Source organism: Jeotgalibacillus malaysiensis, assembly GCF_044789845.1.
In the GTDB taxonomy this organism is placed as follows: domain Bacteria; phylum Bacillota; class Bacilli; order Bacillales; family Jeotgalibacillaceae; genus Jeotgalibacillus; species Jeotgalibacillus malaysiensis_A.
Map to the genome: position 1 here is coordinate 3,301,396 of NZ_CP085252.1, position 57,671 is coordinate 3,359,066.

The following is a 57,671-nucleotide window of genomic DNA, read 5'->3' on the forward strand; positions in this document are numbered from 1 at the left end:
GTTTTTTCTATATCTTCAACTCTTCCTGCCACCGGGATATCCATAATATCAAGCTGCTGCTTCCTCACATTATCATCTATAAATGCAACCGGAAGCATGTCGCAATCTCTATTATGTTTTAACTGCCTGGCAATCATCGTCCCCGCTGACCCTGCACCGATAATGAGCGTTCTCTTTTTATTGACCCTCTGGCTGATCACCCGGTCTCTGAAAAGTCTCCAGGCAAATCTTGATCCACCGATAAAGAAAAGCATGAGCAGAAGTGTGACAGCAAGTAATCTGAAAGCAACTTCTCCAAGTACCAGCTGTTGAGTAATCACTAACACAATCATGGACAAAAAGACTGTTTTACAGATCGCTGCAAGTTCACTGATACTCGCATACTCCCAGGCCTTTTTGTATAAATGGTAGCGAAATGAAAACAATAGGTGTGATGTAACAAGTACGCCAGCCATTAAAATAATAGGGAAAGTAAATACTTCTATACTGGCGTTCACAAGGAAGCTGCTGAAAAAGATCGCCATACAAACGATCGAAGTATCAATTAAGATAAACAGGGAGAGCCTGTATTTATAAGACATGATGTTCCTCCTTTCTAGTAAGTGAAAAAATAGATAGATAAAGTCCGGACCATCACTTTATCTATCTATTTTATAAATACAAGTGGGCATTTAACCCGCCCTCACTCCATACCAACGACGACTGGCGTCTAAGGTTTTTCCAACCCACAGCATGAACGAGTGCCTCCATTGATAACAGTCAGGAGACATCACTGTTTATTCTTAATAAAGAACATTCAATCGAAAAAATTAACGATTATTAATAATCGCACCAATGATATTTGCATGTGCTAATTCAAGGATCCGCTTTAGTTCAATGCCCCGGTCGATCAGTGTCTTGCCTCTTCTGACTACAATAATGACACCATCTGAGATATGCGCTAAAACCCTGGTTTCTGTGTAATCAATCATATTCGGTCCATCAATAATGACTGCATCATAATCCTGAGAAACCTTCTGGAGCAGTTGCTTCATCTGTTCCCCGCTCAACAGCTCTGCCGGATTGTATTCACCCTGACCGCCTGTTAACACATCCAGTTTATTTAAATCATTTTTGATCAATACTTCATTTAAATGCTTTTTGCCTTTTAAAACAGCTGTTAGTCCTTCGTTGTTTTCCAGCTGGAAGTAATGATGGATCACTGGATTTCTTAAATTTGCATCAATCAGCAGCACCTTTTCTTTCTGGTGTGCCAATAAGGAAGCCAGATTAACAGCTGCTGTTGTTTTGCCATCCTTCTTAGCTGATGAGGTAAATAAAACTGTCTTCACTGATTTATTTTCAGTTAAGAATTTAATATTGGTTCGCATTGTGTGAAATTGATCGGTCATACCCGAATCCGGATATAAAAACGTATAAAGCTTTCTTTTTTTATCTGCCGCTGTCGACTGCTTTTTTTGCAATATCAATCGTTTCACCGCCTTTAATTGGTGTTACTTTCTTTCTAGGCTGCTTTAACACCTTTTTCTTTCTGCCGTCCGGGATTTTACCGATGACCGGGATGCCAAGATACGTTTCAATTTCTTCTTCTTTTCTGATTGCGTTATCTAAGGTATCCATAAAGAACGCAAGTCCGATTCCTAGAGCGAACCCTGCTGCTGCTGCCATATAGACAGTCCGGTTACTGATTGGATTAATTGGTCCATAATTAGGCTGCGCTTCTGTCAGTAATTGAACTGCTTCAAATGCTAATAAGCTGCGTGCCTGCACTTTAAAGTTTGCTGCTGTAGCATTTGCAATCGCTGCAGCCAATTCGGGGTCACTGTCAGTAACTGATAGACTTACAACCTGTGATTCATCCAGCTGCTCGACTGTAACCTGAGAAGACAGCGCCTGCGGAGAACGATCAATTCCCAGATCTGCTGCTACCTGATCCATAACTGTTGGATCCTTCATCATTACCATGAGCGTCTTCATGGATACATCAGTTGACGTAATAATTACCCGTGTTGACGTCTGATATAATGGTGAGTAATTCAAATTATTGTAATAGTACGCTAACCCTCCGAATGCAACTGCGAGAAGAATGATTAGAATCAGCCTCTTCTTAATAACTTGAATGTATTCCAGTAGATTTATATCCCTGGATCCTGGTGTATATGAGCCGTTACTTTTCTGGTTCAACGTTATCACCTTCCACTCTTGACTTTTTCTTTATAAAGAACGATTTAGTTAAAAAAATTAGGCTTTTCGCCTTATCAATTAAAATAAATATAGATTATTCTGATAGATTTATATTCTCTCTCATTTTAGTTCTTTATAAAGAACATGTCAATACGTTTTTTAACCTTTCTTAATTTCAGACCAGGTACCCATTTTATTCTTAGCTTTTTATAATTTAAATAAGAGTAATAAAAAGCAATTTTGGCATAATAGAGGTACTTTTTTCTTTTGGCGATTTCTTTTACAGGAAAATACACCGGAACTAATGCAGAATTTTGATTGCGCCAGACCGGTCCGGTTTTTTTAAGGTCACTTCCACAAAACCTCTGAATGTTATCATAGAATTTCTTATCCATTAATCCGATATAACCTTCTGGCTGGTAGGTCTTATAATGATGCTTGATCGCTTTAAAAATGTATTTCATAAATCCTTTTTTTCTGTATCCTTCAACAAGTGTAACACGATCAATTTCCCAGACAGTGTCTTTTAAAAAAGCCCCAGAAGAGTATCTGTAATTTATTTTTTCAGCAGGTATCATCGTGCAAGGTACAAACTCTATGGTGCCAATGATGTTTTTATGCGAGTTGTGTAAAATAAAATAGCGAACAGCTTCCTGATAATATGGGTCATCCAACCAGCCCGCTTCAGCCGTGGCCTTATTCCATATACCTCTAAATGCAGCTTCCTCTTCAGGAGTAGTAATGATTTTATACACAAAGGTTCACCTCTTTTTTAAAGCCGGAGACACCCTCTCTCTCCGGCTGTCGATAAGTGAAGGCTTAAGACATTTGGTCGATATCATCCTCATCGTCCTTGTCTTTCCACCCTCCACCATGATGCCCACCACCCCAAAATTTCATTGTTGAAGATACTTCCAGGCAGTGTAATGTAGGCTTTGACCATTCTTCTCGCATAAGACACCTCCGTTCGCTCGATTGTTCTATATAAAGAACATTTCGAATTTAACATGTGGTGTAATTTTTTGTCAAGCCTGAACATTTGTATTAATTGGAGATCCTATGTAGATAATAAAAAATAGGAGCTGAAATCCAAAATTTTCAGCTCCATTAAATAACTAATTAAACTTTATTTATACTACACAGTGTATGATTATTTTATTTGATCAGATGGTTTTAAGATTGCTTTTCCGTAATGAATATTAACATTAGTTAATTTGTATGGTGGTGCATCAGTTCCCGAATTAGTTGTATCAAGTCCGATCACATTTTTATATTTAGGATTCCCATAAATATTAACGTCCATTATTGATACATTATGAATATTAGAGGGCTTAGGAGAACCATAAGGTCCAAATTTCATGACTGGTGTATGTGTAACCGTATTGTTTTTTGCATAAATATCAGATTGACTCAGTTCAAATTTTTTAGCTCCACGTATAAAAAGCGCTGCACCATAACCAATATCTTCAGTTAAAGTAAATATACTATTTTTAATTTCTACTTCTGGCTGGTTATTTACTGAAAGTAAGTCACTTTTCGATTCAATTTTACAATTATTTATTTTGTAGCGGTTGTTTTTATTGATTTGTACTGATGCATTTTCACTTATAAAAGAACAACCGTCATATACACCTGCTGGTAATGACAAAGAGTTAAATCCAGAAACTTTTAAATTTGTAAAAGTGCTTTTTGCTGATCCTGGCCCATGAAGTGTACCTTCTTCTCCACTGATATGAACATTAGCAAATTTTACTGCTTCATCATCAATATATACATCACTATTATGAGCATTTAAATCTTTTATTGTAATGTCATAATCTTTTTTACCGCTCATGTGAAGAGAAGTGTTAGTAAGTTGATTTCCTTCAAATAATAGTTTTGATCCACTTAATCTTACGCTCGAATCTTCCATATCGTTTTTTTTAAATTCGCTTTGATTTCCAACCACAAGTAAACCTGCGTTTTTGAACTTATTATCAATAATCGATGCATAATCAAAAGGGCTTGAGACAGCTACTCCTATGGCATTAGATTCAAACAAGTTACCTTTAACCTCTGCGTGACTACCATCAAATAAAATTACATCATACTTATTGTTATCATGAAAATGATTTGAATGAATCTTTATATCTTTATTTGTATAGAATCCACCTTCAAGATCAATTCCACTTTGAGGTGCAGTACCTTTAACATGGTGAATACGATTATTTTTAATTAGAATATCTTTTCCACCCACTACGCTAATTCCTTGTCTTCTGCTATAACCTAAATCAGAATTTAGAACTTGTACATTTTGACTTCTGTTAATATAAACGGGATTAATTTTGATACTGTCATTTACCTCACCGTCGAATACTGCATGATAATAAGCAGCATTCTCAGGAACATTTAATGCTGACTTAAAGAAAGATAAGTCTTTTTCAGCTGAAATAAAACGATCATTCTGATCATAATAATAGATATCGAAACCTTTCTTACCAACACCATTTGGCAACCAGAAGTTCAATTCTTTATTAGATTTATTTAGATCAGTTAATTCTTTATTATCAGATCTTACCTTGCCAGTATCGTTATTAAAAGTTCCGTCACTATTAATTCCTCCGGCTGTTACATCTGTATGCCTAATATAATATCCACTTGAAATAGATCCAGCAATCTCCATTGAATCCCCTGAGAAATTTTTCATTTTTACGTCATTAATAATTACGTTTTTGGAACCACTAAGATTAATGCCATTTCCCCATTCATGAGTTCCGGATAACCCCTTACCCGGAACTGAGTAGTCGTGTGTCTCACGATCTCCAACAAATTGTCCGCCTTCGATAATCACATTTTCAACAGATCCTACGTGTAAAAGACTATATGCCTCCCACTGATTTGTTTCTTTTTCTAACACAACATCTTTATCGAGAGAAAGTTTCATGTTTCCAACCATATTAATTCTAGCTTTCTGGTCATGAATTTTTTCTCCCTTCGCAATCAAATAATGCCCATCCTCAACACGGAAAGTCGTATATCCTTGCTCGCCAGCCCACTTCAGTGCCTGGTTCCATCCAGCTGTTGTTTCTACAGGGTTGGACGCATCGTCGCTGATTCCCCAGCGTTTTTTCTCTTGATCTGTTAAGACATAAACCTTTTCCTGAATAGAAGATGTAACACCTTCTGCAGAAACAATAGTTGGAAGCATTGCAACAATTGTGAATGCTAATAGTGTGAAAAATAGATGTTTTTTCATCGTTAAAGCTCCTTTGTAAAATTTCACATGACAGCGCAACAAATGTAATCTACTTCACATTACAGAAATATCATATGTAAATAAAGGTTATAAATACACATTTTTTCACATTAAAAATAGTATTTTGTTATTATATTTTTACCTTTAATATGAATTTTAAAGTGATTTATTTATCAATCATTATTTCTTTATAACTTATTACCAATAAACATTACTTTGAATTAAAGATAGTTATCTGTTAGAAAAACAAAAAATCTTTAAATATACATTTTTCATTAAATCCAGTGTATTTTTGTTCTACATAATGAAAATATAACGTTATCTCAGAAAAACTAACCACTTACTTTTATTCTCTCCATTTTTTTCAGATCTATACAAAAAAATCCGCCTGATATAATCAGACGGATTCAACCTTAAATATATTGATCAAAAAACTCGAGCACTTCCTCATAAACCTTCATCTCATTCGCCTTCTTCGAAAATCCGTGCCCCTCATCATCCAGCACAAGGTACTTCACATCACGCCCTTTTCCTTTCAGCGCTTCAACAATCTGATCTGATTCCGCTTTGACCACGCGCGGATCCTTTGCACCCTGGATGACAAACATTGGTTTAGTCATTGAATCCAGGTATTCAATCGGTGAATCCTCTGTCAGCTTTTCTTTATCTTCTACCGGGTCTCCAACCCACTGCTTCATGACCGGCTTCCAGTGTTCGGGGACTGATTCGATAAAGCTGAACAGGTTACATGGTCCAAAAATGTCGACGACTGCTTTGAAGTAGTCTGCGTGGCGGCCGTGCAGGAGCAGTGCCATGTAACCGCCGTAGCTTCCTCCCATGAGCAGGACTTTGTCGCGGTCTGCGAGTCCTTTTTTAAATAAATATTCCAGTCCTTCAATATTATCTAGACGTGGGCCGTGTCCCCAGTCGCCTTCGACCATTTTAGAGAACTTCAGTCCGTATCCTGTTGAGCCGCGGAAGTTTGGTGCGAATATGCTGTAGCCGCGGTAGACCAGGAATTGAAACAGAGAACGGAATGTTGCACGTTCTGCCGCCTGTGGTCCGCCGTGTGGCCATAGAATGACATGACCATTGCTGTTTTCAGGCTTCGCTTTGAAGAACTGTGCTTCGATTTCCAGTCCGTCAAATGACTTGTAAGTGTGAAGCTCAGGCTCTGCCATATCCTCTTCTTTTACGCCCGGCACGTTATACTTTGTCAGCTGCTTCCACTGGCCGTCTTTTCTCATATAAATGTTTGCCGGTCTGACAGCGGTTCTGCCTGCGAGGTAAAGGTTGCCTGAGTCCGCTACCTTCAGTCCTGCAATTTCAGTGGTTGGGATATCAATTTCGTTTAACGTTTCTTCTTTCAAATCGAATTGATACAGCTTGTCTTTCACACCTTTTTCAGCTCTGATATAGAGGCTGTTTGAAGATTGGTCATAGTAAACGCCGTCGAAGTCTTCTTTTTCTATTGCAGCAACTTTTTCGAATGATTCATCCTTTAAGTTAAAGCGGGCAAGGTAGGAGAAATCCTCACCGTAGTTCGTTGTAAAATAAATCTGCTGATCTGAAACGAATTCTACTCCTGAAACTGTATGCTGTTCTTTACGATCAGGCGTCAGATAAATTTCCTGACCGTCCTTTTTTACAAATGCTAGGACATACGTATTTGCATAGTGCTTTACATAGACAATCGCCTGTTCATCAGGGCTTTTTGCTGTAAGATACGTTGCTGCATCGGTTCCTTCATGGATAACCTTTTCTTCTTGTTCTTTCAGCTCATAGCAATACGACTTGAGGTAAGTCGGATCTTCTTTAGTAGAAGTATAATACAGTCGCTCACCATCTTTACTCAGATTCAGTCCCATGTGCCGGGCACCTTCATGCGTACGAAGCGGTTCTAGACTTCCACCCGCTGGCGGTACGGCATAAATCTGACCATTCTCGTCCCCGTCCTGATCCATAATTGCCAGAATGTAGCGCCCCTGCTTGTCGTACGCAAGTTCTGAACAGCTCTGATTATGGAAGCTGAGCGGGTATGGAAATGCATTTGGCAGATCCATTGCCCAAAGGTTATATTTCCCGTTCAGATTTGTACTGAATACGAGCTGTGTTTCTTCTTTATTTACTGTAAATGTCTGAATGCCGAATGTCTGAAAAAAATTCTCAACATCCGGCTGTCTGAAGTTAATCATCTAATAAAATCCTCCCTGTTTGTTTCGTTCTACGTAATATTCTATTAAATGTACTAATAATCCTTTATTTTTATCATTTTTGTAGGACATTTTCACTTTCTTATTAGGTATGTTATTTATAAAAATCAATATTAGTTTTTGCACAGCAGGGGATTGAAGTGGAAGGGGGCGACTCCTGCGGCAGGAAGGGACGTGTGAGACCAAGCATGGCGAAGCCTGCTGGCTCACCGCCCGGCCGCGGAAAGCGTCCCCCTGAAACGGAAATCAACTGCCAAACTTACAGCGCAAAACTTTTAAATTGAATAAGAATTCACTCTGCGCTATACTAAAATCCTAAACTAAATATCGTTCCATCTTCAGGGCAGGGTGAAATTCCCGACCGGCGGTAAATGTAAGAGTGAGCCCGCGAGCGAATAGGGAGCTATTTGCTGACTCCGTGAGAACCGGAGGCCGACAGTATAGTCTGGATGGGAGAAGATGGAGGCAAGAATAAGGGATTTGCAAAAGCTGACCCTTTATTTCGTGCTGAATTCTCCCTGCTGATTGCGCCGAATCTGCAGGGTTTATTTGTGTACGAAGCCGAAACTTCTGTGTGGAACGAGGACAGGAGCTACTCATGTTAAAAAACACACAACTTTTAGTTAAGCTATCCATGCTTAGCGCAGTGGCATTCTTACTGATGATGCTCAATTTTCCACTTCCGTTTTTACCGGATTTCCTGAAAATTGACTTCAGTGATGTGCCTGCTTTACTTGCAGCAATCATGTTTTCACCAATGGCTGGTGTGATTGTTGAAGCATTAAAGAATATTTTGTACTATCTTTTTAAAGGCAGTGGCGTTCCTATCGGCGAGCTTTCAAACTTTATTGCCGGATGTGCCTTCATCCTGCCGGTAGCGTTCTTCTACCACAAACGCAAAACAAAAAGCGCACTCGCTAAAGGGCTTGTAGCAGGAACTATATTAATGGTTCTGCTGCTTGCAGTACTGAATTACTTTCTGATTCTGCCTGCGTATGCGTGGTTCTTTGGAATGGATTACATGCTTGATCCAGCTGTTAAATTAGGACTGACAACCGGCGCGATTATTCCATTTAACTTAATTAAATCAGCATGTGTCGCAGCACTGTTTATACCGTTATTCGTAAAATTAAAGCCATGGATCCGTCAGCAGTCTCTGCAAACCGGACCCGTTTAACAGATAAGCACCAGTCGGGCGTTTCCCTGACTGGTGCTTTTACATGCTATAATAAAGAAAAATGCTGGAGGTTGACTCATGCAACAGAAATTGATGGACCGTTTGATTACATATGCAAAAATCGATACACAATCTGATCCAAATTCTCCTGCCACACCTTCCACTGAAAAGCAGTGGGATCTGCTTCGCCATTTAGAAAAAGAGCTTAAAGAAATTGGCCTGGAAGACGTTGAAACAGATGACCACGGTTATTTAATGGCTACCCTTCCTGCAAATACTGAAGGTGACATTCCAACGATCGGCTTTCTTGCACACGTTGATACAGCGACTGATTTTACAGGAACAAATGTAAATCCCCAGGTAGTTGAATATACCGGTGGAGATATTCAGTTAAACGAAAAAGTGACAATGTCACCTGCTGAGTTCCCTGAGCTGAGCAAATACAAAGGTCACACCCTCATCACAACTGATGGCACAACGCTGTTAGGTGCAGATAATAAAGCCGGTATTGCTGAGATTGTAACAGCAATGGAACACCTGATCCAAAATCCTGAAATCAAGCATGGCAGAATCCGTGTTGCTTTTACACCGGATGAAGAAATTGGCCGCGGCCCTCACAAGTTTGATGTAAAACGCTTTGATGCTGACTACGCCTATACAATTGATGGCGGTCCACTTGGAGAACTTCAATACGAAAGCTTTAACGCAGCCGGCGCAAAGCTGACGATTCATGGGACGAACGTTCACCCAGGCACAGCTAAAAATAAAATGGTGAACTCACTAAAGATTGCAATGGAGCTGAATCAGATGCTTCCTTTAAATGAAGCGCCTGAATTTACGGCCGGCTATGAAGGCTTTTTCCATTTGATGCAGATGAATGGGGATGTCGAAAAAACGGAGCTTCAATACATCATCCGTGACCATGACCGTGATAAATTTGAAAAACGTAAATCCACATTGCAGCGCGTAGCAGATGAAGTAAACGCTAAGCACGGTGAAGGTACTGTTGAAATGACAATTGAAGACCAGTACTACAATATGCGTGAAAAGATTGAGCCTGTGCGACACATCGTGGATATTGCTGAAGAAGCGATGAATTCACTTGGTATCGATGCGATCATTGAGCCGATCCGCGGTGGTACAGATGGTTCCCAGCTCTCATATATGGGGTTGCCAACACCGAACGTTTTCACTGGTGGAGAGAACTTCCACGGGAAATTTGAGTATATCTCTGTGGATAACATGGAAAAAGCGTCTCAAGTGATTGTCGAAATCGCTAAACTTTTTCCACATGTGGATAAGTGATTTTTGAAAGGGGTACATTGTGGACTTAAGAAAACTGGATTTAATTTTAAGTGTTGTTTTACTCATAAATTCAATCAGAATTTTTTATTTGATCGTAACGAAAGAAGATCCTGTACCATTTGATTATATGGTTTTATTTTTCTCTACAGTCGGAGCTGTTATTTTATTTATGAACAGTCGACGCAGGAAGATGAAAGCAGAGGGTCGTTTGGAAGAATAGATTTTAGGGGCGGGACATTTATAAAAATGTTCCGCTTTTTTTAATCGTTACACTACACTTCAGGCGGACGCTTTCCGGACGGTGGTTGCTGAGCCTCCTCAGGCTTCGCCTTGCGGGGTCTCAGCTTCCCACTAATCGTCCCGGAGTCGCCGCCTTACGTTTCGTTCCACTGAATTGGTAATTCATCAAATAATTTATTTTTCAAACATGACTTAACACTCTTCTGTTCATAACTATAACTTTAATATATTAATATTTTTATAAAATATGTAAATTAGTTAATAAAATTAAAAAGGAATCTAATCCAATAGATTCCTTTTTAATCATTTATTTATTCATTTTATCCAAGAAACTTCCTAAAAGGTCATCTAAATCTTCTTCTTTTTCTTCCTGAATTTCTTCACGCTCAATTTCGATTGAATCAATTGAGTCCAGGTCATCAAATTCAGGTGTCTGCTGAACAGGCGGTGTTGACTGTGGCTCTCTAACAGGCTCCTGCTCATCTTCCTGCAGGTAGAGTGCCTCATCTACAGATAAAGAGGTGCTGTTCATGGACGCCAGGATTGCTGTTGCTCTTACAGGGTCATTTAACAGCTGATAGACGATGTTACCAAGCAAGGCTTCAGAGTGTGCATGTCTGAGCCATGCCCGTTGTTCTTTGGATAGCTGTTTTGGAATCGGGACGGTAATGGTTTCTCTTTCTTTTTGAGAGTTCTTACCGAGTCCTTCAAGTGCAAATTCTGCAATTTTACTTGAGAAGTTTCTTTTCTCAGCCTCTTTCAGTCTTTGCAATTCCCTCAGCAAATGGTCCGGTGTATCAGAAGGCAGGCGAAAGGTAATCGCCTGTCCCTTCTTGATCGTACCACTCATTTAATACACCTTATTTTGAAGCTGCTTTCGCTTCAGTTTTCTTAGGAGCAGCTTCCTTACTGTTTCTGCGCACAAAGTCATTAATCAGCTTGTGATAAGCGTTAGCCATCATCCAGATGCTTTCTTTCTCGTCTTCAAAGAAGTCAATGTTGTAGCCATCCAGGTTATTATTAAGCGTCTTCAGATAGTCCTTTAACACCATTGAACCACCGCCGACAAAGTAGCAGATCTCTGTCTGTGAATTCTTAGCCCATACGTTGCGCAGGTGACGATATTCTTTTTTCGCAAGGTCAAGAAGGATGCGGTCAGTAATATCATGTACGCTTGTACGAGAACCCTTCACCATGATGTGGTTACGGTCATTTTTCTTCGTGATGATATCCACTACATCACGGCGCGTATCAAGCTCTACGCCGTGGCGTGAACGGATTTCTTCACGGATTGCTTCAAGTGATTCAGATACACCCAGATTGAAGCCCTGCGCCTTGTCGTCATCAACGTTGCGGTTGCGAATGACAGCGATATCAGTTGATAATCCGCCGATATCCTGAATCAGAATCTGCTTATCAATCAGGTCACGGTTGATGATCTTGCCTTCATTGTCCATTACTAGGTTAATAAACGCTGCAAACCCCTCAGGATAGACCTTTACTTCTTCAAATTTAATATTTACTTTCTTACCCTGGAATTTTGGTGTTACCAGGAATTCCACCTGATGAACGGATCCAAGCAGCTGAGAACGGAAACCTACGTCCTTACCCTCTTTTACTTCTCTGAGAGGCAGACCTGTTCCAAGTGTATAAGTTGCATCAATCACGTTATTTTTAGCTTCAAAGCCGCTCTCAGCACGTGCTGCATCAAGTGCAATACTTGCAAATAGCAATACGAGTGACTGATCCTCTTCTGATTTGCTGCTGCCCGGGTCCAATTCTGTCGCATTATCACTCTTTGTTGCAAGGTTACCCACACGATAAATTGCGTTATTGTCCTGCAGGGCAGGGGAGTGAACGCGGATATGTAAGCCGTCCAGTGGATCTTTTTCGTGAAGATCTTCAATTCCGATTACCGGACGATCCTCGCGATCTCTAGCTATAACATTGGGGATATTGAGTTCATAGTCTGATTGGCCAAATAAAGCTTTCACTGAATCATTTCCAACATCAACTGCTGCAATTCTTGTCTTAGTCATAATAAACCTCCTGAAATAAATCTACGGATTGGCTCCGCTCCTATTAACTTTATATAAGAGAAGGTAAAACGTCAATCAATCATAAGTACTGAAAAATCAGATTTGTTGTTTACAATACTGTATACTTGTTTGCATATATGTACACATGCTTTTATATCAGTATGTGTACATACTTGTTTACATGTGTACAATAATGTATACATAATGTTTACAATTTGTTTACTTGTATACGTTTTTGTACACAATCATGATTCTGTCTATTTTTAGGTAAAATATGAAACTAAATGTCAGTTCATTCGTACTAAAATAAAAGGGAGGCGTTAGAAAATGAATCCATTTTTAACAGTGTGGTTCAAACCAAAAAGCACAACAAATTATGTGATTGAAAATAAGAGTGTGAAATACTCGATTATTTTATTCATCATATCTTCGTACACATCAACTTTAAATGGGTTACAGGAAGCTGGTTACATAGAAGGGATGTCACTCTTATTAGTTACTGGTTTAATTCTCATATCCGGACCAGTCTTTGGATTTATAGGGTTTTATATTGGAAGCTGGTTGTTTACATTAGTCGGAAAGTGGATGAATGGAACCGGGACATTGGAGGATATGAGAAAAGCAATTGCGGTAACTGCAATCCCTAATGTATTCATACTGCCGGTTTTAATTATTTATATCCTGATTTACGGAGAGATGTATTTTCAGGCACCAGCATGGAATGAGTTCTCTTCTATTCCACTGGGTGCATCACTGACCTTAAATGTCATTATGATGACGGTAGGCATATGGAATATTGTCATTACCAGTAAAATGATTGGTGTAGTCCACAACTTTTCAAGCTGGAGAGGGTTTGGCGTATCACTAGTGATTGGTGTATCACTTGCAATACTGTTCATACCTATTATCTTAGTGATTGTAGGGGTTAGTTTAATGTAAAAAATCTATACTAAAACGCTTCTGAAATAGAATTCAGAAGCGTTTTTATGTGTGTTTATTCAAATGTTCCTTTGACAACAGCTTTATTGTTCATTACCATAGGCTTACCCATCGCAAAAACACTGTCAATTTGAAAGTTTCGCTGATCTAAAAGCACTATATCAGCATCTTTCCCTGCAGCAATTTCTCCTTTTTGAGAAAGCTTTAGAATTTTTGCAGGGTTTTTAGTAATGACACTAATAGCAGCACTAAGTTCAAGCCCTTCAGCAGTAATCGATTCATGAACCGCCTTGAATAATGAGCTCACTTTCCCTAACTGTAAACCGATTAACTCACCATTTTTATCAAAATCGGGAAGGCTTGCCTGACCATCAGATGTAAATGTAATCAAGGATGGATCTACACCTGCTTCAAGCATTCTTTTTAATGCTGCAGCTGCCTTTACTTCCCCTTCGTCAAGAAACTTAGGGATTGTACTGGTTGTAAAGTCAACATAACCACCTTTTTTCGCATATTCTATTCCCGATTCAAATAAGTGAGAATTTCGGTTTATATGTGTCGGATAAAACTGTTTAATCGGTATATCTGTTGTTTCGACAACCTGCTCAATCAATGACAGGTGATCATAACTGTCACCCACGTGAATATTGACGATTCCTGCCTTCCCGGATAACATACCGCCAATTCTTGCAGCAGATGCAATTTTAGCAAGCTCCTGTACAGTCGGCTGTGAGGAACGGTGGTCTGCGATGGCAATCTCCCCTGCCCCGATGACGCGGTCGATCAGCATTAAATCATCTTCTATTTTTCCGGTCAGCGTTTTGACAGGGACCTGATAAGAACCTGTGTGGACGTAACAGGTGATACCTTCTTCATCAAGTGCTCTCGCTTTGGCAATCAGAGATGGCATAGTACGTGTTGTTCCATCCGTCCCAATCACGCCTACTAGCGTTGTGACACCGCCCAGTGTGGCATCTGTTAATTGGAGTTCAGGTGTACGCGTCCTGTAGCTGCCTTCCCCTCCACCTCCTATAATATGAACGTGTGAGTCTATAAACCCCGGAACTGCAATTTTTCCATCAGCCTCAATCACGGTAAGTCCAGGGGTTTGAGGAGGTAGGTCAATATGATCTTCTATTGCAGCTATTCGTTTATCAGCTATTAAAATATCTTTAAACCCAAGAGGATCAGGGTTATATACATCTGCATTTTTTATCAGTGTAATCATGAAATCCCTCCTACTTTTTTGCAGGATATACCTTAAGCTTCTTGCCTTTAATCGTGGTTTCTTTCAAAGCGCTGATTACTTTATGACCTTTACCATTATGAATTTCGATAAATGAGCAGGTCGGTTCGATTGTAATAATGCCAATATCATCAGCAGTCACACCATCAATCGCTGTGATCGTACCGACAAAATCCCCCGCTCTCAGCTTTTTCTTCTTACCGCCATTCACGTAAATCTTCAGGATATCTTCACTTACTTTTTCAATCGCAGCTGTCTTACGCTCCTGCTGCTCCTCCATTTTAGACCAGAAAGCACCAATGTCAGCAGGCGGCACTGAATGAAGCTCAATCAGATTAGCATTTGTATATTCGATAATGGCTGCCAGACGGTCATCTTCCCGGCCTGTTTCTACAAATGAGACCACTTTACCACTCTGACCTGCTCTTCCTGTGCGGCCGCTTCTATGCGTATATGCAGGAAGCTCAAGGGGCAGATCGTAATTTAGGACTAACGATACGTTGGCTACATCAATGCCACGGGCAGCAATATCCGTTGCAATGAGATAACGGAAGTCTCCCCGTTTGAATTCATTCATAACGTCAAAGCGCTCTTCCTGGACCATACCGCCATGAATTTTGTCGCATGAATATCCAGCACGGTCAAGCCGCTCTGTTAATTCATCTGTCCGGTCCTGTGTACGGCAGAAGATCATGCATGTATCAGGGTTCTCGCTCATTGTTACCTGTTTTAACAACTCAAATTTCTGTTTTTCTTCTGTTATCATATAATAATGCTGAATCAGATCTTCCACTTTATGCTGAGAAGCGATTTCGAATCGCTCTGGCGTTTTTAGCCATTTAGCAGCCAATGACTCTACTTCCTCAGAGAAAGTCGCTGAGAAGAGCGCTGTGAGCCTCTCTTTTGGCATGAAGGCCATAATCGCTTCAACCTGTTCAATAAATCCTCTGTTAAACAGCTCATCCGCTTCATCAATAATGACATATTTTAACTTAGAAGGATCCAGCGTACCCTTTTCCAAATGATCGAGCAGTCTGCCTGGTGTTCCTGATATAATATGCGTTTTTTGCTTCAGTTCAAGCTTTTGCTTCGCAAAAGGCTGTCTTCCGTATAATGCTGCTGCTTTCAGACGTTTGAAACGGCCGATCGCCAGTGCATCAAGTCGGACCTGGTCTGCCAGTTCACGTGTTGGGGTGATGATCAGTGCCTGAGGTTTGTTTTCTTCCCAGACGACTTCATCGCTTATTGGAATCGCATAAGCAGCTGTTTTGCCGCTCCCTGTCTGTGCTTTTGCCATCAGATCGTGACCGGCTTTTATGGCAGGGATGACCTGCTCCTGTACTTCTGTTGGTGCTGTATATGAAAGTTTCTCAAGTGCTTCTGTGATGGAAGGGCTGAGATTAAATTGTTGCCAGGTGTTTGTCATGTGTTGCTCCTTTATTGAGTGATGCTGTTTAGTATACCACGGAGTGAACAGAAAAAACTGCCCGTCATCTGATTAGATGCGGACAGCATGGTCACTTATTCAATTAAACTTCACGACTCCAATGACGGTGCGCTTTGATTGCTTCAACAAATGAATGGGTAAAGCTGTCTGCATCATTACCGTGGATCACACCAGGGCTGTCTGCAATATCATTTGCCTCAAGCCACTTCGTTCCTTCATGCGTTGCACCAATTGGCTTAAAGTGCATAAACGCTTCATTCAGGAAGTAAGAGGTCGTCTGAACAAACTTTTTGCTGAGGTCTTTACCACCTACTGCGTATAGTGCATCATAGAGTACTGAGTCAGCAGTCAGGAAGGTCTGATCCACTTTCAGTTCAGAACCGTCTGTACCCTTCAGTACACCCATTGATTCACTTACAATCTCAACTTCAATCCCTTCGCCTTCAAGCTTTTCAATGATTGAAGGTACATTACCTTCAAATCCGTCTCCTGCAATCAGCAATACTTTACGCGTCTTTGCAGATTTAACGGTGTTTTCCTGGCTTAGTGCAGGGGATGACTTTGTTACACCTGAATCACTGCCTTGAGGTGCTTCAAGACCAATATTTTTCGCTACTTCAGTCGCAAGCTCTATGCTGACATTTGCAAACATATCAACAACCTGTCGTCGGACAGAATCACTTTCACATTTTCCAAGTTCGAAGCTGAAAGCATTTTTTATATGTTCTTTTTCCGGTGCACTCATACTGTTCCAGAAAAGAGTAGCCTGAGAGAAATGATCTTTAAAGCTGTCACTTCTCGCACGGACTTTACGTCCTTCCATCTTCTCCTGGTAGTGTTCAAATCCGCCTTCTTCAGGTGATGCAGGCTCTGGCGTATTGTTCGCAAGTGAATTCTTATGATAGCTTACTTTACCTTTGTTAATGGTTTGTCTGCCATAGCCGTCACGCTGATTGTTGAAGAACGGGCATACAGGACGGTTGATTGGAAGCTCATGGAAGTTTGGACCGCCAAGACGGATCAGCTGCGTATCTGTATAAGAGAACAGGCGTCCCTGAAGCAGTGGATCGTTTGTAAAATCAATCCCCGGCACAAGATGTCCAGGGTGGAATGCCACCTGTTCAGTTTCTGCAAAGAAGTTATCCGGGTTGCGGTTCAGTGTCATTTTACCGACAATTCGTACCGGTACATCTTCTTCCGGCCAAAGCTTAGTCGGGTCCAGTACATCAAAGTCAAATTTGAATTCATCTTCTTCAGAAACCAGCTGTACGCCAAGCTCATACTCCGGATAGTCGCCGTTTTCAATTGATTCAAACAGATCTGCTTTATGGAAGTCAGGATTTTTCCCGTTCAGCTTCTGTGCTTCATCCCATACAACAGAATGCGTACCAAGTACAGGCTTCCAGTGGAATTTCACAAAATGAGCTTTTCCTTCTGCGTTAATAAAACGGAACGTATGCACACCAAAGCCTTCCATCATACGATAGCTTCGGGGAATGGCACGATCAGACATTGTCCACATCACCATATGTGCAGATTCCTGGTTATTCGCTACAAAATCCCAGAAAGTATCGTGAGCTGAAGCTGCCTGTGGAATTTCGTTATGCGGCTCAGGCTTCACTGCATGTACAAGGTCCGGGAATTTAATGGCATCCTGAATAAAGAATACAGGGATGTTATTCCCTACAAGGTCATAGTTCCCTTCATCTGTGTAAAATTTTGTTGAGAATCCCCGTGCGTCACGTGCAAGATCAGCTGACCCTTTCGATCCTGCTACTGTTGAGAAACGCACAAACACAGGCGTTTTTCGCGACGTATCAGTTAAAAAACCTGCCTTCGTCACATCTTCAAGTGATTCATATAATTCAAATTCACCGTGGGCACCTGACCCCCGCGCGTGAACAATTCGTTCAGGTATACGCTCGTGGTCAAAGTGAGTCATTTTTTCTCTGAAGTGAAAGTCTTCGAGAAGGGTCGGCCCTCTGACACCTGCTTTCAGTGAAAATTCGTCTTCTGATATTTTAAGCCCCTGATTGGTTGTCATCTTTTTACCGGAGTCGTCTGTTTTGAACTGTTCGAGCTGCTGCTGCTTTTTGTTCGGGTTTTCGTTACTCAATGTTATTCCTCCTTATGTAAATATGTGATGAAACTGCCTTTATCTGTTTCCCTGTTAATTGTTTCGACAAACAAATTATTACGAAATTTTTCGAAATTAAAAGGCACCTCACTTTAAAAGTGAGGTGCCTGCAGTTTTATGGTAATACTGTCGAGCCCATCAGATAGCGGTCGCATTCACGCGCTGCTTCACGGCCTTCGTTGATTGCCCAGACAATCAGACTCTGTCCGCGTCTCATGTCACCTGCTGAGAATACGCCTTCTACGTTTGTGCGGTAGTCACCGTATTCAGCTTTAACAGTAGAACGTTCAGTTGTTTCAAGCTCAAGCTGCTGGATGAGTCCCTGCTCCGGTCCGCTGAAGCCGATTGCAAGCAGGACAAGGTCTGCTTTCCAGACTTTTTCTGTACCTGGAATCGTCTCACGGATACGGTTGCCGTTCTCATCTATGCGAAGCTTAACGTTGATTGTGTGTACTTCTTTGACGTTGCCATCTTCATCGCCGACAAATTTAGTTGTCTGTACAGCGAAAGCACGCGGGTCAGAGCCGAATTTTGCCGCTCCTTCTTTTTGACCGTATTCAATACGGTGTACAATTGGATACTGTGGCCACGGATTGCCCATCGCATCGCGGATCGATCCTTTTTTATCATAGATATCAAACTGAGTCAGGCTGCTGCACTCGTGGCGGATTGCAGTTGCCAGACAGTCAGTTCCTGTATCTCCCCCGCCGATTACGATCACATCTTTTCCTTTAGCGGAAATGTAGTTGCCGTCTTCAAGGTTAGAATCAAGAAGGCTCTTTGTATTGGCATGAAGGAAGTCCATTGCATAATGAATTCCCTTCAGGTCACGGCCTTCTACAGGGATGTTACGGTGTACCTGAGCACCGCCACAGAGAATAATTGAATCAAATTCATCACGCAGCTTCTGTACAGGTACATTCCCGCCGATCTCCGCATTTGTTTCAAATTGAATGCCTTCTTGTTTCAGGATATTCACGCGTCGTTCAACAACACCATACGGCAGCTTCATTTCAGGAATCCCGTATGTCAGCAGTCCGCCAACGCGGTCACTCTTTTCGAATACAGTAACCCAGTGGCCAGCTTTATTCAGCTGAGCTGCTGCAGCAAGACCAGCAGGACCCGATCCGACAACAGCAACCTTTTTACCAGTGCGCTGCTCAGGTGGTTCCGGTACAACCCATCCTTCATCAAAGCCGCGCTCGATGATTGAACGCTCGACTGTACGGATAGCGACAGGATCTTCATTAATCCCGAGTACGCATGCGCCTTCACATGGTGCAGGACACGCAATACCTGTGAACTCAGGGAAATTGTTTTTCTCGTGCTCACGCTCAAGCGCTTCCTTCCACTTACCCTGATAGACAAGGTCATTCCATTCAGGGATTAAGTGGTTAACAGGGCATCCTGTTGTCTGTCCATTGATTTCTGTTCCTGTGTGGCAGGTAGGCACGCCGCAGTCCATGCAGCGCGCCCCCTCCAGCTTCACTTCTTGTTCAGGCATCCGCGCCGTGTAGTCTTTCCAATCCTTAATTCGTTCTTTAGGATCACGCTCACGCTGCGAATGACGTTCATATTCCATGAATCCAGTAGCTTTCCCCATCAAATCCCTCCTTAAAGATTAGTGCGCAACGGCTTCACGCTTGCTTTCTTCAAATGCAGTCATTTCTGCTTCATCCTTCGTTGAGCCGCTTTCAATCAGTTCTGAAATACGTGTATTAATCTTCAGATACGCTTTCGGTACAACGCGGATAAACTGTTCTGAGTACTTCTCCCAGTACGTCAAAATCCGTTTGCCGTGACCGCTTTCTGTATATTCAACGTGCTTTTCAATCAAGTTATAAACGTCCTGTTTCTCCTGAGCATCCACTAACGGTTCAACAAGGACAAGCTCTTCATTACAACGCTCTCTGAATGAGCCGCTCTCATCAAAAATGTATGCAACCCCGCCGGACATGCCGGCTGCAAAGTTACGACCGGTTTCTCCGAGCACAACAACCCGTCCGCCTGTCATATATTCACATGCATGGTCTCCAACACCTTCAACGACCACTTCCGCTCCACTGTTACGGACGCAGAAACGCTCTCCTGCTACCCCGTGGATGTAGGCTTCACCATCAGATGCACCATAGAATGCTACATTACCGATGATGATGTTCTTTTCAGGCGGGAATGTGACAACAGGATCCGGATGAACGATGATTTTACCACCGGATAATCCTTTTCCTACGAAGTCATTGGCATCCCCAACGAGACGAAGCGTCATGCCTTTAGGAATAAACGCACCAAAGCTCTGCCCTGCTGACCCTTTAAACGTAAAGTTGATTGTATCTTCAGGAAGTCCTTCTGCACCGTAGCGGCGTGAAATTTCACTGCCGAGCATTGATCCAGTTACACGGTTAATGTTACGGATTGCCGTTGTAAAGAAGACTTTCTCCCCTTCTTCAATCGCTTTTCTCGCCTGTGGAATCAGTTCCTGGTAATCAAGCGTCTTTTCGAGTCCGTGATCCTGATTCTGCATATGATAACGGCCTACTTTTGCCGGAAGATCCGGTGAATAAAGCAGTGGAGAAAGATCAATGTCCCCAGCTTTCCAGTGATCAATGTTCGGGTTGCGCTCAAGGAAATCTGTGCGCCCGATCATTTCGTTCACTGTTCTGAAACCAAGATCTGCCATGATTTCACGTGTTTCCATTGCAATAAATCTCATAAAGTTTTCAACATGATCAGCTTCACCCGTGAACTTTTTACGCAGCTCAGGGTTCTGCGTTGCGACACCAACCGGACAAGTATCCAGGTGACATACGCGCATCATGATACAGCCAAGCACAACAAGTGGTGCTGTAGAGAAGCCGTATTCTTCTGCGCCAAGCAGAGAAGCCATGACAACGTCACGTCCAGTCATCATTTTTCCATCCGTTTCAATCACAATACGGTCACGCAGACCATTTAAAAGCAGTGTCTGGTGCGTTTCTGCAAGGCCGATTTCCCATGGAAGACCAGTATGCTTCAGACTCGTTCTTGGTGCAGCACCAGTACCACCGTCATAGCCACTGATCAGAACAAGGTCAGCACGTCCTTTTGCAACACCGGCAGCGATTGTACCGACACCTACAGCTGATACAAGCTTCACGCTGATACGCGCGCTCGGATTTGCATTTTTCAGGTTATGAATCAGTTCTGCAAGGTCCTCAATTGAATAAATATCATGGTGCGGCGGAGGTGAGATCAGTTCAACACCTGTTGTAGATCCACGCACTTCCGCAATCCATGGATATACTTTCTTACCCGGCAGGTGTCCACCTTCACCAGGCTTTGCGCCCTGCGCAACTTTGATCTGAATCTCATCTGCGTTGACAAGATAATGACTCGTTACACCGAAGCGGCCTGATGCAACCTGTTTGATCGCACTACGGCGCGAGTCTCCATTTGGTGATGGCTTAAAGCGTTCAGGGGATTCCCCGCCTTCACCTGAGTTACTGCGGCCGCCGATACGGTTCATCGCAATCGCAAGTGCTTCGTGCGCTTCCTGTGAGATAGAGCCGTAAGACATTGCACCGGTTTTAAATCTGCGGCAGATCGCTTCTACAGATTCAACTTCTTCAATTGGGATGGATTGTCCCTTTTTAAATCTCATTAACCCTCTCAGCGATTGAAGGTTTGCACCTTCTCCTGCAAGCAGCTGTGAGTATTTCTTAAATGTAGCATAATCATTTGTACGGCAGGCATGCTGCAATGTATGGATCGTGCTCGGGTTATACGTGTGATGTTCTCCATCTGCACGGTACTGGTAATCATCACCTGAATCCAGGCTTGGCGTACCGGCACGCTTATCTTTGTATGCGCGCTCATGACGAAGAAGCACTTCTTTTTCGATCATATCCATTTTGATTCCGCCGATTCTTGACGGCGTTCTTGTGAAATATTTATCTACTACATCAGGGTGGATACCGAATGCTTCAAATATCTGTGCGCCTCTGTAACTCTGAATCGTTGAAATTCCGATTTTTGAGAGCACTTTAATGACACCATCTGTCGCTGCATTGATATAGCTTTCAACAGCTTCATCATGTGTTTTACCTTCAATTTCACCTGTTTTGATCAAGTCGCGAACCGTTTCGAACGCAAGGTATGGATTAATGCCTTCAGCCCCATAACCGAGCAGCGTTGCGAAATGATGAACTTCTCTCGGTTCACCGGATTCAATTAAAATACTAACCTTTGTACGCGTGCCCTGACGGATCAGGTGATGATGAAGACCCGCTACAGCAAGTAATGCAGGAATTGCTGCCTGATCTGATGTGACACCGCGGTCAGAAAGGATAAATAATACTTTTCCGTCTGCTACAGCCTGGTCAGCCTTTTCAAAAATGGCTTCCATCGCCGGCTCAAGGCTGCCCTCTTTTGCATCAAACAGCGTGGAGATTGTCACGGCCCCAAAGCCATCAAGGTTCTGCTGACGCAAAGATTCAAGCTCTTTATTATTTAAAATTGGTGTTTTAAGTCGGATATGCTTACAGCTTTCAGGTCCTGGTGCAACCAGGTTTCCTTCAGGTCCAATTGTCGTTTCCACCATTGTGATCAGCTTTTCACGGATTGCATCAATCGCCGGGTTTGTCACCTGCGCAAATAACTGCTTGAAATAGTTATATAAAAGCTGAGGCTTTTTAGACAATACAGCGATTGGTGAATCATAGCCCATTGACCCGACAGGATCTTTTCCGTCTGAGACGAGCGGCTTAATGATTTTATTTAGTTCTTCACGTGTGTAGCCGAACGCAACCTGCTGCTCTGCCAGATCTTCTCCTGTAATTTCAGGTGCCAGTTCTTTTGGTTCTTCCAGCTCTTCAAGATCTTTCAGGTTTGTCAGCCATTCTTTATAAGGCTGCTCAGAAGCAATTTGCAGCTTCACTTCTTCATCAGGAATAATCGTTCCTTTTTCAAGGTCAACAAGCAGCATCTTTCCTGGTGTGAGACGCTCTTTGTATTCAATATCATCAGCAAAAATATCAAGTGCGCCTACTTCAGATCCAAGTACGATCATTCCGCTCTTTGTCACGTAGTAACGCGCAGGGCGAAGTCCGTTACGGTCAAGGAAGGCACAGATCTGGTTACCGTCTGTAGTTACAAGCGCAGCAGGTCCATCCCAAGGCTCCATTAACGTACTGTGGTACTGATAGAAATCTCGCTTTTCCTCGCGGATTGTACTGTCATTTGACCATGGCTCAGGCACCATCATCATAGCGGTGTGCGCAAGTGAACGTCCTGACAGATGCAGGAATTCAAATGCATTATCAAACATTGAAGAGTCACTTCCGTCGTCATCAATGACCGGCAGGATTTTTTGCAGTTCATCTTCGTTAAAATGTTCAGAAGCACACATTTTTTCGCGTGCTCTCATCCAGTTCACATTTCCCCTGAGCGTATTAAATTCTCCATTATGGATCGTATAACGGTTCGGGTGGGAACGTTTCCAGCTTGGGAAGGTGTTCGTACTGAAACGTGAGTGGACTAGCGCTAGCGCGGATTTGAAGTCTGGGTGATTCAAGTCAATGTAGAAAGAATCCAGCTGTTCCGGGATCAGCATCCCTTTGTACACGATGGTTCTTGTTGAAAGACTGCTCACATATACATCTTCAAAGCCTTCAATCACAGGCAGTTCACGTTCAATTCTGCGGCGGATCACAAACAGCTTGCGTTCAAAATCCATTTGATCCTGCAGGTCGTCAGAAGCTTCAACAAATACCTGGCGAATCGCAGGTTTTGATTTTGTTGCGACCTTACCTACGAATGAATCGTTGATCGGTACCGGTCTCCAGCCAAGGAAGCCCTGACCTTCTTCCTGGATGATCTGTTCAATTAACTCTTTACTTTTCATTCTCGTGTTATGTTCCTGAGGCAGGAAAACCATTCCTACGCCGTACTTACCTGAGTCAGGAAGAAATATATTTTCTTTTTCACATTGTTTTTGGAAGAATCGGTGTGGGATCTGTGTCAGGATTCCGGCTCCGTCACCGGTACTTGTATCGGCTGACTGACCTCCACGGTGTTCGAGGTTACATAGAATGTTAATCGCATTCTGAACGATATTATGCGTTTTTTCCCCATTAATATTGGCGATCATACCAATACCGCATGCTTCATGTTCGAGTTCCGGGCTATATAAACCCTGCGGATCCGGATAACCAGTCTTTTTCATCTAAACGTCCCCTCTCTTTTTTAAAAGTGTGAAAGTCGTTCTTCATTTGAGGTGAAGAGAGGCATTTGCCCATAGTACTTTCATTTTCGAACTAGTATATCATGAAAATAACATTAACATAAAATTCAGATAACGATTTTCATTGCATTTTTATGAATAAAAATGAATGAAAACGCTGTCATTAAAGGATTGCAGGTATTCATAAAACCCTTTTATCCCTTGATATGTATACGTTTCTTTAAATATGAAGAAAAATTCGAAAAAAAGATAATTTTTTATAAAAAAACACTCTTCCAATACAAAACAGCGCCTTCCCAATTCCTGATTGTGGGAAGACGCTGGATGGATTTGTTAGTCAACAGCCTGCAAATAAGCCAGAGATACTTTTAAGTTTGCATTTTTTTCTCTTAATCTATCCAGAAGATCCTGATCCTTTGTCTCATTTTTACTTCTGATTGCAAAGGTGTATTGGATCATTGTTCCGAGATTAGTTGTTTCGATTTGCCTCAGTTCATAGCTTTCAGTATAGCGCTTTAATATATCATCAAACATTTGCTCATGGTTCAGATTTTCAGGTACAGTTACTTTTAGAAGCTGCGTATCTTTGCCTTTTCCATAATCAAATTTATACAGAAGATAAAATATTAGACTTGCAAAAATTGTTAACATAAATGCCAGACCAATCTGATACAGGCCACAAGTCATGCCAACACATAAACCAAAGAAAATATAAGCAATGTCTTTAGCATTAGTAACAGCACTTCTAAAACGGATCAAAGAGAATACCGCAAATAACCCGAATGCTACACCTGCGTTACCACTCACAACATTCATTACCACTGAAACAACGACGCTCATCATAATGATGGTGTGCACAAAATCCTGCGAATAACGCTCTCCTGTGAACGTTTTCTGATAGACCATTGTAATAACAAAACTCAGTAGTGCTGCAGTAGCCATTGCAATAAATGTCATACTGAATGACGACCCCTCTGCTGCACCAAACGTAAATAACTGATCTAATTGATTCCCCATCATTCCACTCCTCCAAATTTAATTTTTTCCAGTTCCCCATACCCCGGAATTAAGTCTCCCTTTAAAAGCTCCATACTTGTACAGAATTTTGATGCACTCCGCTGTTCGCATGAGAGGTTTTGCAATATTTTTGTCAGCCATAGTGGTACGCTATGCGTTACTTTAACCTCCATTACGACCAGTTCCCGGTCAACGAACAAATCTCCATGTGGACCGTTCTCAATTTTCAAATCATCGTTTCTGCATCTCAGATTTAAATCAAATGTAATTCTCAGATCCGGATCCCATGTACAGTGAAAAGCGTGACGGTCATAACTGACAACCATTTCAGGTTGCAGCCGGTAATAACGCTTAAAATGATCAATCTCCTTAAACACCTGAATATTTGTAGTTCGATAAGTTGAAAGATCCCCCGGATTACGCCTGTTAAGATATTCGTATGCTTCCTTGAGCGGTATCAGCATCCGCCTTTTATTGACTACGTTGTTATGTTTTTGTTTCACCTCAAAAAAAGCAGTGCTGTTTAACGTCGCATCATCATATACTCTGAGCCTCAGCTTTTGTCTAAAACGCAGTTTGTTTTTTGTTTCAAAGTAAATTTGCTGATCTGGAGAGTCGAAATAGAGACTTGTTACCGTGTATTTACCGTCTGTTCCATTTTTATCTGCTCTCATATAAGGAGACATTTTTTTAACTAAAGATAAGTACTGCTGAGTAGTGATTAAGTATTTTTGTTCACGTCTGCTAAAAATTTCGATAGCCATCTTCCAGTTTTCCTCCTTCCTTGATTGTTATTGATCCATATTTTTAAAGGGATATTCATATCATAGTTTCGTAATATGACAGAACGGTGAGAGAATTATGAGAAAGAGATTAGAAAAGTGCGACAAGCTTCTAATTTTGCTATGCTAAAGGAAGTGAAGACTTTAAAGGAGGTTATACATATGAACAAAGTTTACGATTATACGGTGCGCAAAACGAACGGGGATGTCATGTCACTTGATGCTTATGAAGGTCAGCCGCTCCTCATTGTGAATACGGCAAGCAAATGTGGCTACACACCACAATTCAAAGGCCTGCAGGAGCTCCATGAAGCATATAAGAAAGACGGGTTAGTCGTACTTGGCTTTCCATGCGACCAGTTTGCCAATCAGGAGTTTGAAAATATTGAGGAAACAACTGAATTCTGTCAGGTTAATTATGGCGTCACATTTCCCCTCATGGCGAAAGTAAAAGTGAATGGTGAACAAGCTGAAAACCTGTTTAAATTCCTGAAAGAAGAAAACGGCGGGGATATCAAGTGGAATTTCACAAAGTTTCTTGTAGACCGGAATGGACACGTAGCAGGACGCTACGAACCTGCAGTAGAGCCTGCTGAAATGAAGAAGGATATTGAGAAGGTTCTTTAATAGCTTTATTTCAAATTTAGTACGGGATGATGAGGATTAATTAACTCTCTAACGTTTTATTAAAATCTTAGTGGAGTGGAGCGTAAGGGAGCGACTGCGTCAGGAAGGGACGTGTGAGGCCATGGCGAAGCCTGCGGGCTCACCGCCCGGCCGCGAAGTCCCCCTGAAGCGCAACGGAACGAGTAAAGGGCTCAGACAAAATTGTCTCAGCCCCTTTTTTTATTCCGTCACTGTCTGTACTTCCTCTTCCACCGGCCATCTCGAAAAGTCAGTAATAATCCCATCTACGCCATAAGAAACTGCCTTTTGAATCAGTCTCTTATCCTTTTTAGACCACACCAGCACTTTTCCACCTCTGGCATGGATCTCATCTACTGTCCGTTTTGCAACAGAAGAAATATTAAAATTAATGTAAGTGGCAAATGAGGTCAAATCGTCTAATTGCCATAATGATACGGGTACAAAAGAGGCTTTCATGAGGACTGCGATTTGGAGGTCCGGGTCCAGTTCATGGATACGCTTCATTGCGTCGATATCAAAAGACTGTACGATGACACTTTCAGTCGCAGGATATTGTGATAATACTTCCACAACCCTTTCTTCAATGCCAGGATATAATGCCGGGTGCTTTACTTCAATCAGAAGTCCAACCTGTCCGTAAAATGATTCCATCAATTCATTTAATGTAATAACCGGTTCCCCGTGATAGTCGGGATGGAAATGAGACCCTGCTTCAAGTGCTTTCAGTTCCTCTAGCGTCATATTTTTAATAAAACCGCTCCCATTGGTCGTTCTGTCGACTGATTCATCATGCATAATAATCAGTTCGCCATCCCTGGATAAATGCACGTCCGCTTCTATAAAGTCTGCTCCAAGCTCTATACCTTTTTGAAAAGCTGCATGCGTATTTTCCGGTGCATAGCTCGCTGCCCCTCTGTGAGCTACCGAAATCATCCCTTCAACACTCACGTCTTTAACCGGCTGGCTGATATACCCCACCAGTAAGATCAGACAGGCACTCAGAAATGCAAGGAAGGTCAGCCGCCTTCGTTTCCACTTCCCAATCATTTTCAGTTCCCCCTCATTCAATAAGTCTGAATTTTCTATTTATATGATTAGTATATCATATTTTAAAGAAGGTGGTGGGGGTATTTGTCCAATATTGCGCATATTTTAACCCCTGCAGGATGTTCACTGCAGGGGTATCTGTAAACTTATGAAATACTGAAACCAATCTTCCCAAGCTGTTCAGCTTTTTCAATGCGCTCAAACGCAGACTTATAATCTGCTAAATCATACACCTGGTCCATTACCGGGTGAATCTGATGCTTTTCAATAAAAGCAATCATCTCATCCAGCTCTTCAGCACTTCCCATTGTTGATCCGAGCAGATTTTGCTGACCGTAGAAGAAGTCGCGCAGGTTAATCGTTACTTCGTCTCCGGCTGAAGCACCGAATGTCACGATTGTGCCGCCTTTTCTAAGCTGTTTCAGTGATTGATTAAAGGTTGCTGCTCCGACGCATTCGATGACAAGGTCCATCTTTGTTCCTTCAAGTGCCTCTTCCCAGTCCCCTTCACTGTCAATGGCGTGGTCAGCTCCAAGCTCAAGTGCTTTCTGACGCTTTTCTTCAGAGCGTGAAGTGACATAAACTGTTGCACCGGCTGCTTTAGCAAATTGAAGAAGAAATGTTGCTACACCACTTCCTATACCAGGAATCAGCACTTTCATTCCTTCTTTCACCTGGCCGCGGGTGAAGAGTGCACGATAGGCAGTCAGCCCCGCCAGTGCGACAACGCCTGCTTCTTCCCAGCTGAGGTGTTCAGGCTTCTTTACAGCATTTTCAGCTGGCAAAACAATACTCTCAGCAAACGTCCCATGACCCGGCAGCCCGACAATGTCAAACTCCGGTGGCGGCGCATCCGTATTATGCTTCCAGTTGATCCCCGGGTTAACAATAACTTCATCACCCTTGCTGACATTTGTTACCCCTTCACCTACTTCATCCACAACACCTGCTCCATCAGAACCTACAACAAGTGCGGGATCCTCTTCTCCATGACGGGTTAAAACAAATAGATCTCTATGATTCAGACCTGCCGCTTTCAGTTTAATCCTCACTTCTCCTGCTTTCACTTCCGCCTGGTCCAGATCTCCGTATGTAAGACCATCCATTCCTTTTGGTCCTTTATGATACACAGCTTTCATCATCAAAACCCCTTCCTAATACTAATGATTTGCTTCAATTGTCAAACATTCTTTACCTTTTCTCACAACCGACTTCCCATCTAAAAATGAATAAGGTCCACCCTTACCCTCCACTGTCATAATCAGCAATTGTCCGGTCCCGTAATCCAGTTCAACAAGGTCAAATTCTGCAGACAAAGACGGTTTTGTCTCCTCATAGATCCGGTCATGAAATGATTCAATATCCAGGTCGACAGGCACACCCAGAATGGTTTTGCCATGCCCTTTTACGCGGTCAGCAATCCCAAAGACGACACTGCCGCCACCACCATTTGCCATGCAGATCGCGTATTCAACCATTTTGCGGACGTTATCTTCTGTTCTATTACTCCACTGTTTAAAATCCAGGTCCTGCCCTTCAAAATCATCTGCAACATGGGCGTCTAAACGTCCGACCAGCTGCATAATCTGATAAATGGATTTCATCATTATCACCCTCAGCCATTTAAAATAACGGAACCACAAAGCTTGCAATGAGCAGAATGACTGCAGCTGCAATTGATGGAGTAAAAAATATGACCGCTTTTTCAAAACGCGGATTATAATGTCCATTACTCTCAGTTACTGCGTGCGCTTCTGCCATATTAGAAGATAGACCGCCGGAGGAACTGAAATAGAATGCTGCTGCCAAAAACACAAACCCTGTGAACTGCCACTCCATGAAAGTAAACCGGACCAGCAAATAAGCACCTATAGTCATCAGCACTAAAAATACGATAAGCCAAATTAGGTAATTTTTCATTCAAACTCCTTTCGACTTACTCTATGTTCTACCCTTCCCTTTCTAGTTTAACAAAAACCTGTTCAGATTTTTCAGTTAAATAGGTTATGATGGAAGAAACAATGAAAAGGAGTGAAGGCAGTATGAATAATCATGAAATTGATTTTAAGCTTTACGGAGACGACATGCAGTTTGTAGAAGTAGAGCTCGACCCGCAGGAAACGGTGATTGCTGAAGCAGGCAGTCTGATGATGATGGAGGATTCAATCAGAATGGAAACCATTTTTGGTGATGGTGCAGCATCCTCAGGCGGGATAATGGGCAAGCTGCTTGGTGCAGGGAAACGTGTGTTAACTGGCGAAAGCTTATTTATGACTGCCTTCACAAACGAAGGAAGCGGTAAAAAGCACGTCAGCTTTGCTTCCCCTTATCCGGGAAAAATTATCCCACTCGACCTCAGTACAATTGACGGAAAACTGATCTGTCAAAAAGATGCTTTTTTAGCTGCTGCTAAAGGGGTATCAATCGGCATTGAGTTCCAGCGCAAAATTGGAACCGGCTTTTTCGGCGGCGAAGGCTTTATTATGCAAAAGCTTGAAGGCGATGGCATGGCATTTGTACATGCAGGCGGCACGATTCATAAAAAAGAACTGGGCCCGGGTGAAATGCTGAGACTTGATACAGGCTGTCTGGTCGCAATGACTGGTGGCATTGACTACAATATTGAAATGGTCGGCGGGATCAAAACAGCGATGTTTGGCGGCGAAGGTTTATTCCTTGCTACGCTGCGGGGTCCCGGCACTGTATGGGTTCAATCGTTGCCATTCAGCCGCCTGGCAAGCCGCGTCTTCTCAGCCATGCCGCGTAATGGTGGTTCAAAAGGTGAAGGCAGCGCAGCAGGCGGGCTATTTGATATTCTCGGCGGTGACAGAAGATAAAGTAAAAGCCTTTCAGGGGGCATCCCATGAAAGGCTTTCATTATTCACCATATATTTCTTTATAAGCAAGTACTTTTAATGCTTTTAATTCTTCTTCAGTCAAAGATTGCTCAAGCTTACCGATCACTTCCTGCTCAGAAAGCTGTCCTGATTCTGCATCAGCCTGAATCTTTTGAAGCTCCCCGATCCCTACTTTCTGAATCATCACACGGGTTGCCTCTGCTCTGGTTGTAAAAGCCAGGTCTTCATCGTGCTGCGCTGCTTTTGCTTCTTCAAGATAGCTGCTTAAGACAGGATCCTGTTCAATATAAGTTTTAACCTGATCCATCTCACCAGTCTGCTCTAAATCAGCTGTAACTGATTCAACGACCTGATCAGCCGCCATTTCTGTACCAAAATAATAAACTGCATATAAGCCTCCGCCAATCACCACCGCAAAGACCATTAAACCAATTAATAGCTTTTTCATCATTTCACCTCAATAGCTATTATACAGAAATCCCCTTTTTCCTGCATGTTTTCTGTAACGGTAATAAGTGAATAGTATAAAGAGAATTTGAATCAGAGAGGATGGACTGAATGCAACCATTAAGAGGTAAAAAAGCGATTATTACAGGTGGAAGCCGCGGCATCGGGGCTGCAACTGCCATTGAGCTGGCAAAAGAAGGCGTCGACCTCGGAATTGTAGGAAGGTCTGAGGAGCATTTGAAAAAAATCAAGGATCAGTTAAATCAGTATGGAGTCCAGGTTGAAACTGCTGCAGCTGACGTCAGCTATGAAGAAGATATTCAAAACGCAATAAAAGGACTGACTGAAAAATTAGGACAGGCTGATATTCTGATTAACAATGCCGGGGTTGGCGCTTACGGAGAATTTCTTGAGTTATCAACCGAGGACTGGAATAAAGTGCTGCAAACAAACGTCATGGGCATTGTTCATACAACCAAAGCAGTCCTGCCGGGAATGATTGAGCGCAAAAAAGGTGACATTATTAATATTTCATCTATGTCAGGACTGAAGGGCACAAAAGGCTCAAGCGCTTACAGCGCATCAAAGTTCGCTGTTAACGGCCTGACTGAATCACTCATGCAGGAGGTCCGCCCGCATAATATCCGCGTGTCCACCATTACACCAAGTCTCGTAGAAACTGATTTGACCCGTGGACAGGACGGAGAACGCAACCCTGATAAATTCACACAGGCAGAAGACCTTGCAGAATATATCGTGAGCCTGCTGAAGCTTGAACAGCGCTCATTCATCAAAACCTCAGCCATCTGGGCGACAAATCCGTTTTAACAGTATTACAGTTACTGAAGTAAAAGCGGGTTTTGATCACACTCAACTTAGTGTAACTTCGCTGCAGGCGGGGACTCCAGCGGCGGAAAGGGACAGGTGAGACTATACCGCGAAGCCGGAGAGGCTCACCGCCCTGCCGCGGAAGCTTCCGCCTGAAGCGGGTATAAGGTTGAACATTTTACTTTTCATTTTCAAAAACTACAAACCGCTCGTTATGATTATGCTCCACCAGCCCCGGAACCGGAATCTGCTGAGTCGAACGAAAAGCAGAATGCCCTTCAATATGTTGAATATATTCAACTGTTGAATAATATAAAATAATCGTTGCACGCCTTGGGTGCCTCTCAAGAGACATGGATATCCGGTTCAACACAGCCGAAAATATCTGCAGCGAAAATGGATTGAAAAAGTAAAACACATCCTGATCCGCTCTTACCTCATACTTTTCAGCAAAGGCACGTTCAAACTGAATGCTGCCTTTTTTCAACTTCCGTTTTGTAAGATAGGAAGATTGATTTTCAAGCGCTGCCTGATAAAGTCTCGGATTCATTTCAATACCTGTGACATCAATTCCAAACCGGTGATGAAGATAAAATGAAACGCGTCCTTTTCCACATCCATAATCCACTACACTTCTTCCCTTTAGAGTGTAAGCCTCACTTAACGCGTACAGCCCCTCATAAGGGGTAGCTTCATAGCGGTTATGGTGAATGGAAGAACTGACAGTTTCAAGCAGACTCGATGTCTGGATGGAAAGCTGTTGATCTTGTATCATGAGTCTGCCTCCTTCTATATCAATCGATCTTTTCTTCCTCTTTGAATTGCATTTTATTAAACACTTCTTGTTTGATTTCCAAGAGTGTTCGCGGGTTACTTGCAATATAAGAACTGACCATTAAATATTCTTTATTTGATAAATGGGATTCTGATGAAAGCCTGTCGAGTGCAGGCAGCCTGAAATCTTTGATTGGCAGATAGGCAAGATCAAAAGGGTGACTGCCTTTTGTGATAACCACTTTGACGCCCTTTAATCTTGGAAAAAACATAGAATGAAAATCCAGCTTAAGCGTGATGTCTTCAATGTCAGCATGCTTAAGCTGAGACAGATGACTTGGAAGTGCTGTAAAAAAGACCATCTGTTCATACGAATACACAAATTCATTTAGTGACAGTCCAAGCCTTTTTGCCACACGTTCTGCTTTTACTTTTAATGATCGCAGATAAAGCGGTCTGGCCGTCATTAAAAAGACAGCGGTGAATGCAATAATGTTCAATAGTAATAGAGCATAATCCATCTCTAGACCTCCTGCCTGACTGCTACGCGGTTTTTACCGTGTTCTTTCGCTTCATAAAGCGCCTGATCAGCAAACTCCACCACTTCAAAAGGATCCATGGAACCGTCAGACGCAGCTACACCCAGGCTGACAGTCAGCCTTCCTTCCGGCTGCAATTCACCTTTTGGAAAAGCTGTTTCTTCCACTTTTTTGCGAATACGCTCAGCTACCATCATTGCCTGATCTTTTGCAGTGTCAGGCAGTAAAATCACAAATTCTTCCCCTCCAAAACGGTAGGCAAGATCATCACCGCGCAGGCTCGTTGCGATAACTGACGCCAACTGAACAAGTACATCATTTCCAAGCATATGACCATTTGTATCATTATAATTTTTAAAGAAATCAATATCCAATAGAATGATAGAGAAAGATCGACTGCAAAATTCTTCAGATAAAGACTGCTGGAATGCACGCTGATTATAAAGGTTCGTTAACCCGTCCTTTAAAGCCATTCTCTCAACTGACTCATACTGGCTTGCCTGTTGAAGCGCAATCGCTGCCTGAGTGGCCAGAGGCGTAATGATATCTACATCGTGCATATTAAGCGGCTTTTGATTGACCAGGTTATCGATGATCACTACGCCTGACTTTTCGCCATGATGAATGAGCGGAATCACAGCAAATTCATTCAGGTTTAGCTTAAGATGAAAATGCATCATCAGCTCGTCTTCTTCATCAATTTGCTTAATTAGCATCGGATGCCCGGTATTCATCACATTTGTCAGGAAGCTTTCCTGTGTAAGCGGAATCGTCATATCCTGCACGATTTCATTTAACAGCTGATCTGCTTTCTCTTCTTCCTTCTTATCAATTAAATCAGCCAGTCCGTAACGGTTAACCGTGATGTTCTCCCATATTTCAAATCCTTCTTCAGCACGGACCGGTCCAGTTGCCATAATTCCTTTTAATTGATGACGGTCCTCTCCCAGCAAAAAGATCATCGCACGGTTATAGCCAAGTCCGTGACCGGCAGTCATAGAGGTTAAAATTGTCTCAAGCAGGCGTTTTGTATTAAAGGTTTGCTGCATTGCCTGACTGACATCTTTGGTCACGTTCAGCTGCTTTGAATTGATCGTCAGGATTTCGAGCCAGTGATCACGCTGACGGCGAATTTTTCTGACGTAAAATCTGATGGCGTAAATGGATGATGCAAATAAAAAATAAGCAGCATAAATACTGAATTCAAACTGTCCTGTACTCGTCCATAAATATAGTGATGCCAGCACTGCAGCAATCATTCCGCCACTGAAATGAAAACTGATGACGGTTGCAGCAATAACAAATAACAACAGCCAGTGTGTATGTGAAGGTGATACGAGCCATTGCTCAAGAAGAACTAGCAGCACTGTAGCCAGAACGAAGATTAATCTATTTATGTATCCATTAACGAAGAAGCGAAATGTATTTGCCAAAAAGGCCACAATAATAAAGGCTACTGTTAAAAATAGTTCTTCCATCACCGATCCTCCTAATAGGTCATTTTTCACAAATTAATTATAATACATGGAAGCGCTATATTTCAAATGAAATGAAAATGTATTTTTGTATGAAAAAAAGCCTGGAAAAATTCCAGGCTTTTCTTTTATACTGCTGACTTTTTAATCTGCTTACTGCGCAGCTGTCCGCAGGCTGCATCAATATCAGTACCGTGTTCCTGACGCACAACACAGTTGATACCGCCTTTTTTGAGCGTATCATAAAACTTCATAATATTTTCCTGCTTGCTTCGCTCATACTGGATATGCTCATCAACCGGATTATAAGGAATCAGGTTAACGTATGCCAGATGACGCTTGTTATAAAGCATTTTCGCAAGCTGCTGAGCTTCTTCCACATGATCATTTACATCATGTAAAAGGATATACTCAAATGTAATTCTGCGATTTGTCTTTTCAAGATAGTAATCGATTGCTTTCATCAGCGGCTCGATTGGGTATGCACGGTTAATCTTCATAATACGCGTACGCAGTTCATCGTTCGGCGCATGCAGAGATAGTGCAAGGTTTACTTGAAGATCTTCATCTGCAAAGTCATAAATACGGTTCGCAAGACCACTTGTTGAAACAGTGATGTGACGCGCACCAATACCAAGACCTTTCGCAGAATTCACAACGCGCAGGAAGCTCATCAGATTATCATAGTTATCGAATGGTTCTCCAATACCCATAACAACGATATGGCTGACACGGTCACCCTCGCCTTTTTCGTCCATATACTTCTGAACACGCATAATCTGTTCAACGACTTCACCGCTTGTAAGGTCACGGCTCTTCTTTAACAGACCACTTGCACAGAATGTACAGCCGATGTTACAGCCTACCTGTGTTGTTACACATACAGACTGACCGTATTTCTGTCTCATCAGTACTGTTTCAATCAGGTTTCCATCATGCAATTTAAATAAAAATTTCACAGTGCCGTCCTGTGAGTCCTGACGAATCTGAAGATCCAGTGTCTCAATGACAAAGTTCTCTTCAAGTAAATCACGGCATTCTTTATTGACGTTTTTCATATCTTCAAAAGTTGTGACTCTCTTACGATAAAGCCAGTCCCAAATCTGTTCTGCACGAAACTTCTTTTGACCATGTTCCATAAGCCAGGCAACAAGTTGCTCCAACGTTAATCCATAAATGGAAGTTTTCATTTTTACCCTCATTTCGAAAATGACATTCATCCTTCATTGTACGATGGGTAGTACACAAATTGCAAGGGATTATCAAAAACAAATCACAAAACCTTTGGATTTTCAAGTGAAAAATGACTATAATCAGAAATTTCTTTTTATAACGTCCAGCTGATACAATGAAGCCAACTGAAATAAGGAGGAGCTGACACATGATGAAAATTGTTATTGCACCTGATTCTTTCAAGGGCAGTCTGAGCGCTTCAGAGGCCGCACTGGCAATAAAAGAAGGGTTTCAGCATGTTTATCCGGATGCTGAATACACATTGATTCCAATGGCTGATGGCGGAGAAGGCATGCTTGAACCGTTTGCATTTAAAAAAGCAATCACCCCTGTTGAAATATTAATAAAAAATACATATGGAAATGAAAAGAAAGCGATGATTTGTATAGATAATGATACTGCCTATATTGAATCTGCGCAGGCTGTCGGGCTCCCTGACTTTAAGCCGGAAGAGCTGAACCCGATTCAATCCACTTCATATGGTGTAGGTGAAATGATTCACTACGCACTGGATCAAGGCTGTAAGAAAGTACTGATCGGCCTTGGCGGAAGTGCTGTAAACGATGGAGGCGCAGGTCTGCTCGAAGCGCTTGGGGCACGCTATACATATACAGAAGAATTTGAAGGCGTGGTCAACCTCGGCCGCCTCCCTTCTATTCAACGCGTTGACCTGACAACACTTGATCCGCGACTGAAAGACATAGAGTTGAAGATTGCTTCTGACGTGAATAATCCTCTAACTGGCGAAGAAGGGGCAACAGCGATTTTCGGTCCGCAAAAAGGTGTACGCCTTGAAGATGTTCCTGTTTATGATCAGTGGATTGCCCAATTTGCAGCACTGACTGCCGCAGAATGGATCGATGCACCCGGAGCAGGTGCTGCAGGTGGGATGGGATTCGCACTGCTTGCTGCAGGTGGCGAGTTCGCACAGGGTGCGAGATTAATTGGTGAGGAAATGAGGCTTCCTGAGGCTGTGCGGGAGGCAGATCTGGTCCTGACAGGTGAAGGAAAAAGCGATGAACAGACGCTTTACGGAAAAGTCGCTCACTATGTAGCTGAACTTGCAGCACAAAATCAAAAGCCTGTGATTTTACTGTCAGGCAGCACCGATCATGAAGCAGAAGAGCTGTTTAAGTTATTTACTGCAAGCTTTTCTGTGATGCACAGCCCGTGCACGCTTGAATACGCAATCGCATATGCACATACGCTTACCGCTAAACGAGCTGCTGAAATTGCTAAATTGATCCATCTAAAAGTGTGAGTACGTGAGCAAACCGGATGCAGATGAAAAGAAGATCATGGCATAATTGAGTCATTGAATCACGAGGAGGACTCAGTCATGAAACTTGGTATTTTAGATCAGGTCCCGATGCCTCAGGGTACAGAACCATCTGACGTCTTAAATCAAACAGTAGAATTGGCTAAGGCAGCTGAACAGTTCGGATACAGCCGCTACTGGCTTGCAGAGCATCACAATACGAACGGTTTATTAAGTGCAGCCCCTGAAATTCTGATGACGCGGATTGCCTCGGCAACTGAGTCAATCAGGGTAGGATCAGGCGGCGTCCTGCTGCCCCAATACAGTCCTTTAAAGATAGCTGAAACATTTAAAACAATCGAAGCATTATTCCCAGACCGCGTTGATCTCGGGGTTGGCAGATCGCCCGGTGGCACAGAACGGACACGCGCTGCATTAACTGACAGCCGTGAAAGTATGATGAGTGCATTCCCAAGGCATCTGGATGAATTATATGGGTTTATGCATAATGAACTGCCGAAACAGCATGAATATAGAATGGTGAAGGTTACACCGAGAACCGGCAGCGCCCCTCCGATCTGGGTGCTCGGCCTGTCTCCTCGAAGCGCAAAGCTGGCAGCAGAGCGTGGCCTTGGTCTCACGTTCGGTCATTTTATTAATCCGGATAAATGGGAGGAAACGCTGCGCATATACCGCGAACACTTTAAACCAGGTCAATTCACTGAGCCCACAGTGAATGTAACAGTGTTTGTTGTCTGCGCTGAAACGCAGGAGGAAGCTGAGCGACTGGCACTGACGCAGGACATGTGGCTGCTTGGCATAGAAAAAGGAGATTCTCAGGTCCACCCACCTGAAAGCCTGAAAGAACGCGGAATGACAACAGCTGATCTGGAGAAAATCCGCCACAACCGCAGAAGAATGATTGTTGGAACACCTAAGAAAGTGAAGGCTTCACTTGTAGAGCTGAGTGAGAGGTACCAGTCAGATGACTTTTTATTGATTACAAATATTTATTCCCATGAAGATAAGAAGAACTCTTATGAGCTTATTGCCCGGGAAATGCTGTGAACCGCTGATTAGGCGGTTCTTTTTTAAATTCATCTTTTATACCCCCAAAAGCCTGTTTGATTTTCCCTGCCACTAGCACCATCACTTAAAAAATATTTATATATTTTCCATATTAAAGTTGCTATTATAGTAAAATATGACTATTATAATGATATAAAAGAATTACTTATCAAAAGGAGATGAGTAAATGTACTGTCAAAAATGTGGAAATCACTCAGATCCCGATGCAAAGTATTGCGGCGGATGTGGTGTACAAATGAATAAGAAAACGAATCCATTTCTTCTAACAGCTGTTATCTTTTTCAGTTTGATCGCCTCAGGTGTTTTATATTTCGTTGGTCTTGAGTACATAGCTGGTCAGGAGATCAAGGAAACTCCGGTAGAAATCGCTGTAAAAAAAGATGATAAAGAACAGGAAAGTAACACTAAAATCGAAACTACAGCTATTAAAGAAGAAACCATTCAGGAAAAAGTGATCGTTCAATCCCAGAGTGAAGACCGTGAAGTAGCAGATATCATTGAAGATGCGCAAACCCGTGTTTATACAATCTTTAGTGATTACGGGCAGGGTTCCGGCTTTCTGATCAATGAGCAAGGCGATATTATGACAAATGCTCACGTTGTGGAAGGCAGTATTTATGTGACAGTGAAAGATCATGCGGGTACGGAATTTGATGGTCAATTAATCGGCTATAGCAACGAGATTGATCTTGCAGTCATCAGAGTTCCATCCCTTGCCGGCAAAACGCCCCTCCCGCTTGAGCTTAATGAAAAATCAGCACTTGGTGATGAAGTAATTGCGCTTGGTAGCCCGCATGGTTATGAAAATACGGCAACACTTGGAAATATTAGCGGGGTGGATCGCACTTTCTCAATAGATCCACATTATTATGAGAACATCTATCAAATCTCAGCACCTATTGCACCAGGAAGCAGCGGTGGACCATTGCTTGACCAGACAACGGAAAAAGTAGTCGGGATTAATTCTGCGCGTCATGGTGAAGAAGCTACAATCGGCTTTAGTATTCCTATTTTTAAGATCACACATCTGATGAACGATTGGGTTGCCAATCCAATGCATGAAGATGCTATTTATGACCTCTTTTACAATCAGTATGGTAATTATTTTTATGATGATCTTTATAGTGGGGATTATTACTTTGATGGTGGAGACTATGAGGATACTGAAGAATATTATTATTACGATGCCTATACCGACACTTATTACTTTTATGACCCTTATGCCGGTGAATTTTATTACTATGATGAGGAGCTTGGGGACTTTTATTATTATGATGGCGGATATGAGTATGAAGATTGGTATTACGAAGACAGTTATGATGATGAGTACTATAGTGATGAGGAATACTATGAATATGAAGACGAGTACTATAACGATGAAGAATACTATGAATACGAAGACGAGTATTATAGTGAAGAGGAATATTATGAGTACGAGGATGAATATGATAGTGATGACGAGTACTACGATTATGAAGAAGAATCCTATTTCGATGAAGAAACTGACAGCGAAACCGAAGAGATTTATAATGGCAGCTCAATAGAAGAAGACGCTGAATTGAATGATGAGGAAGCTGATAATGATACTCCTGACGCAGACATCTCTGAAGGAGCCTAATCTAAAAACCCCTGAAGCCGCACAAGCGATTTCAGGGGTTTTTCGTTATGATGCTTTCTTGCCTTTACCTTTACCTTTGCCCTTACCAGGCTTTTCATTTTCAAGCTCAATTTCGTTTCCATCCGTATCATAAAGCATGACGCCAGCTTTTTTCGCTGATCCGCGAAGCTCAAGCTTCTGGATATTTTCTGCTCCATTGATCACTTCAACGTTTTTGTGCTGTACAATGACTGATTTCACTTCATGTCCTTCAAAATCATATGCTGCACCCGCATCTTTTGCGTGAAGAGTAACTTCAAGATCTTCAAGCCCTTCACCTTCAAAGCTTACGTTTGTACCGCGAACCATCACCTTATCAACGTTCATACCTTTTTCGGCAACGATATGAACATCATCTTCAAAGATATTAACTTTCTTTTGCTGATAATCAGCAAGGTTAATTACTTTCTTTTCAGGCTGTGGTTCTTCCACATCCGCTTCAAAGCTGATCTGCGCTAATAGCGGATCGTGGTCAGATGCGCGCCCGTGTACTTCCATGAAGTCAGAGTTGATATGAACAATATCAAATACTGTCTGGTCTGCAAGGTTGTTACTCACAAGAATGTGGTCAAGTACCTGTGCATTCCCTTCATAGTTGTATGTGTAACGCTCTTCTTTTTCTACTCCGTCAATCAGGTTTGTCAGCTCTTCACCCTTCAATGCTTCAAGTGGTGCAGAGAATTCGAAGTCGTTCATATCACCAGCAACCACAATGTTTGCATCTGGCGTCTGTGACTGCACATCCTGCACAAAGCTGTTGATGATACCTGCAAGTTTTACACGCTCAGCTTCACTGCCAAGGAATGGCGGCTGATTCTGACCAAATAGCGGCTGGTCGCCACCTTTAGAGTTCAGGTGAGTACCGACTACAATGACTTCTTCGCCGTTAAATTCAAACTCAGCTACAACCGGTTTACGCGTGTTCGGGAATTCAGATGGTGCAATACGTCCAGGATTCAGCGTCAGTTCGCCGTCCACAACGTCAATTGCATCATTTGCCCCACCCTGCTCTCCTTCAGTCAGCTGAACGCGCTCAGGGTTATAAAGGAAACCGTTACGGATATTTCCGCCAGGCTGTCCACCGTCCTGCTTGTCTTCAGGAGCCACTTCAGTATAAGCATACTCAGGACCGCCAAGTGCGATAATGTCATTGATCAGGCGCTGATAGCTTCCCTCACCTGAAACCGTACCATCGTCAGTTGGACCATTTGTATCCTGGACTTCGGTCAGTGCAATAATATCCGGTGATCCAAGGTCATTAATAAATGAATCTGCAATACGCTGTGCTTTTTCATCACTCGTATTTGAAACATTCGCTGAGAAGTTCTCAATGTTATAAGAAGCGATCGTCAGCTCATCTTCTTTGTATTCGATTGTTGTAGAGTCAGGCTCAAGTCCGCCATCTGTAAATTCAGGCAGCTGACCTTTCCCTGCAAGCACTTTATACTTACCAAAGCCATAGCTCATTACACCAATTGCTGATGTAGTCAGCTCATCGCCAGTTTTAACAACAAAGTTATCATCATCTACATCAAGGAACACACGCTCAGGGTTAAAGTCATCAGGCTTTACAATAGCGCCGCCAGCCTGTGTATACACTTCATCTCCCTTATTCGGAAGCACTGCAATTTCACCGTACTTCTGAGGACCGCTCGCTGTACCGCCAGCTACCTCAACGCGCATACCTTCAATGCTTTCATAAAAATCAATGCCATCTTCTTCAGGATCAAATTGTGCAAAGTTGTCATTATCAATTACTTCAGTCGGTACTTCAATTCCGTTTTCGCCGCCAATCACGACCGGTTCAGGAAGCTCAAGACCTGATGCGATTTCATTAATGTTTGTTGATTCGATCTGTGTAACAGGAAGATCCGTTTCAGCTCTTTCTGCGTATCCTTCTACATAATACTCAAGGACCGTTCCGCTTACTTCAACGTGATCTCCTTCAGACAGCCCGTGGGTTCTCTGATAGACAAGAATACCTTCTGACGTACGCGGGTCATCATCCGGTGTCAGTGACTGCATGTAGAAGCTGCTGCCATTTACAACGTATGTGACAACGCCTTCCACATTAGGAACAGAAAGCCCTTCATAAGGTGAGAAGTGCTCTGCTGCCTGGATATCGTGAATCTCAATATCGTCTGTCTGAATTACATAGCTGAATTCAGCGACATCACTAGCTGTCATACCATCTTTTACAGCTACAGCTTTAAGATCAGTGTTTTCAGTGATTGTCACGCCGCCTTCGTAAAGTGCGCTGTCTTCAGTCGGCACAGAGCCGTCTGTCGTGTAATAAATTGATGCATCTTCAGTTTCCGTTGAAAGTGTAACTGTCCCACCTTCTTCTACAAATCCGCCTGCAGGATCAGCTTTGACCGGGCGAACCTGGTTTGTATCAAAAATGATATCATCTGCTGAACGCGGAACCAGTTGATACGTCCCTCTAAATTCACCTACTAAGCCATTTACGACTTCATACGTACGGCCAGTCTGGATTTCCATATCTGTTGCCGGACGAATCACAATCTCATTTCCAAATTCATCAGTACCATAGTAATTACCGCTGCCTGATGAAGCAATGTTTACATTTGAAACTGTCACAAGTGTGCCTTCAAGCGCTTCACTTAAGCCCGTTTCAGGAACCTGCTGTGGTGCAGGAGGCTCTTCCTGGCCAGTAACGATTACATCAGCCGCTTCAGCTGCAATTTGTGCGAGTCCATTGTAATCCTGAAGCTCACCATATACAGAAATGATATCGCCAGGTGCAACATCTGCAGTTGATCTGACAACAATACCAGCTCCTGCATTCTGCATGTAAATGTTGTTTGCGCCACCCTGGTTAAATACAGCACTTACTGTACCAGTCGTTGACACAATTGAACCTATTTCCTGATTTCTTACATCTGCAATACTTTCTTCAGATACAACTGAATACTCATATGTTCTGACGTCACTGTCATCCAGTCCGTCTGCAGAAGCGTATACGACAAATGTAGTATCTTCAGTTAGTGTAAATGGTGCGGTATATGCTTCATACTCGCCGCCATTTTGAGCAACAAAGATCTCTGCATCTGCAGTTGACGTTGAAAACGCCACTTCAGTTCCTTCAACTACCTGACCTGCAGGTACGCTTGACTGAACAGTTGATACTTTAGTTGGGTCTTCGTAGGAAGTCCATGTGATGTTGTCGACAGTTATTTGTCTGTTAGATCCTACTTTTTTCAGAGCAAGTGTAAATGGACCTTCAACATCAATATTGTCAAAATTAAATGTAACCGGGTCTGCACCGATTGCTACATCATCAGTTGTACCAATTAATTCTTCGTTGATATAGATTTCAAACTGTCTTACACCATCTGAAGTGAAGGCAGCTTTTGTATCAAGGGATAATGTTGAAATCCCGCCATCAATCTCAGAAGATGTCAATGTACTTCCAGCATCGCGAAACAACATTCCCTTTCCATCAATAGAATATGTTGCATTAGGCAAAGCTCCACCTGTATAATCCCAGGTCACACCATTATTCCCCTCAAACGAACCGTCCAGATAAGAAGATCCAGTCTGAGTCCAATTATCAAAAGTCTCTGTAAAGCTTTCTGCCGCTTTCGACACAGATGAAAAAGGTGTCAGCAGGCTAAGTACCATGACTAAAGCTACAAAAACAGCAAAGTGCTTTTTGTAAGGCTGCATTAATGTATTACCTCCTGGTTATGTATTCGTGCAACGTTAATACTATAAGAAAACTTTGGATTTCTCCACAATATTTAGAATCTTTACAAACAATTAATAAGAAAGTCCTTGTAAGCGGATTCAAAATACATTCTTTTTACTTATGTAACATCCCCTTTTCAATCCAAATACTTTGTGTAATCTTTAAATATTTCGTAGTTACAAACCAATTTTTGGGGGTGACGGTCATCAATTTATTTACTAAAATAACAGGAAGGAGGCTGATAGAATGGCAGATTTAACAGCAATTATGAACTGGACATTTATTGAGGAAGTGGCAGTTCCCGCTGATCTCGAAGCACTGCTTGTTGAAGGTGAAGAAGCGAAGGTCGCTTATAAAACCGTCCGTGATACCGCGGTGATCACGAATAAACGCCTGCTCATCGCTGACAAACAGGGCATTACCGGTAAAAAAGTGGAGATTTATACGATTCCTTTCAAATCGATTGATATGTATTCATCTGAAAACGGTGGTACATTCGATTTGAACGCAGAGCTTGAGCTGTGGACACGTTCCGGGCGCTTTAAGCTGAACGTAAATAAAAAGGTTGATATCAGAAAGCTTGACCGTATTTTAGCAGAAGCGATTCTTTAGCATAAGCCCCGGCATCGGCGCCGGGGCTTACGCTATGATTTTTTGCCAATAATGCCGTAAAAGAAAATATTCGTGATATCCTCTGTCAACGGAAGGACACGTTCATAAACATCTTCCCGCTGAAAGTATTCCTTCATCATTTGTATATAAAACAAAATCGCTTCATCAGACAGATTCTGATCCACATACCCCTCTTTTTTTCCCTCATCAAATAATTGAATGAAATAAGGCAGCGCTTTTTCAGCATACACCTGCTCAATATAGTTGCCTTCTTCTGCATATTCTTTCATCAAGTACTGATAAAACTCCGGATGAATATTTGTTGCCACCTGCTTTTTATTAAAAATGAGACCTTTAATTTTGTCAGGAAAACTTTTACCGCTCCGAACAATTTCTTCAAACTGATTGGATGCCTGATCTACATAATATATAAACACCTCATGGATAAGGTTATGCTTACTTTCGAAGTAATTATAGATGGTAACTTGAGAAACCTGTGCCTTTTTAGCAATATCTGAAATGGAAACCTTCTGAATGCCAAGTTCACTGAACAGTTCCATTGCTGCCTGGAGAATATGCTGTTTCTTCAATTCGCGTCTCCGCTCAAATCCATTCATGGTGTCACCTCGTTTCTTATATCATTCATCAATAGTGTAATAAAATTTATGAAATATAACAACGAATTGATTTCATAAAGTATTGTTTTTTAAACAAAACAGGTATATTATGAAATATATAAATATAAATATTTCATAACTTTCAAAGGAGGGTCTGCAATGACCATTCTACAAATTGACCATTTATCTAAAAGATTCGGTAAATTCCAGGCACTGAATGATGTAAATCTTTCTATTCGAAAAGGTGAAATCTTCGGGTTCATCGGACCAAATGGAGCAGGTAAATCTACAACCATACGGATCCTGCTTGGCATTTTGAAACCGACTGCAGGCAGCGCTTCTATTTTCGGTATGGATGTTTGGAAGGATTCTGTTGAGATTCATAAGCGGATTGCTTATGTGCCAGGAGACGCGAATCTCTGGCCGAATCTCACGGGTGGTGAAGTCATTGACCTTTTTTTAAAACTTCGGGGCAGCAAAAACCCGGATAAAAAGCAGGAGCTGATTGAAAAATTTCAGCTGGACCCAACGAAGAAGTGCCGTACCTACTCAAAAGGAAACCGTCAGAAGGTAGCACTTGTAGCTGCTTTTGCTTCAGATGCTGAGCTTTTCATTCTTGACGAACCGACTTCCGGGCTTGATCCATTAATGGAGCGTGTATTTCAGGAATATGTGCTAAAAGCAAAAGCAGAAGGAAAAAGCGTGCTGCTCTCGAGTCATATTCTTTCTGAGGTAGAGCGCCTGTGCGACCGTGTTGCGATTATCAGGCAGGGGGAAATTATTGAATCCGGTTCACTCGAAGATATGCGGCATTTAACAAGAACAAATTTAATTGTAGAAACAAAAGAGCCGCTAAATGGCATCAGGGACATCCAGGGCGTGCATGAGGTAGTTGAAACTGAGAAAGGTACATCTTTGCAGGTAGATGCTGAAGCGCTGGATCTTGTGATCAAAAAAGTCAGTACACTTGGCATTCTCAGACTGGAGAGCACCCCGCCAACACTTGAGGACCTATTTATGCGCCACTATGAGGGGACAGGAAGTGATCGGACATGAATCGGAAATCTTTTCATCAGACCGGTGCGTTAATCAAATTTTATTTGCGGACTGACCTCCTTAGATTGGTCATCTGGATTCTTTCCATTACTGCTCTAACCCTTCTGACTGCTTGGGCATTTGAGGATCTGTATCAGTCAGAGGCTGAACGGATAGCAGTAGCTGAAACGATGAGAAACCCTGCAATGACTGCGATGGTCGGACCCGGTTATGGACTTGAAAATTATACAACCGGCCCAATGATGGCTCATCAGATGCTGCTTTTCACAGCTATTTTAGCCGCAGTGATGACAATCCTTTTGACAGCCAGACACACACGTGGCGATGAAGAGGATGGCCGCCAGGAGATGATTGGATCACTTCCTGCAGGCAGACTCGCACCATTAACTGCCGTACTGATCACGATCGGACTCTCACAGCTGATCCTTGCACTGGCACTTGGCGCTTCTTTAACTTTGCTTGGCATAGATACCCTTCCTGCATCAGATTCGTTTTTATACGGTGCAGCGATTGGCGCGACGGGTCTGTTCTTTGCAGGAGTGACCGCGTTTTTTGCTCAGCTGGCTGAAAGCAGCCGAGGAACAACAGGATTCGCTTTCTTAATCCTCGGCGTCTCCTATATTGTAAGAGCACTTGGTGATGTCAGTAACGAAACTGTATCCTGGCTTTCCCCACTTGGCTGGGGGCTTAAAACTGAAGTATACGTGAACAATTACGTCAGCCCGGTGCTAATCCTGATTGCAGGCAGCTTGTTACTTGTCGGTGCCGCTTTCAGCCTCCTGTCAAAAAGAGATCTTGGCAGTGGCCTGCTGCCTGCAAGACCCGGGCGGCGCCATGCGTCTCCGCTGTTACTCAGCCCGTTCGGACTCGCACTCAGACTGCTCCGAACAAGCATCATTGTATGGGGCGTTGCACTGATGGCAATTGGCGCTTCTTATGGTTCAGTACTCGGTGACCTGGAGTCGTTTTTCGGGAGCAATGAGATGCTCAGCAATATGGTTGATCCGGATAGCGGGCTCACACTGACAGAACAATTTGTTTCTATGCTGATGGCGATCATGTCTATGATGGCTGCAGTGCCGGCACTGATGTTTTTCTTCAAATTAAAATCTGAGGAAAACAAAAACCGGATGGAAAACTTATACGCACGGGCCGTTTCAAGACAAAAAGTGTTTTTGAGCTATCTGGTCATTTCTGTACTGTTCGGCTCATTGATGATGGTCATTGCAACTATCAGCCTATGGGGCGCATCTGTTCCGGTGATGGATGAGCCGATGTCATTTGGAACAGTCATGTTATCAGGGCTCGTTTATCTGCCTGCGATCTGGGTGATGATCGGTCTTGGTGCATTATTCACAGGTCTTAAACCGGGAATCGCTTCTGTTGCATGGGGTTATTTAATCTACTCATTTCTTGTCGTCTATCTCGGCGGGCTTTTACAGCTGCCTGAATGGCCGGGCAAGCTGTCACCGTTTGGTCATGTGCCGCAGATACCGGGGGAGGACCTAAATCTCTTATCTCTCTTTCTGCTGATGATCATTGCTGGCGCTTTGCTGTTAATTGGACTAAAAGGGTACCAGTCCCGCGACTTGAGAGGCTAGTAGCACAATAGGCACACTATCCACAGATTCTTCACTTGTGAAACCAAGTCTTTCATCCTATGATTATATTAACATGGGATAGATTGGAGATTATCATTTGAAGAAGATCATTGTGCTCGTTTCACTTTCAATTGTTATAGTAGCTGCGGCGCTCATTTTTTATCTGAATCAGCCTGCCTCCCTACCCGAACAGGCCGTGCATAATGAAATTGAGTACCCTGCACGAATTAGTGGGGACCATTATGAAATTTACCAGGACGGCAAATGGGATCCTTTCACTGTAAAAGGTGTCAATATGGGTATGGCGAAGCCTGGTACATTCCCGGGTGAAGCAGCGATCACAAAAGAAGAATACCTCAGCTGGTTTGAGATGATCGGCGAGATGAATGCTAATACGGTAAGGGTTTATACGCTTCACCCTCCTGCTTTTTATGATGCTTTGGCGGAACATAATGCGTCTGCTGAAAATCCGCTTTATATTATGCACGGTGTCTGGGCTGAAGAAGAACAACTTGTGGAAACACTGGATGCTTTTAATGAAGAGAGTGTGCAGTTGTTTCAGGATGAAATCACTCATATTGCAGACGCGATCCACGGTGATGGTGTCGTTGCACCGGAACCCGGACACGCACACGGGACCTATACAAGTGATGTTTCTCCTTATGTGATCGGATGGATGATCGGAGTCGAGTGGTACCCTGAAATGGTAGACAATATGAAAAATATTTATCCGGATATGGGGGACTTTAAGGGAGAATATATCTCTACAAGCGGCGCGGATCCAATGGAAATCTGGCTGGCGGAACAGTTTGAGTTTCTCGTTCATTACGAAATTGAAGAATATCAAAGTATGCGTCCCTTAAGCTTCACAAACTGGGTAACAACAGACAATCTGACTCATCCCGCTGAACCTTCAGAGGAAGAAGATATGGCTACTGTCGATCCGAATCACATTGCAGTGACAGGTGACGCCATGGAAGCAGGGATGTTTGCTTCCTATCACGTCTACCCATATTACCCTGATTTTCTGAACCTTGAAGAGGACTATACAGAGTTCATTGACCACCGTGGTGAACAGAATAATTATGCAGGCTACTTAAAGGATTTAAAAGAAAGCCACGAGCTGCCTATTTTGATTTCTGAGTTCGGAATTCCTGCTTCAAGAGGGATGACACACAAAAATCCCTTTGGCTGGAACCAGGGCTTTATTGAAGAAAGAGAGCAGGGAGAAATCCTGACAAGTCTTTACGAAGATATCATGCATCTTGATATGCTCGGAGGCCTTGTGTTCACATGGCAGGACGAGTGGTTCAAGCGAACATGGAATACGATGGATTATGATAATCCCGACAGAAGACCTTTCTGGTCAAATGCCCAGACAAACGAGCAGCAATTCGGTTTGCTCAGCTTTGACCGGCACCTTGGCAGAATTAACGGGGGAAAAGATGAAGATGCTTCACTGCTCGGTGAGTATGACGGGGCAATCCAACAATTAAGCGCATTACATGATGAGCGGTATTTATACCTTCAAATCGATTTGCAGGATCTCTCGCAGGATTTTTGGCGTAATCAAGCGCTCGACCTATACATCAGTATTCGCACTGATGAAGGAATTGAAACTGATCAGGGTAATGCTGATTTCAGGGCAAGAATCAATGATCAGGAAGGCCAGCTTGAAGTAGCAGGAGACTACGATTCATTTTATTTTGATTATGCAGAGAGACTCGAAATGATCCCGGAGAACGAAGCGCTCGATGAGTTTCACCCTATTCGCCTTGCACTCAACCGTGAATTCACGAGACCTGATACCGGGGAAGTGATGCCTTTTGAGAGCTATGAAACGGGACAGCTGAAGTACGGGATTGGAGATCCTGATCATGAACAGTATGATTCACTTGCAGACTATTACTTTACTGAAGATGGTCTGCTCGAGATCCGGCTTCCCTGGATGCTGTTAAATGCAAGGGATCCGAGTCAACATGAATTTATCGGTGATTTGCGTGAAGATGGGGTAGCAGCATCAATGACAATTGATGAAATCAGACTGTCAGCAGCTGTCTATCACAATGATGAGAACACCATTACAGAGCAGACACCTTTTGAATCCTATGCATGGGAGAAGTGGGACCTCCCTCAGTCTGAACCAAGATTAAAGTCTTCCTACGATGTGCTGCAGGAATTTTTCAGCACAATTCAATAAACAAAACCCCTGAAGCTTTACATGCTTCAGGGGTTTTATTACGCCGCTTCCTCTTCAGAAATCCCTTTACGCTGCATGTTCCCCCATGAACCTTTCTGGCGGATTGCAGCAATCAGACCTTCACATCTCCATAAAACGGTGAGCGGACGATACCAGAACGCTTCTGTTAAAGACCACGCAAATAACTTCAGCAGACTTTTTACATCAGGATACTTATGATACGTCCATTCTTCAAGCAGTACTGCCAGACTTGAAATCAACGAGCCGTACACAACGGTTGCAATGAACATAATCAGCGTGATTTCCCAGGAAATAAACGCAAAGATCAGCCCCGCGATGATAATCACATACCCAAGCAATTCAAAAATCGCACTCAATAGCTCCACAAATAAATAATACGGAAGTGCAAAAAGACCGATCCCTTTGTATTTCGGGTTTAACAGCATCGATTTATGGGTCCATAACGTCTCCGCGAGTCCCCTTTGCCACCTTCTGCGCTGAGATCTGAGAGAGCTTACAGTAGAAGGTGCTTCCGTCCAGCATACCGGATCCTGTATATACTCAATTCTTTGATCAGACCGCTCATCTTTAATCGACTTATGCATCCGGACAATGAGTTCCATATCCTCACCGACAGTATTTACCTTATAGCCGCCAGCTTTAATCACACGGTTTTTCTCAAATACACCGAATGCACCTGACACAATCAGCAGCATATTCATTCTGCTTAAGCCCAGACGGCCAATTAAAAATGCTCTGAAGTATTCAATAATCTGCATCAGCACAATTGGCGTTTTCGGCAGAGCGATCTCTTCCACTTCACTTCTGACGATCCTTGAGCCATTAGCAATCCGGACCGTTCCACCTGTTGCCGTTACTTTTCCATTTGAATCAATGATCGGCTTCATTGTTTTTAACAACGCATCCCTGTCTAATAATGAATCACCATCTATCGCTGCAAAATAAGGGTATTTTGAAAAGTTGATTCCTGCATTCAGCGCATCCGCTTTTCCTCCATTTTGCTTCTGAATCAAAAAGAGGTGCGGAAATAATGTAGACTGGTAAGCACGTTCAACCTCTGCCGTATCAAAGTAACGACGGATCGCCAGGTCAATTTCCTTCATTCTGAATTCAGTAATGACGCGCTCACTCGTCTGATCTGAGGAGCCGTCATCGATGACAATGACTTCAAACTGCGGATAATTCAAAGCAAGCATCGATCTCGCCGTGCTGACAACACCGACTTCCTCATTGTAAGCAGGGACTAATACCGAGACCGGAAAAGTATCCTTATTCATCGAAATTTCTTCAATATGCGCTTCCCTGTTCAGCTGACGCTCTTTTCTGATACGCGGTCCAGCCACCAGAAACATGCCGATATAAAGCAGGGAAACAGCAGCCATATAAATAATGATCACGATGGCAGCAGTATAAACGAGCCAATTTAACCAATCCATTATCTGCTCACCCCCGTTCTTAAAGTCTGAAGCTGTTTTGCCATATCCCTTGCATACAGATCCTCGTGCCCTTCAGCTGCAAAGGTAAGCAAAATCTCACCGTCCGGCATCTGCTTAAGTGCCTCACAAGCAGCAAATCGCACCCACCAGTTTGAATCTCCCGCAAGCTTCATGAGGGTTGTTGAGTATCTCGTCAGCTGCAGCAGTCCTGAAAGCCTTGCTGCATACATTCTTTCCTCCCACACTTCAGAATTTAGAAATGCCGAGATCTTATCTGCTGATGAAATATATCTGTACTGGCATAGAGCCGCCAGCGCTTTCAGACGTACTTCTTTTTCTTCATGTGTAAGATGAAATTCAACATAAGGCAGATGCTCGTAGTAACCTGTTTCTCCGAAATAAGAAATCAGACTGAGCTTTACCGGCGCGGGCAGCTCCTGATCCTTTTTCAGTTTTTCAATGGACGCTTGCGGCAGTCTTCTGAAGCATTCCTTCATAAAACCGATCGAAATAGATGTGTCGCTTTTCAGCATCTCGAGCACACTGTCGTCACCAAATGCCGCCAGCACCCTCAGTGACTGTCTGTACTCTTCATCCTTATCTTTAAGTGAAAGGTAATGAGTTTTCACATCCGCCTGCAAAGCTTTCATTTGATAGTCTTCAATAAAGAAAAGTGTGTTCACCCGTTCTGCCCAGCTACCCTTTTGCAGAATGTGCCGGTAATAATCCGTAAGGTAACGTTCAGCTGTCTTCCTCATCCGCTGTTCATTTTCAGCACCCTTGATGTTAGATGCATACTTTGATAATAGTTTTTCAAGTACCTTCACACGGATCTGCTCATCTGCAGGCAGTGAAGGCTCCTGTTCTGCCTCTCCGGCCAGATAAGAAAGATAGGGACTCAGCACCTGCTGATAAACTCTTAAAACCTCCTGATCATGATGGATTCCTTTTTGCTTGGAAATAGATAGATACATCAGCACAATGACCTGCAGCAGCAAAAACGCACCTGAAATCCATAAAATCACTGTGATCATTAACTGAACATCCTTTCCATCATACGGTCAATTCTCGAAGCCACTTCACGCACATTAAAAGGCTTTACCATATAATCATCCGCGCCAAGTCCAAGCGCTCTTTCAACTTCCTGATCACCCTGCCTTGCAGTCAGCATGGATACGAGAATATTCCTTGTGCCATATGATTCGCGCAGCTTAGCAAGCACTTCAATTCCATCCATTTTTGGCATCATCCCATCGAGCAGAATCATATATTTCTTCCCTGCGACATACCAGTCTCCCTGAAGAAAGTCGACGCCGTTTGCATAGGTTTTTATATCGACTGCCCGGCCGCCGACTTTACCGCGCCGTTCAAAATGATCCTTCAGCATTTCTCTCACTAATTCATCATCATCCACGACTATCAGCATCATCTGCTCTGTTGCCAGCTGCAGCCTGACTACTTCTGAGTAGCGGACTGTACAATTACGTCCGTTTTCTTTTGCAAAATAAAGAGATTTATCAGCGCAATCCAGAATTTCTTTTACATGAACCGCACTGTGCCACTCATGAAGTCCCGCTGAGAACTGAACGTTGAATTCCTGCTCTCCCGCTGTAAAGACGTACTGGTTAAAAGACTCCCGCCACAGCTGAATCTTTTTCTCAGCCTCTTCATATGTCGTATCAGGAAAAATCACTGAAAATTCTTCTCCCCCAAACCGGATTAACCGATCTCCGGGGTCTTTAGTGTCCATGATTATTTTCGCAAAAGCTTTCAGTACTTCATCTCCTGCAGGATGTCCGTATGAGTCATTCACCTGTTTAAAATGATCGAGATCAATCATCGCAAAAACAGCGGAATCCATCTCTCCATCAGCTATTCTCTTTGTGATGTGAAGCACTTCATTATCCAGACAATCTCTTTTTAATGCGCCGGTCAGGAAGTCATTTCTGATTTGTCCGAGCAGCATATTCCGCTGAAAGATCCTGTTTTTCAAAAACGGAATAATGATATTTTCATTAATCGGTTTTCCGATGACATCAAGTACACCGGTCTCATATGCCGCTATTCTTTTCTCATCCGTCAGCTCACTGCTGACAAGGATAATTGGCGTTAAATCTTTCCTGGCTTTTTCATCATTTCACTAATTAATTGTTCTTCTCCTTCAGACAGCAGATCAAGATCCACAATCAGTAAATCCGGAGAAAGATCATAATAATGCTCGAGCCCTTTTGAGAGGTTGACTGAGGTAATCACCTGAAAATCATGTTCTTCAAGAAAACCCTTCATCCTTTTGATAAATTCAACATCCTTTTCAATCATCAGGATAAATGGGATATCTTCAGGCTGTTCATTCAGGTCACTCTGCAATTCTTCCATCTGTTCGATCGTTGCTGACTCCTGAATAAATGCTTCTGACTGCTCAAGGGTAAAAAATCTTCTCCATTCATTCCCTGTCAGTACTCTCGTACCATCTTCATTCAGCTCGGATAGCGCCTGCTCTGCCTGATTAGATAAATCCATCAGACCGATCGTGCCCGCCGTGCCTTTTAAACCATGGAAAAAACGATAGCATTCATCTTCAGTAACGGCATCTTTCGTACCCCATTCCATTACCGTCTGCTCAATACGCTTATTTAACATTTCCTGATATTTCATACTCATCTGCGCCACATCCTATGTAAATATTCGTATTTACACTGCTCTTTTTCGTTCTTTTTTCCCTATTATACTCTCTTTTTACAATTAAAAAGAACTTTCCCGTAAATTTCGGAAAAGTTCTTTTAGATCTAAGGTTTAAGCGCTTTCCAGCTTTCGGTATGATGAATTGCAAAACCTTTAAAGCTTGTATATCCCTTCACCTGCTGATAGACATGGTTCAACTCGCGATTCATGACGGTTTCACCTTCCTGATAAAACGTCAGATAATCGCCTTCTGCTGTCTGGTCTGTTTCTACACCAATCACAACAGGCTTTCCAAGTTTTTGACCAACTGTCAGCTCATGCAGGGTTAAAGGGGTGATGGCTGAAGCTGTATCACGGTAAGCCATAATGGTAATGCCATCAGTCTGCTGTTGTACCCAGTCAGAAAGCAGCCCGCTTCCGTATGTGTTTTTAAATTTAATCTCATCAAACCAGAAAGGAACGTCCGCTTCCATCCGGATATTTAACTGACCTGCTTTAACAGCCGCTTCTTTCATCAGAGACTGATAAGCTTTAATGACAGTCGCACGTTTTGAATTCCACCCGCTGTAAAGGTACGGCTCAACATCCAGATGAATGCCCTTAAAGTCAGCGTCTGCTTGTGAGGCCATCTGATATTGCTCTACCCAGCCAAGCAGCTGTCTCAGCTGCAGATATCCTTTTGGCGCAGCCCAGTCCGGCGCACCATCAAGCGCGTACACATCGATTTCTCTTGCTGTCGCACCTTGAATAAATGACCTGTAGACATCAGCAGAGACGTCACGGTCAATCTGTACATATACTTTCGTTACCTGTTTTTCAGTTAAAAAGTCCAGTGTGTCAGGCGTTCCATCAATCAATGACCACGGATTCCATAACCATGTGGCTCTTTCAATGGTTGAAGCTTTTGCCGGTATTGCCATACTGCACACCATTCCTACAATCAGACATAATAGCGCAGAACAAATCACCTTTTTCACGTTGTCCTCCATTCTATAAGGTGGTCCTCATAGAATGAGAACCCGGCAGCCAGACAACCATTTGAATAACAGACAGGCTCACGGCTTTGCGTCCTTTCCTTTCGGAGAAGTTTGCCCTTATCAGATTCATTTTTAAAAATTATACGACCATTCCAGGTGTACGTCTACGCAAAAATAATTTGCTTTATTTTTTCTCAGGCTTCATCAGCTGCATACGCTCATTAAACAAAGTCGGATAGGATAGAAATCCGAGCATTGCACTTGTCACGACGGCTGTCGTTAGTAACAGGAAGATAATTAACAGCTGGAACATCACTGCCTGAAGCGGATCTGCCCCTGCTATAATCTGACCGCTCATCATGCCCGGGAGCTGCACAAGTCCGATCGTCTTCTGGCTTTCAATTGTCGGAATCGTACTTGCCTGAATCGATGAAATCAGCGGACGGTGAATCGCCTGCTTTGGCGTACCGCCCAGTGACAGGATAAGTTCCGTCTCAGCTTCTCTGGAATCTATTTCAGATGTAAAACGGTTTAAGAATAAGATCGACAATACCATCGAATTTCCGATCACCATACCACTGATTGGAATGATATACTGTGCAGTCGCCGGCGTAATATTAAGACCGAGTAAAATGCCCTGCGTTAAGATTTCAATAAACACAAACGTAACAACCAGCTTCCACGTAATCCCTTTGATTGAGACACCTTTTTTACGCGCATTCTGTACAGCAGCTCCGATCATCAAGACAACCATTAAGAAAATATAGAAAAAGTTCTCGGCATCAAATACAAACTGCAGAATATAACCGACTGCAAGCAGCTGAATGATTGCTCTGATCGTTGCAACGACAGCGTCCTTCTCAAGTCCAAGATTCAACGTTCTTGATAACACAAGGGGGATTAAGACAAATACGAGTGATAAACCAAGTAACAGAAAACTCATTCCGCTTCCCCCTTTACAAACGTTTGAACTCTTGGGTTCTGTGGATCCTTCAGCAGAGTGCTTTCTCCAGTCTCAACTAACTCGCCGTCCATCATCACCCACGTGTATTCACCGATCGAAAGTGCCTGTCTGAGATTATGTGTGATCCACATAATCGTCGTATGATAGGTCTCATTAATTCTGACAATCAATTCTTCTATCTCCTGCTGTGAGACCCTGTCCAGTGAGGATGTGATCTCATCAAGCAACAAAATCTCCGGCTTCATCACAAGCGTCCGGGCAATTGACACCTTCTGGCGCTGACCGCCTGACAGATCTTTTGCATCCCGCTCGAGAAAACTTTCATCAAGACCAACGAGCCTGATCATCTCTTCTGCAGTTTCTGCAGGAAGCTCATTCCCCTGCAGTTCAAATGGCAGTGCCATGTTTTTACGGACGGTTCCAGGCACCATTGTTGCTGTCTGCAGGGCGATGCCTACTTTCCTTCTGAGTTCAACCGGTTCGTAAGTAGAGATCTTTTTATCATCTATATATATGTCACCTGAATCAGGAGAAATCAGCCCGTTACAGAGCCTGAACAACGTGGTTTTCCCTGCCCCTGACGGACCGACAAGTGTCGTAATTCTGTTTTTCGGAAACCACCCGGTGACGTCATGCAGAATTTTCGTATCACCTGATTGATAATTTACATGGCTGAACTGAATGGCAGCCTGAGCATCCTTTGTCATGATCATTACTTCCTTTTTCTCTTATTTATAATAATTGTAATGTAATAATGATAATAAATAAATCACAAAAAGGCAAGCTGATCAGCCTGCCTTTTTACTCTTCCATAAGAACAGTCATTTTATCTAACGATTCCCTGAATTCCTCAACCCTAATAAATCGTGCATCTCTTAACAGTTCTTTTCCTTTAGAGAATATCAGGACGACCGGTGCAGTGAAGATTGACAACCTTCCTGCCACTTCTTCGTACTCATCGACAAGGATATGAGCGAATTCAACCTCCGGATATTCTTCCATGACCTGCTGAATTTTTGGAAGAAGGGCGTGACAGACACTGCAGCCATTTCTTGATATATACACCACGCTTAACGGTTGATTCATCATACTATCCAATTCTTCATTTGAACGAACTTCAGTATATGCTCTCATATTCGGGTCACCTCTATCATTTTAATTACCCATCATTGATTCAAACCATACCGGTGATCAGTGCTGTTTTTTGAGGGTTGTACGATCAGCTGTTATCCATAGCATCACCTGAAGGACACCCATCATACAAATAATGGCCGTCATACCGTAAAGCGCGTTGATATAGCTCCCGGTCAGATCATAGACTACCCCTACACCAAGTGGCCCAAGTGCAGAAATGACGTACCCGCCGCCCTGTGACATGGCAGCCCATGCACTCGCTTTCTGGTAAGAATCCGTTTCAATAATCGGCAACATTAATGCGAGCGGGAACAGACCGCCTGCACCAAGCCCGATTAGAAGCATTGCGACTAAAGGCTGACCGCCTGCGATCAGCAAAATAACGCCGGTCAGTTCAATCACGGTACAGCCGATTAAGGTTGGAAACACATAGCCGAATCTCGCTACAAGACTTGGAATAATGAATGATGACGGAATCTGAATCAGGACAAATGCTGTTAACATAGAGCCTGCCACGACAGAGTTATAGCCCATACTCTGAATAATCGGCGCACCCCAGGCAGTGACAGAGTAGAAAATACTCGACATCAGTCCGAAGAATAATAAAATGAGCCACGCGCGTCCGCTT

Annotated in this window: 49 protein-coding genes and 2 riboswitches (2 of these 51 only partly in view); of the genes, 14 read left to right on the forward strand and 35 right to left on the reverse strand. The window is 42.8% G+C overall.

The features are described from left to right. From LG330_RS17115 to LG330_RS17140, 6 genes are all read right to left on the reverse strand, one after another. Positions 1 to 581, reverse strand: partial view of a polysaccharide biosynthesis protein gene (locus LG330_RS17115; RefSeq protein WP_404406003.1) — the 5' portion only. Its footprint begins 1,237 nt before the window's first position; 581 of the gene's 1,818 nt are visible here — the first part of the coding sequence; the start codon lies at positions 579 to 581; the stop codon falls past the left edge of the window. A gap of 228 nt (positions 582 to 809) precedes the next feature. Further along, the gene (locus LG330_RS17120) at positions 810 to 1,469 is read right to left on the reverse strand and encodes a CpsD/CapB family tyrosine-protein kinase (protein WP_404406005.1); all 660 of its coding nucleotides are present in this window, start codon (positions 1,467 to 1,469) and stop codon (positions 810 to 812) included. Beyond that, positions 1,432 to 2,184, reverse strand: a complete 753-nt coding sequence (locus tag LG330_RS17125; protein ID WP_404406007.1) for a YveK family protein — start codon at positions 2,182 to 2,184, stop codon at positions 1,432 to 1,434. Before LG330_RS17125 ends, LG330_RS17120 begins: the two co-directional genes overlap by 38 nt. Before the next feature lie 125 nt (positions 2,185 to 2,309). Continuing rightward, positions 2,310 to 2,939, reverse strand: coding sequence for a hypothetical protein (locus tag LG330_RS17130; protein ID WP_404406009.1), 630 nt, complete (start codon positions 2,937 to 2,939; stop codon positions 2,310 to 2,312). A 395-nt stretch (positions 2,940 to 3,334) separates the two neighbouring features. After that, positions 3,335 to 5,419 carry a right-handed parallel beta-helix repeat-containing protein gene (locus tag LG330_RS17135; protein WP_404406011.1) on the reverse strand — a complete coding sequence of 695 codons (2,085 nt, stop codon included), beginning with the start codon at positions 5,417 to 5,419 and terminating at the stop codon, positions 3,335 to 3,337. 413 nt (positions 5,420 to 5,832) lie between these two features. Then, on the reverse strand, positions 5,833 to 7,614 hold the full coding sequence (locus tag LG330_RS17140) for a S9 family peptidase (protein WP_404406013.1): 1,782 nt from the start codon (positions 7,612 to 7,614) through the stop codon (positions 5,833 to 5,835). Positions 7,615 to 7,962: 348 nt separating this feature from the next. Further along, a riboswitch (FMN riboswitch) is annotated at positions 7,963 to 8,097 on the forward strand. 133 nt (positions 8,098 to 8,230) lie between these two features. Between LG330_RS17140 and LG330_RS17145 the strand changes: the two genes are divergently transcribed. From LG330_RS17145 to LG330_RS17155, 3 genes are all read left to right on the forward strand, one after another. Further along, positions 8,231 to 8,809, forward strand: a complete 579-nt coding sequence (locus tag LG330_RS17145) for an ECF transporter S component (RefSeq protein ID WP_404406015.1) — start codon at positions 8,231 to 8,233, stop codon at positions 8,807 to 8,809. A gap of 78 nt (positions 8,810 to 8,887) precedes the next feature. Then, complete coding sequence (gene pepT / locus LG330_RS17150; protein WP_404406016.1) at positions 8,888 to 10,114, forward strand: peptidase T; 1,227 nt, start codon at positions 8,888 to 8,890, stop codon at positions 10,112 to 10,114. Positions 10,115 to 10,133: 19 nt separating this feature from the next. Next, complete coding sequence (locus LG330_RS17155) at positions 10,134 to 10,334, forward strand: hypothetical protein (protein WP_404406018.1); 201 nt, start codon at positions 10,134 to 10,136, stop codon at positions 10,332 to 10,334. 327 nt (positions 10,335 to 10,661) lie between these two features. Here the strand turns inward: LG330_RS17155 and LG330_RS17160 are convergent, their stop codons facing one another. Together LG330_RS17160 and LG330_RS17165 are read right to left on the reverse strand one after the other, a co-directional pair. Further along, positions 10,662 to 11,204, reverse strand: coding sequence for a hypothetical protein (locus tag LG330_RS17160; RefSeq protein ID WP_404406020.1), 543 nt, complete (start codon positions 11,202 to 11,204; stop codon positions 10,662 to 10,664). Positions 11,205 to 11,214: 10 nt separating this feature from the next. Further along, a complete protein-coding gene (locus LG330_RS17165; RefSeq protein ID WP_039812385.1) occupies positions 11,215 to 12,393 on the reverse strand; it encodes a ParM/StbA family protein in 1,179 nt (392 codons plus the stop codon). Positions 12,394 to 12,720: 327 nt separating this feature from the next. On the opposite strand from LG330_RS17165, the gene LG330_RS17170 reads away from it, so the two are divergent. Further along, positions 12,721 to 13,332, forward strand: coding sequence for a YIP1 family protein (locus LG330_RS17170; RefSeq protein WP_404406022.1), 612 nt, complete (start codon positions 12,721 to 12,723; stop codon positions 13,330 to 13,332). Positions 13,333 to 13,387: 55 nt separating this feature from the next. Here LG330_RS17170 and iadA read toward each other — a convergent pair whose 3' ends face one another. From iadA to LG330_RS17205, 7 genes are all read right to left on the reverse strand, one after another. Then, entirely contained in the window at positions 13,388 to 14,560 is a 1,173-nt protein-coding gene (gene iadA / locus LG330_RS17175; protein WP_404406024.1) for a beta-aspartyl-peptidase, read from the reverse strand. 10 nt (positions 14,561 to 14,570) lie between these two features. Then, entirely contained in the window at positions 14,571 to 16,004 is a 1,434-nt protein-coding gene (locus LG330_RS17180) for a DEAD/DEAH box helicase (RefSeq protein WP_404406026.1), read from the reverse strand. A gap of 103 nt (positions 16,005 to 16,107) precedes the next feature. Continuing rightward, a complete protein-coding gene (locus LG330_RS17185; RefSeq protein WP_404406028.1) occupies positions 16,108 to 18,141 on the reverse strand; it encodes a catalase in 2,034 nt (677 codons plus the stop codon). A gap of 136 nt (positions 18,142 to 18,277) precedes the next feature. After that, on the reverse strand, positions 18,278 to 19,765 hold the full coding sequence (locus tag LG330_RS17190; RefSeq protein WP_404406030.1) for a glutamate synthase subunit beta: 1,488 nt from the start codon (positions 19,763 to 19,765) through the stop codon (positions 18,278 to 18,280). Between the two features lie 18 nt (positions 19,766 to 19,783). Further along, the gene (gene gltB / locus LG330_RS17195) at positions 19,784 to 24,361 is read right to left on the reverse strand and encodes a glutamate synthase large subunit (protein ID WP_404406032.1); all 4,578 of its coding nucleotides are present in this window, start codon (positions 24,359 to 24,361) and stop codon (positions 19,784 to 19,786) included. Positions 24,362 to 24,712: 351 nt separating this feature from the next. Next, a complete protein-coding gene (locus LG330_RS17200; RefSeq protein ID WP_404406034.1) occupies positions 24,713 to 25,396 on the reverse strand; it encodes a DUF4956 domain-containing protein in 684 nt (227 codons plus the stop codon). Beyond that, a complete protein-coding gene (locus LG330_RS17205; RefSeq protein ID WP_404406036.1) occupies positions 25,396 to 26,160 on the reverse strand; it encodes a polyphosphate polymerase domain-containing protein in 765 nt (254 codons plus the stop codon). The genes LG330_RS17200 and LG330_RS17205 overlap by 1 nt, the downstream gene beginning before the upstream one ends. A 180-nt stretch (positions 26,161 to 26,340) precedes the next feature. On the opposite strand from LG330_RS17205, the gene LG330_RS17210 reads away from it, so the two are divergent. Next, positions 26,341 to 26,805: a glutathione peroxidase gene (locus LG330_RS17210; RefSeq protein WP_404406038.1), complete on the forward strand. Its 465-nt coding sequence runs from the start codon at positions 26,341 to 26,343 to the stop codon at positions 26,803 to 26,805. Between the two features lie 219 nt (positions 26,806 to 27,024). On the opposite strand, the gene LG330_RS17215 is transcribed toward LG330_RS17210, so the two are convergent. From LG330_RS17215 to LG330_RS17230, 4 genes are all read right to left on the reverse strand, one after another. After that, positions 27,025 to 27,873: a glycerophosphodiester phosphodiesterase gene (locus tag LG330_RS17215; protein WP_404406040.1), complete on the reverse strand. Its 849-nt coding sequence runs from the start codon at positions 27,871 to 27,873 to the stop codon at positions 27,025 to 27,027. A gap of 146 nt (positions 27,874 to 28,019) precedes the next feature. Further along, positions 28,020 to 29,012, reverse strand: a complete 993-nt coding sequence (locus LG330_RS17220; RefSeq protein ID WP_404406042.1) for a zinc-binding dehydrogenase — start codon at positions 29,010 to 29,012, stop codon at positions 28,020 to 28,022. A gap of 21 nt (positions 29,013 to 29,033) precedes the next feature. Continuing rightward, positions 29,034 to 29,480, reverse strand: a complete 447-nt coding sequence (locus tag LG330_RS17225) for an ATP-binding protein (RefSeq protein WP_404406044.1) — start codon at positions 29,478 to 29,480, stop codon at positions 29,034 to 29,036. A gap of 16 nt (positions 29,481 to 29,496) precedes the next feature. Beyond that, a complete protein-coding gene (locus tag LG330_RS17230; RefSeq protein ID WP_404406046.1) occupies positions 29,497 to 29,793 on the reverse strand; it encodes a hypothetical protein in 297 nt (98 codons plus the stop codon). A gap of 122 nt (positions 29,794 to 29,915) precedes the next feature. Between LG330_RS17230 and LG330_RS17235 the strand changes: the two genes are divergently transcribed. Next, on the forward strand, positions 29,916 to 30,710 hold the full coding sequence (locus LG330_RS17235) for a TIGR00266 family protein (protein WP_404406048.1): 795 nt from the start codon (positions 29,916 to 29,918) through the stop codon (positions 30,708 to 30,710). A 40-nt stretch (positions 30,711 to 30,750) separates the two neighbouring features. Here LG330_RS17235 and LG330_RS17240 read toward each other — a convergent pair whose 3' ends face one another. Next, positions 30,751 to 31,179, reverse strand: a complete 429-nt coding sequence (locus LG330_RS17240; RefSeq protein ID WP_404406050.1) for a hypothetical protein — start codon at positions 31,177 to 31,179, stop codon at positions 30,751 to 30,753. 110 nt (positions 31,180 to 31,289) lie between these two features. Here LG330_RS17240 and LG330_RS17245 point away from each other — a divergent pair, with 110 nt between their 5' ends. Next, positions 31,290 to 32,006, forward strand: a complete 717-nt coding sequence (locus tag LG330_RS17245; RefSeq protein WP_404406052.1) for a 3-ketoacyl-ACP reductase — start codon at positions 31,290 to 31,292, stop codon at positions 32,004 to 32,006. Positions 32,007 to 32,184: 178 nt separating this feature from the next. Here LG330_RS17245 and LG330_RS17250 read toward each other — a convergent pair whose 3' ends face one another. The 4 genes from LG330_RS17250 to rlmN all read right to left on the reverse strand — a co-directional run bounded on the left by LG330_RS17250 (position 32,185) and on the right by rlmN (position 35,984). Beyond that, entirely contained in the window at positions 32,185 to 32,781 is a 597-nt protein-coding gene (locus tag LG330_RS17250; protein WP_404406054.1) for a class I SAM-dependent methyltransferase, read from the reverse strand. 19 nt (positions 32,782 to 32,800) lie between these two features. After that, the gene (locus LG330_RS17255; protein WP_404406056.1) at positions 32,801 to 33,301 is read right to left on the reverse strand and encodes a hypothetical protein; all 501 of its coding nucleotides are present in this window, start codon (positions 33,299 to 33,301) and stop codon (positions 32,801 to 32,803) included. A 2-nt stretch (positions 33,302 to 33,303) separates the two neighbouring features. Continuing rightward, positions 33,304 to 34,797 (reverse strand): GGDEF domain-containing protein, encoded by a 1,494-nt coding sequence (locus LG330_RS17260; protein WP_404406058.1) that lies wholly within the window; start codon positions 34,795 to 34,797, stop codon positions 33,304 to 33,306. Positions 34,798 to 34,922: 125 nt separating this feature from the next. After that, positions 34,923 to 35,984, reverse strand: coding sequence for a 23S rRNA (adenine(2503)-C(2))-methyltransferase RlmN (gene rlmN / locus LG330_RS17265; RefSeq protein ID WP_404406060.1), 1,062 nt, complete (start codon positions 35,982 to 35,984; stop codon positions 34,923 to 34,925). A 191-nt stretch (positions 35,985 to 36,175) separates the two neighbouring features. Here rlmN and LG330_RS17270 point away from each other — a divergent pair, with 191 nt between their 5' ends. The 3 genes from LG330_RS17270 to LG330_RS17280 all read left to right on the forward strand — a co-directional run bounded on the left by LG330_RS17270 (position 36,176) and on the right by LG330_RS17280 (position 39,992). Continuing rightward, positions 36,176 to 37,288, forward strand: coding sequence for a glycerate kinase (locus LG330_RS17270; RefSeq protein WP_404406062.1), 1,113 nt, complete (start codon positions 36,176 to 36,178; stop codon positions 37,286 to 37,288). 78 nt (positions 37,289 to 37,366) lie between these two features. Further along, a complete protein-coding gene (locus LG330_RS17275) occupies positions 37,367 to 38,353 on the forward strand; it encodes an LLM class flavin-dependent oxidoreductase (protein ID WP_404406063.1) in 987 nt (328 codons plus the stop codon). Positions 38,354 to 38,540: 187 nt separating this feature from the next. After that, entirely contained in the window at positions 38,541 to 39,992 is a 1,452-nt protein-coding gene (locus LG330_RS17280; protein WP_404406065.1) for a trypsin-like peptidase domain-containing protein, read from the forward strand. A 45-nt stretch (positions 39,993 to 40,037) separates the two neighbouring features. Here the strand turns inward: LG330_RS17280 and LG330_RS17285 are convergent, their stop codons facing one another. Further along, the gene (locus tag LG330_RS17285; RefSeq protein WP_404406067.1) at positions 40,038 to 43,721 is read right to left on the reverse strand and encodes a chitobiase/beta-hexosaminidase C-terminal domain-containing protein; all 3,684 of its coding nucleotides are present in this window, start codon (positions 43,719 to 43,721) and stop codon (positions 40,038 to 40,040) included. A gap of 268 nt (positions 43,722 to 43,989) precedes the next feature. Between LG330_RS17285 and LG330_RS17290 the strand changes: the two genes are divergently transcribed. After that, complete coding sequence (locus LG330_RS17290; protein WP_404406069.1) at positions 43,990 to 44,355, forward strand: PH domain-containing protein; 366 nt, start codon at positions 43,990 to 43,992, stop codon at positions 44,353 to 44,355. 32 nt (positions 44,356 to 44,387) lie between these two features. Here LG330_RS17290 and LG330_RS17295 read toward each other — a convergent pair whose 3' ends face one another. After that, positions 44,388 to 44,972, reverse strand: coding sequence for a TetR/AcrR family transcriptional regulator (locus LG330_RS17295; protein ID WP_404406071.1), 585 nt, complete (start codon positions 44,970 to 44,972; stop codon positions 44,388 to 44,390). Between the two features lie 159 nt (positions 44,973 to 45,131). Here LG330_RS17295 and LG330_RS17300 point away from each other — a divergent pair, with 159 nt between their 5' ends. The 3 genes from LG330_RS17300 to LG330_RS17310 all read left to right on the forward strand — a co-directional run bounded on the left by LG330_RS17300 (position 45,132) and on the right by LG330_RS17310 (position 49,829). Beyond that, a complete protein-coding gene (locus tag LG330_RS17300; RefSeq protein ID WP_404406073.1) occupies positions 45,132 to 46,028 on the forward strand; it encodes an ATP-binding cassette domain-containing protein in 897 nt (298 codons plus the stop codon). After that, a complete protein-coding gene (locus LG330_RS17305) occupies positions 46,025 to 47,629 on the forward strand; it encodes an ABC transporter permease (protein ID WP_404406075.1) in 1,605 nt (534 codons plus the stop codon). Before LG330_RS17300 ends, LG330_RS17305 begins: the two co-directional genes overlap by 4 nt. Before the next feature lie 97 nt (positions 47,630 to 47,726). Beyond that, entirely contained in the window at positions 47,727 to 49,829 is a 2,103-nt protein-coding gene (locus LG330_RS17310) for a hypothetical protein (protein ID WP_404406077.1), read from the forward strand. A 38-nt stretch (positions 49,830 to 49,867) separates the two neighbouring features. On the opposite strand, the gene LG330_RS17315 is transcribed toward LG330_RS17310, so the two are convergent. The 9 genes from LG330_RS17315 to LG330_RS17355 form a co-directional block, all read right to left on the reverse strand. Further along, positions 49,868 to 51,286: a glycosyltransferase gene (locus LG330_RS17315; protein WP_404406079.1), complete on the reverse strand. Its 1,419-nt coding sequence runs from the start codon at positions 51,284 to 51,286 to the stop codon at positions 49,868 to 49,870. Further along, positions 51,286 to 52,320: a HEAT repeat domain-containing protein gene (locus LG330_RS17320; RefSeq protein WP_404406081.1), complete on the reverse strand. Its 1,035-nt coding sequence runs from the start codon at positions 52,318 to 52,320 to the stop codon at positions 51,286 to 51,288. Before LG330_RS17320 ends, LG330_RS17315 begins: the two co-directional genes overlap by 1 nt. Next, positions 52,320 to 53,252 carry a diguanylate cyclase gene (locus LG330_RS17325; protein ID WP_404406083.1) on the reverse strand — a complete coding sequence of 311 codons (933 nt, stop codon included), beginning with the start codon at positions 53,250 to 53,252 and terminating at the stop codon, positions 52,320 to 52,322. Before LG330_RS17325 ends, LG330_RS17320 begins: the two co-directional genes overlap by 1 nt. A 143-nt stretch (positions 53,253 to 53,395) precedes the next feature. Next, positions 53,396 to 53,947 (reverse strand): hypothetical protein, encoded by a 552-nt coding sequence (locus LG330_RS17330; protein ID WP_404406085.1) that lies wholly within the window; start codon positions 53,945 to 53,947, stop codon positions 53,396 to 53,398. Positions 53,948 to 54,072: 125 nt separating this feature from the next. Further along, positions 54,073 to 54,945 (reverse strand): amidase, encoded by an 873-nt coding sequence (locus LG330_RS17335; RefSeq protein ID WP_404406087.1) that lies wholly within the window; start codon positions 54,943 to 54,945, stop codon positions 54,073 to 54,075. Between the two features lie 41 nt (positions 54,946 to 54,986). Further along, positions 54,987 to 55,071, reverse strand: a riboswitch (cyclic di-GMP riboswitch). Positions 55,072 to 55,129: 58 nt separating this feature from the next. After that, complete coding sequence (locus LG330_RS17340; RefSeq protein ID WP_404406089.1) at positions 55,130 to 55,888, reverse strand: ABC transporter permease; 759 nt, start codon at positions 55,886 to 55,888, stop codon at positions 55,130 to 55,132. Further along, positions 55,885 to 56,616: a phosphate ABC transporter ATP-binding protein gene (locus LG330_RS17345; protein ID WP_404406091.1), complete on the reverse strand. Its 732-nt coding sequence runs from the start codon at positions 56,614 to 56,616 to the stop codon at positions 55,885 to 55,887. The genes LG330_RS17340 and LG330_RS17345 overlap by 4 nt, the downstream gene beginning before the upstream one ends. A gap of 94 nt (positions 56,617 to 56,710) precedes the next feature. Beyond that, positions 56,711 to 57,043, reverse strand: coding sequence for a thioredoxin family protein (locus LG330_RS17350; protein WP_404406093.1), 333 nt, complete (start codon positions 57,041 to 57,043; stop codon positions 56,711 to 56,713). Between the two features lie 57 nt (positions 57,044 to 57,100). Further along, on the reverse strand, positions 57,101 to 57,671 hold the end of the coding sequence (locus LG330_RS17355) for a CynX/NimT family MFS transporter (protein WP_404406095.1). It continues 584 nt past the right edge of the window; only the last 571 of its 1,155 coding nucleotides appear in the window; its start codon lies beyond the right edge, outside the window — the gene reads right to left on this strand; its stop codon occupies positions 57,101 to 57,103.

Bases quoted from the DNA above. Each gene is read 5' to 3' on its own strand.
- LG330_RS17245 (WP_404406052.1), top strand. From the start codon at position 31,290: ATGCAACCATTAAGAGGTAAAAAAGCGATTATTACAGGTGGAAGCCGC.
- LG330_RS17225 (WP_404406044.1), bottom strand. From the start codon at position 29,480: ATGATGAAATCCATTTATCAGATTATGCAGCTGGTCGGACGTTTAGAC.
- LG330_RS17220 (WP_404406042.1), bottom strand. From the start codon at position 29,012: ATGAAAGCTGTGTATCATAAAGGACCAAAAGGAATGGATGGTCTTACA.
- LG330_RS17345 (WP_404406091.1), bottom strand. From the start codon at position 56,616: ATGACAAAGGATGCTCAGGCTGCCATTCAGTTCAGCCATGTAAATTAT.
- LG330_RS17260 (WP_404406058.1), bottom strand. From the start codon at position 34,797: ATGGAAGAACTATTTTTAACAGTAGCCTTTATTATTGTGGCCTTTTTG.
- LG330_RS17140 (WP_404406013.1), bottom strand. From the start codon at position 7,614: ATGATTAACTTCAGACAGCCGGATGTTGAGAATTTTTTTCAGACATTC.
- LG330_RS17305 (WP_404406075.1), top strand. From the start codon at position 46,025: ATGAATCGGAAATCTTTTCATCAGACCGGTGCGTTAATCAAATTTTAT.
- LG330_RS17135 (WP_404406011.1), bottom strand. From the start codon at position 5,419: ATGAAAAAACATCTATTTTTCACACTATTAGCATTCACAATTGTTGCA.
- LG330_RS17320 (WP_404406081.1), bottom strand. From the start codon at position 52,320: ATGATCACAGTGATTTTATGGATTTCAGGTGCGTTTTTGCTGCTGCAG.
- LG330_RS17250 (WP_404406054.1), bottom strand. From the start codon at position 32,781: ATGATACAAGATCAACAGCTTTCCATCCAGACATCGAGTCTGCTTGAA.
- LG330_RS17285 (WP_404406067.1), bottom strand. From the start codon at position 43,721: ATGCAGCCTTACAAAAAGCACTTTGCTGTTTTTGTAGCTTTAGTCATG.
- LG330_RS17300 (WP_404406073.1), top strand. From the start codon at position 45,132: ATGACCATTCTACAAATTGACCATTTATCTAAAAGATTCGGTAAATTC.
- LG330_RS17235 (WP_404406048.1), top strand. From the start codon at position 29,916: ATGAATAATCATGAAATTGATTTTAAGCTTTACGGAGACGACATGCAG.
- LG330_RS17210 (WP_404406038.1), top strand. From the start codon at position 26,341: ATGAACAAAGTTTACGATTATACGGTGCGCAAAACGAACGGGGATGTC.
- gltB (WP_404406032.1), bottom strand. From the start codon at position 24,361: ATGAAAAAGACTGGTTATCCGGATCCGCAGGGTTTATATAGCCCGGAA.
- LG330_RS17145 (WP_404406015.1), top strand. From the start codon at position 8,231: ATGTTAAAAAACACACAACTTTTAGTTAAGCTATCCATGCTTAGCGCA.
- LG330_RS17270 (WP_404406062.1), top strand. From the start codon at position 36,176: ATGATGAAAATTGTTATTGCACCTGATTCTTTCAAGGGCAGTCTGAGC.
- LG330_RS17180 (WP_404406026.1), bottom strand. From the start codon at position 16,004: ATGACAAACACCTGGCAACAATTTAATCTCAGCCCTTCCATCACAGAA.
- LG330_RS17350 (WP_404406093.1), bottom strand. From the start codon at position 57,043: ATGAGAGCATATACTGAAGTTCGTTCAAATGAAGAATTGGATAGTATG.
- LG330_RS17290 (WP_404406069.1), top strand. From the start codon at position 43,990: ATGGCAGATTTAACAGCAATTATGAACTGGACATTTATTGAGGAAGTG.
- LG330_RS17315 (WP_404406079.1), bottom strand. From the start codon at position 51,286: ATGGATTGGTTAAATTGGCTCGTTTATACTGCTGCCATCGTGATCATT.
- pepT (WP_404406016.1), top strand. From the start codon at position 8,888: ATGCAACAGAAATTGATGGACCGTTTGATTACATATGCAAAAATCGAT.
- LG330_RS17280 (WP_404406065.1), top strand. From the start codon at position 38,541: ATGTACTGTCAAAAATGTGGAAATCACTCAGATCCCGATGCAAAGTAT.
- LG330_RS17205 (WP_404406036.1), bottom strand. From the start codon at position 26,160: ATGGCTATCGAAATTTTTAGCAGACGTGAACAAAAATACTTAATCACT.
- LG330_RS17240 (WP_404406050.1), bottom strand. From the start codon at position 31,179: ATGAAAAAGCTATTAATTGGTTTAATGGTCTTTGCGGTGGTGATTGGC.
- LG330_RS17170 (WP_404406022.1), top strand. From the start codon at position 12,721: ATGAATCCATTTTTAACAGTGTGGTTCAAACCAAAAAGCACAACAAAT.
- LG330_RS17215 (WP_404406040.1), bottom strand. From the start codon at position 27,873: ATGATTGGGAAGTGGAAACGAAGGCGGCTGACCTTCCTTGCATTTCTG.
- LG330_RS17230 (WP_404406046.1), bottom strand. From the start codon at position 29,793: ATGAAAAATTACCTAATTTGGCTTATCGTATTTTTAGTGCTGATGACT.
- LG330_RS17330 (WP_404406085.1), bottom strand. From the start codon at position 53,947: ATGAGTATGAAATATCAGGAAATGTTAAATAAGCGTATTGAGCAGACG.
- LG330_RS17190 (WP_404406030.1), bottom strand. From the start codon at position 19,765: ATGGGGAAAGCTACTGGATTCATGGAATATGAACGTCATTCGCAGCGT.
- rlmN (WP_404406060.1), bottom strand. From the start codon at position 35,984: ATGAAAACTTCCATTTATGGATTAACGTTGGAGCAACTTGTTGCCTGG.
- LG330_RS17275 (WP_404406063.1), top strand. From the start codon at position 37,367: ATGAAACTTGGTATTTTAGATCAGGTCCCGATGCCTCAGGGTACAGAA.
- LG330_RS17160 (WP_404406020.1), bottom strand. From the start codon at position 11,204: ATGAGTGGTACGATCAAGAAGGGACAGGCGATTACCTTTCGCCTGCCT.
- LG330_RS17340 (WP_404406089.1), bottom strand. From the start codon at position 55,888: ATGAGTTTTCTGTTACTTGGTTTATCACTCGTATTTGTCTTAATCCCC.
- LG330_RS17325 (WP_404406083.1), bottom strand. From the start codon at position 53,252: ATGCTGCTCGGACAAATCAGAAATGACTTCCTGACCGGCGCATTAAAA.
- iadA (WP_404406024.1), bottom strand. From the start codon at position 14,560: ATGATTACACTGATAAAAAATGCAGATGTATATAACCCTGATCCTCTT.
- LG330_RS17255 (WP_404406056.1), bottom strand. From the start codon at position 33,301: ATGGATTATGCTCTATTACTATTGAACATTATTGCATTCACCGCTGTC.
- LG330_RS17165 (WP_039812385.1), bottom strand. From the start codon at position 12,393: ATGACTAAGACAAGAATTGCAGCAGTTGATGTTGGAAATGATTCAGTG.
- LG330_RS17295 (WP_404406071.1), bottom strand. From the start codon at position 44,972: ATGAATGGATTTGAGCGGAGACGCGAATTGAAGAAACAGCATATTCTC.
- LG330_RS17200 (WP_404406034.1), bottom strand. From the start codon at position 25,396: ATGGGGAATCAATTAGATCAGTTATTTACGTTTGGTGCAGCAGAGGGG.